General features: G+C 67.6%; 49 protein-coding genes (2 of these 49 running past the window's edge). 23 read left to right on the forward strand and 26 right to left on the reverse strand.

Annotated elements, in window-relative coordinates:
* From WKW77_RS16525 to WKW77_RS16545, 5 genes are all read left to right on the forward strand, one after another.
* A protein-coding gene (locus tag WKW77_RS16525) for a GntR family transcriptional regulator (protein ID WP_340357935.1) crosses the window boundary here: on the forward strand, positions 1 to 612 show its 3' portion. 54 nt of this gene lie to the left of the window's left edge; only the last 612 of its 666 coding nucleotides appear in the window; the start codon falls outside the window, past its left edge; it ends in the stop codon at positions 610 to 612.
* Between the two features lie 16 nt (positions 613 to 628).
* Positions 629 to 1570, forward strand: a complete 942-nt coding sequence (gene puuE / locus WKW77_RS16530; protein ID WP_340357936.1) for an allantoinase PuuE — start codon at positions 629 to 631, stop codon at positions 1568 to 1570.
* Between the two features lie 13 nt (positions 1571 to 1583).
* Positions 1584 to 3362 (forward strand): 2-oxo-4-hydroxy-4-carboxy-5-ureidoimidazoline decarboxylase, encoded by a 1779-nt coding sequence (gene uraD / locus WKW77_RS16535; RefSeq protein ID WP_340357937.1) that lies wholly within the window; start codon positions 1584 to 1586, stop codon positions 3360 to 3362.
* Between the two features lie 4 nt (positions 3363 to 3366).
* Positions 3367 to 4626, forward strand: coding sequence for a M20 family metallopeptidase (locus WKW77_RS16540; protein ID WP_340357938.1), 1260 nt, complete (start codon positions 3367 to 3369; stop codon positions 4624 to 4626).
* A gap of 246 nt (positions 4627 to 4872) precedes the next feature.
* Entirely contained in the window at positions 4873 to 5844 is a 972-nt protein-coding gene (locus tag WKW77_RS16545; RefSeq protein ID WP_340357939.1) for a universal stress protein, read from the forward strand.
* On the opposite strand, the gene WKW77_RS16550 is transcribed toward WKW77_RS16545, so the two are convergent.
* The 5 genes from WKW77_RS16550 to WKW77_RS16570 all read right to left on the reverse strand — a co-directional run bounded on the left by WKW77_RS16550 (position 5832) and on the right by WKW77_RS16570 (position 9571).
* A complete protein-coding gene (locus WKW77_RS16550; RefSeq protein ID WP_184525469.1) occupies positions 5832 to 6026 on the reverse strand; it encodes a hypothetical protein in 195 nt (64 codons plus the stop codon). The two genes, WKW77_RS16545 and WKW77_RS16550, sit on opposite strands and share 13 nt — an antisense overlap.
* 32 nt (positions 6027 to 6058) lie before the next feature.
* Positions 6059 to 6412 carry a hypothetical protein gene (locus tag WKW77_RS16555; protein ID WP_340357940.1) on the reverse strand — a complete coding sequence of 118 codons (354 nt, stop codon included), beginning with the start codon at positions 6410 to 6412 and terminating at the stop codon, positions 6059 to 6061.
* Positions 6409 to 6726, reverse strand: a complete 318-nt coding sequence (locus tag WKW77_RS16560) for a hypothetical protein (protein WP_340357941.1) — start codon at positions 6724 to 6726, stop codon at positions 6409 to 6411. Before WKW77_RS16560 ends, WKW77_RS16555 begins: the two co-directional genes overlap by 4 nt.
* Before the next feature lie 165 nt (positions 6727 to 6891).
* Positions 6892 to 8937, reverse strand: coding sequence for an AsmA family protein (locus WKW77_RS16565; RefSeq protein ID WP_340357942.1), 2046 nt, complete (start codon positions 8935 to 8937; stop codon positions 6892 to 6894).
* A gap of 16 nt (positions 8938 to 8953) precedes the next feature.
* A complete protein-coding gene (locus tag WKW77_RS16570) occupies positions 8954 to 9571 on the reverse strand; it encodes a DUF2939 domain-containing protein (protein ID WP_340357943.1) in 618 nt (205 codons plus the stop codon).
* Positions 9572 to 9683: 112 nt separating this feature from the next.
* On the opposite strand from WKW77_RS16570, the gene WKW77_RS16575 reads away from it, so the two are divergent.
* A complete protein-coding gene (locus WKW77_RS16575) occupies positions 9684 to 9857 on the forward strand; it encodes a hypothetical protein (RefSeq protein ID WP_340357944.1) in 174 nt (57 codons plus the stop codon).
* 50 nt (positions 9858 to 9907) lie between these two features.
* Here WKW77_RS16575 and WKW77_RS16580 read toward each other — a convergent pair whose 3' ends face one another.
* Both WKW77_RS16580 and WKW77_RS16585 read right to left on the reverse strand, forming a co-directional pair.
* The gene (locus WKW77_RS16580) at positions 9908 to 10591 is read right to left on the reverse strand and encodes a hypothetical protein (protein WP_340357945.1); all 684 of its coding nucleotides are present in this window, start codon (positions 10589 to 10591) and stop codon (positions 9908 to 9910) included.
* Between the two features lie 4 nt (positions 10592 to 10595).
* A complete protein-coding gene (locus WKW77_RS16585; protein WP_340357946.1) occupies positions 10596 to 11999 on the reverse strand; it encodes a selenium-binding protein SBP56-related protein in 1404 nt (467 codons plus the stop codon).
* A 252-nt stretch (positions 12000 to 12251) separates the two neighbouring features.
* Here WKW77_RS16585 and WKW77_RS16590 point away from each other — a divergent pair, with 252 nt between their 5' ends.
* Positions 12252 to 13733 carry a nucleobase:cation symporter-2 family protein gene (locus WKW77_RS16590; RefSeq protein ID WP_340357947.1) on the forward strand — a complete coding sequence of 494 codons (1482 nt, stop codon included), beginning with the start codon at positions 12252 to 12254 and terminating at the stop codon, positions 13731 to 13733.
* On the opposite strand, the gene WKW77_RS16595 is transcribed toward WKW77_RS16590, so the two are convergent.
* Together WKW77_RS16595 and WKW77_RS16600 are read right to left on the reverse strand one after the other, a co-directional pair.
* A complete protein-coding gene (locus WKW77_RS16595) occupies positions 13734 to 14582 on the reverse strand; it encodes an aldo/keto reductase (protein WP_340357948.1) in 849 nt (282 codons plus the stop codon).
* A 9-nt stretch (positions 14583 to 14591) separates the two neighbouring features.
* Entirely contained in the window at positions 14592 to 16214 is a 1623-nt protein-coding gene (locus WKW77_RS16600; RefSeq protein WP_340357949.1) for a mechanosensitive ion channel family protein, read from the reverse strand.
* 151 nt (positions 16215 to 16365) lie between these two features.
* Between WKW77_RS16600 and WKW77_RS16605 the strand changes: the two genes are divergently transcribed.
* A complete protein-coding gene (locus WKW77_RS16605; RefSeq protein WP_340357950.1) occupies positions 16366 to 17025 on the forward strand; it encodes an alpha/beta hydrolase family protein in 660 nt (219 codons plus the stop codon).
* 113 nt (positions 17026 to 17138) lie between these two features.
* Here the strand turns inward: WKW77_RS16605 and WKW77_RS16610 are convergent, their stop codons facing one another.
* The 5 genes from WKW77_RS16610 to WKW77_RS16630 form a co-directional block, all read right to left on the reverse strand.
* On the reverse strand, positions 17139 to 18785 hold the full coding sequence (locus WKW77_RS16610; protein WP_340357951.1) for an MFS transporter: 1647 nt from the start codon (positions 18783 to 18785) through the stop codon (positions 17139 to 17141).
* A complete protein-coding gene (locus WKW77_RS16615; RefSeq protein ID WP_340357952.1) occupies positions 18775 to 19176 on the reverse strand; it encodes a DoxX family protein in 402 nt (133 codons plus the stop codon). Before WKW77_RS16615 ends, WKW77_RS16610 begins: the two co-directional genes overlap by 11 nt.
* A 10-nt stretch (positions 19177 to 19186) precedes the next feature.
* Positions 19187 to 21076, reverse strand: coding sequence for an amidohydrolase (locus WKW77_RS16620; protein ID WP_340357953.1), 1890 nt, complete (start codon positions 21074 to 21076; stop codon positions 19187 to 19189).
* 25 nt (positions 21077 to 21101) lie between these two features.
* Complete coding sequence (locus WKW77_RS16625) at positions 21102 to 21773, reverse strand: hydrolase (protein ID WP_340357954.1); 672 nt, start codon at positions 21771 to 21773, stop codon at positions 21102 to 21104.
* A 72-nt stretch (positions 21774 to 21845) separates the two neighbouring features.
* On the reverse strand, positions 21846 to 22565 hold the full coding sequence (locus WKW77_RS16630; protein ID WP_340357955.1) for a pirin family protein: 720 nt from the start codon (positions 22563 to 22565) through the stop codon (positions 21846 to 21848).
* A 160-nt stretch (positions 22566 to 22725) separates the two neighbouring features.
* Here WKW77_RS16630 and WKW77_RS16635 point away from each other — a divergent pair, with 160 nt between their 5' ends.
* Positions 22726 to 23628 (forward strand): LysR family transcriptional regulator, encoded by a 903-nt coding sequence (locus WKW77_RS16635; RefSeq protein ID WP_340357956.1) that lies wholly within the window; start codon positions 22726 to 22728, stop codon positions 23626 to 23628.
* A gap of 177 nt (positions 23629 to 23805) precedes the next feature.
* On the opposite strand, the gene WKW77_RS16640 is transcribed toward WKW77_RS16635, so the two are convergent.
* The 7 genes from WKW77_RS16640 to WKW77_RS16670 form a co-directional block, all read right to left on the reverse strand.
* Positions 23806 to 25020 carry a PP2C family protein-serine/threonine phosphatase gene (locus WKW77_RS16640; RefSeq protein WP_340357957.1) on the reverse strand — a complete coding sequence of 405 codons (1215 nt, stop codon included), beginning with the start codon at positions 25018 to 25020 and terminating at the stop codon, positions 23806 to 23808.
* A 2-nt stretch (positions 25021 to 25022) separates the two neighbouring features.
* Positions 25023 to 25517: a Rab family GTPase gene (locus WKW77_RS16645; RefSeq protein WP_340357958.1), complete on the reverse strand. Its 495-nt coding sequence runs from the start codon at positions 25515 to 25517 to the stop codon at positions 25023 to 25025.
* An 18-nt stretch (positions 25518 to 25535) separates the two neighbouring features.
* Entirely contained in the window at positions 25536 to 27395 is a 1860-nt protein-coding gene (locus WKW77_RS16650; protein WP_340357959.1) for an OmpA family protein, read from the reverse strand.
* A gap of 58 nt (positions 27396 to 27453) precedes the next feature.
* Complete coding sequence (locus WKW77_RS16655; protein ID WP_340357960.1) at positions 27454 to 28080, reverse strand: hypothetical protein; 627 nt, start codon at positions 28078 to 28080, stop codon at positions 27454 to 27456.
* Positions 28081 to 28163: 83 nt separating this feature from the next.
* Positions 28164 to 28601 carry an ATP-binding protein gene (locus WKW77_RS16660; protein ID WP_340357961.1) on the reverse strand — a complete coding sequence of 146 codons (438 nt, stop codon included), beginning with the start codon at positions 28599 to 28601 and terminating at the stop codon, positions 28164 to 28166.
* The gene (locus tag WKW77_RS16665; RefSeq protein WP_340357962.1) at positions 28601 to 28960 is read right to left on the reverse strand and encodes an STAS domain-containing protein; all 360 of its coding nucleotides are present in this window, start codon (positions 28958 to 28960) and stop codon (positions 28601 to 28603) included. Before WKW77_RS16665 ends, WKW77_RS16660 begins: the two co-directional genes overlap by 1 nt.
* A 197-nt stretch (positions 28961 to 29157) precedes the next feature.
* Positions 29158 to 32955, reverse strand: coding sequence for a GAF domain-containing protein (locus WKW77_RS16670; RefSeq protein ID WP_340357963.1), 3798 nt, complete (start codon positions 32953 to 32955; stop codon positions 29158 to 29160).
* A 244-nt stretch (positions 32956 to 33199) separates the two neighbouring features.
* On the opposite strand from WKW77_RS16670, the gene WKW77_RS16675 reads away from it, so the two are divergent.
* Positions 33200 to 36844 (forward strand): Dyp-type peroxidase, encoded by a 3645-nt coding sequence (locus tag WKW77_RS16675; protein WP_340357964.1) that lies wholly within the window; start codon positions 33200 to 33202, stop codon positions 36842 to 36844.
* Here the strand turns inward: WKW77_RS16675 and WKW77_RS16680 are convergent.
* The gene (locus tag WKW77_RS16680) at positions 36804 to 39737 is read right to left on the reverse strand and encodes an ATP-binding protein (RefSeq protein ID WP_340357965.1); all 2934 of its coding nucleotides are present in this window, start codon (positions 39735 to 39737) and stop codon (positions 36804 to 36806) included. The genes WKW77_RS16675 and WKW77_RS16680 overlap by 41 nt on opposite strands.
* 210 nt (positions 39738 to 39947) lie before the next feature.
* Here WKW77_RS16680 and WKW77_RS16685 point away from each other — a divergent pair, with 210 nt between their 5' ends.
* The 4 genes from WKW77_RS16685 to WKW77_RS16700 all read left to right on the forward strand — a co-directional run bounded on the left by WKW77_RS16685 (position 39948) and on the right by WKW77_RS16700 (position 44987).
* A complete protein-coding gene (locus WKW77_RS16685) occupies positions 39948 to 41294 on the forward strand; it encodes a C4-dicarboxylate transporter DctA (RefSeq protein ID WP_340357966.1) in 1347 nt (448 codons plus the stop codon).
* A gap of 8 nt (positions 41295 to 41302) precedes the next feature.
* Entirely contained in the window at positions 41303 to 42001 is a 699-nt protein-coding gene (locus tag WKW77_RS16690; RefSeq protein WP_340357967.1) for a GntR family transcriptional regulator, read from the forward strand.
* Positions 42002 to 42134: 133 nt separating this feature from the next.
* The gene (locus WKW77_RS16695; RefSeq protein WP_340357968.1) at positions 42135 to 43214 is read left to right on the forward strand and encodes an AI-2E family transporter; all 1080 of its coding nucleotides are present in this window, start codon (positions 42135 to 42137) and stop codon (positions 43212 to 43214) included.
* A gap of 42 nt (positions 43215 to 43256) precedes the next feature.
* Positions 43257 to 44987 carry a peptidoglycan D,D-transpeptidase FtsI family protein gene (locus WKW77_RS16700; RefSeq protein WP_340357969.1) on the forward strand — a complete coding sequence of 577 codons (1731 nt, stop codon included), beginning with the start codon at positions 43257 to 43259 and terminating at the stop codon, positions 44985 to 44987.
* Positions 44988 to 44998: 11 nt separating this feature from the next.
* On the opposite strand, the gene WKW77_RS16705 is transcribed toward WKW77_RS16700, so the two are convergent.
* A complete protein-coding gene (locus tag WKW77_RS16705) occupies positions 44999 to 45901 on the reverse strand; it encodes a LysR family transcriptional regulator (protein WP_340357970.1) in 903 nt (300 codons plus the stop codon).
* Positions 45902 to 46015: 114 nt separating this feature from the next.
* Between WKW77_RS16705 and gcl the strand changes: the two genes are divergently transcribed.
* The 9 genes from gcl to WKW77_RS16750 all read left to right on the forward strand — a co-directional run bounded on the left by gcl (position 46016) and on the right by WKW77_RS16750 (position 56003).
* Positions 46016 to 47809 carry a glyoxylate carboligase gene (gcl, locus tag WKW77_RS16710; protein WP_340357971.1) on the forward strand — a complete coding sequence of 598 codons (1794 nt, stop codon included), beginning with the start codon at positions 46016 to 46018 and terminating at the stop codon, positions 47807 to 47809.
* A 113-nt stretch (positions 47810 to 47922) separates the two neighbouring features.
* Complete coding sequence (gene hyi / locus WKW77_RS16715; protein WP_340357972.1) at positions 47923 to 48702, forward strand: hydroxypyruvate isomerase; 780 nt, start codon at positions 47923 to 47925, stop codon at positions 48700 to 48702.
* Positions 48608 to 49648 carry a 2-hydroxy-3-oxopropionate reductase gene (locus tag WKW77_RS16720; protein ID WP_340358008.1) on the forward strand — a complete coding sequence of 347 codons (1041 nt, stop codon included), beginning with the start codon at positions 48608 to 48610 and terminating at the stop codon, positions 49646 to 49648. The genes hyi and WKW77_RS16720 overlap by 95 nt, the downstream gene beginning before the upstream one ends.
* A 388-nt stretch (positions 49649 to 50036) precedes the next feature.
* Positions 50037 to 52340 carry an NADP-dependent malic enzyme gene (locus WKW77_RS16725; RefSeq protein ID WP_340357973.1) on the forward strand — a complete coding sequence of 768 codons (2304 nt, stop codon included), beginning with the start codon at positions 50037 to 50039 and terminating at the stop codon, positions 52338 to 52340.
* A 165-nt stretch (positions 52341 to 52505) separates the two neighbouring features.
* Positions 52506 to 53534 (forward strand): ABC transporter substrate-binding protein, encoded by a 1029-nt coding sequence (locus WKW77_RS16730; protein WP_340357974.1) that lies wholly within the window; start codon positions 52506 to 52508, stop codon positions 53532 to 53534.
* The gene (locus tag WKW77_RS16735) at positions 53534 to 54370 is read left to right on the forward strand and encodes an ABC transporter ATP-binding protein (protein WP_340357975.1); all 837 of its coding nucleotides are present in this window, start codon (positions 53534 to 53536) and stop codon (positions 54368 to 54370) included. Before WKW77_RS16730 ends, WKW77_RS16735 begins: the two co-directional genes overlap by 1 nt.
* Before the next feature lie 4 nt (positions 54371 to 54374).
* Positions 54375 to 55145 carry an ABC transporter permease gene (locus tag WKW77_RS16740; protein ID WP_340357976.1) on the forward strand — a complete coding sequence of 257 codons (771 nt, stop codon included), beginning with the start codon at positions 54375 to 54377 and terminating at the stop codon, positions 55143 to 55145.
* Positions 55138 to 55620, forward strand: a complete 483-nt coding sequence (locus tag WKW77_RS16745) for a nucleoside deaminase (protein ID WP_340357977.1) — start codon at positions 55138 to 55140, stop codon at positions 55618 to 55620. Before WKW77_RS16740 ends, WKW77_RS16745 begins: the two co-directional genes overlap by 8 nt.
* Before the next feature lie 68 nt (positions 55621 to 55688).
* Entirely contained in the window at positions 55689 to 56003 is a 315-nt protein-coding gene (locus WKW77_RS16750; protein WP_340357978.1) for an EthD family reductase, read from the forward strand.
* Here the strand turns inward: WKW77_RS16750 and WKW77_RS16755 are convergent.
* The 3 genes from WKW77_RS16755 to WKW77_RS16765 form a co-directional block, all read right to left on the reverse strand.
* Entirely contained in the window at positions 56000 to 56629 is a 630-nt protein-coding gene (locus WKW77_RS16755) for a phosphatase PAP2 family protein (RefSeq protein WP_340357979.1), read from the reverse strand. The genes WKW77_RS16750 and WKW77_RS16755 overlap by 4 nt on opposite strands.
* Before the next feature lie 100 nt (positions 56630 to 56729).
* Positions 56730 to 57128 (reverse strand): OsmC family protein, encoded by a 399-nt coding sequence (locus WKW77_RS16760; RefSeq protein WP_340357980.1) that lies wholly within the window; start codon positions 57126 to 57128, stop codon positions 56730 to 56732.
* Between the two features lie 152 nt (positions 57129 to 57280).
* Positions 57281 to 57671: the 3' end of an aromatic ring-hydroxylating dioxygenase subunit alpha gene (locus WKW77_RS16765; protein WP_340357981.1), read on the reverse strand. Its footprint extends 653 nt past the window's final position; 391 of the gene's 1044 nt are visible here — the last part of the coding sequence; the start codon falls outside the window, past its right edge; it ends in the stop codon at positions 57281 to 57283.

Raw genomic sequence — 57671 nt, forward strand, 5'->3', positions numbered from 1 at the left:
GAGCACCGTCTCCAGCCGGGCAGCAAGCTGGCGGAGCAGAAGCTCGCGGACCACTTCGGTGTCTCGCGCACGCTGGTGCGGCAGGCGCTGTTCCAGCTGTCGCAGAACAAGCTGATCCGCCTCGAGCCCGCGCGCGGTGCGTTCGTGGCGGCGCCGGCGGTCGACGAGGCCAAGCAGGTCTTCGCGGTGCGCCGCATGCTCGAAGCCGAGATGACACGCGCCTTCGTGCGCAGCGTGACGCCGGCCAAGATCAAGGCACTCAAGGAGCATGTGGCGCTCGAGAAGGCCGCCGTCTCAGGCGAAGACATCTCGGGCCGCACCGAATTGCTCGGCGACTTCCACGTACGCATGGCCGAGCTGATGGGCAATGCCGTGCTGGCCCAGATCCTCGGCGAGCTGATCTCGCGCTGCGCGCTCATCACGCTGATGTACCAGAGCGCCAGCGCGGCCGAGCACTCCAACGACGAGCACGCGGACATCGTGAAGGCGCTCGCGGCCAAGGACGAGGAGCGCGCGGTCCGCCTCATGACAGAGCACCTCGAGCACGTCGAGGCCAATCTGACCTTCGACCGCAAGGTTCCCACGCACGACATCGCGTTGGCGCTGGCCTGAAACCCATCCGACCACCATGAGCATCTACGACACCACCCTTCCGTACCCGCGCGACCTCGTCGGCTACGGCCGCAATCCGCCGAACGCGCAATGGCCCGGCCGCGCACGCATTGCCGTCCAGTTCGTTCTGAACTACGAAGAGGGCGGCGAGAACTGCGTCCTGCACGGCGATGCCGGCTCCGAACAGTTCCTCTCGGAGATGTTCAACCCGGCCAGCTTTCCCGAGCGCCACATCAGCATGGAAGGCATCTACGAATACGGCTCGCGCGCCGGCGTCTGGCGCATCCTGCGCGAGTTCGAGACGCGCGAGCTGCCGCTGACGGTGTTCGGCGTCGGCATGGCGCTCGAGCGCTATCCGGAACTCGCCGCCGCCTTCAAGGAGCTGGGCCACGAGATCGCCTGCCACGGCTGGCGCTGGATCCACTACCAGGGCATCGACGAGGCCACCGAGCGCGAGCACATGCGCCTGGGCATGAAAGCCATCGAGAAGCTCACCGGCGAGCGCGCCCTCGGCTGGTACACCGGCCGCGACAGCCCGCGCACGCGCCGCTTGGTGGCCGACTACGGCGGCTTCGAATACGACAGCGACTACTACGGCGACGACCTTCCCTTCTGGATGAAGGTGCAGAAGACCGATGGCGACGTGGTGCCGCAGCTCATCGTGCCCTATACGCTGGACTGCAACGACATGCGCTTCGCGTTGCCCCAAGGCTATTCGCACGCCGACCCGTTCTTCCAGTACATGAAGGACAGCTTCGACGCGCTCTACGCCGAGGGCGACGAAGCACCGAAGATGATGAGCATCGGCATGCACTGCCGCCTGCTCGGACGACCGGGGCGCATCACCGCGCTGCAGCGCTTCCTGGACCACATCGCCGCGCACGACCGCGTGTGGGTCTGCCGCCGCGTCGACATCGCGCGCCACTGGAAGGCGACCCATCCTTACGCCGCCGCCTAGAACGGAGACCGACATGGCCCTCACCATCGACCAACTGAATGCCGCTTCGGGCGCCGAATTCATCGCATTCCTCGACGGCGTCTATGAACACTCGCCGTGGATCGCGGAGCGCGCGGCCAAGGCGCGCCCCTTCCGCTCGCTGGCGCACCTGAAGCACGCGCTCGTGCAGGCCGTCGCCGGCGCATCGCGCGACGAGCAACTCGGCCTGATCCGCGCCCACCCCGAATTGGCGGGCAAGGCGATGGTCGCCAAGAGCCTCACGGCCGAATCGACCAACGAGCAGAACAAGGCGGGCCTCACGCAGTGCACGCCCGAGGAGTTCGCGAAGATCCAGCAGCTCAACGCCGGCTACAACGCCAAGTTCGGCTTTCCGTTCATCCTCGCGGTGCGCGGGCCGCGCGGCACCGGCCTTTCGAAGCAGGAAATCATCGAGACCTTCGAGCGCCGGGTGCACAACCATCCGGATTTCGAACTCGGCGAGGCGCTGCGCAACATTCACCGCATCGCGGAGATCCGGCTCGACGACAAGTTCGATGCGGACCCCGCGCTGGGCAACGAGGTCTGGGACTGGCAGGAAAAGCTGTCGGCGCACACCGATCCCGGCTACGCGGAGAAGGGCCAGCTCACCGTCACCTACCTCACCGACGCACATCGCGCTTGCGCGCAGCAGATCGCCCAGGACATGCGCGAGGCCGGTTTCGACCATGTCGAGATCGATGCAGTCGGCAACGTGGTCGGCCGCTACGACGGCGCCACGCCGGGCGCGAAGACCCTGCTGACCGGATCGCACTACGACACGGTGCGCAACGGCGGCAAGTACGACGGTCGCCTCGGCATCTTCGTGCCGATGGCCTGCGTTCGCGAACTCAAGCGCCAGAACCGCCGCCTGCCCTTCGGCTTCGAGGTGGTCGGCTTCGCCGAAGAAGAAGGCCAGCGCTACAAGGCGACCTTCCTGGGCTCCGGCGCGCTGATCGGCCACTTCGACAACGCCTGGCTCGATCAGAAGGATGCGGACGGCATCACCATGCGCGAGGCACGCCGCCACGCGGGCCTGAAGGACGAGGACATTCCCAAGCTCCAGCGCGATCCGTCGAAGTACCTCGGCTTCGTCGAAGTGCACATCGAGCAGGGTCCGGTGCTCACCGAGCTCGACCTTCCGCTCGGCATCGTCACGTCCATCAACGGCAGCGTGCGCTTCGTCGGCGAGGTCATCGGCATGGCGAGCCACGCCGGCACCACGCCGATGGACCGCCGCCGCGATGCGGCCGCGGCCGTGGCCGAGCTGATCCTCTTCGCAGAGAAGCGCGCCGCGAAGGACGGCGACTCCGTCGCCACCGTCGGCATGCTCGAAGTGCCCAGCGGCTCGATCAATGTCGTGCCGGGGCGCTGCAAGTTCAGCCTCGACCTGCGCGCGCCGAACAATGCGCAGCGCGATGCGCTGGCCAACGACGTGCTGGATGCGCTGAAGGAGATCTGCGAGCGGCGCGGCGTGCGCCACACGCTCGAAGAAACCATGCGCGCCGCCGCCGCGCCCAGCGCGCCCGAATGGCAGAAGCGCTGGGAAAAGGCGGTCGACCAGCTCGGCGTGCCGCTTTTCCGCATGCCCAGCGGCGCCGGCCACGACGCCATGAAGCTGCACGAAGTCATGCCGCAGGCGATGCTCTTCGTGCGCGGCATCAACTCCGGCATCAGCCACAACCCGCTCGAATCGAGCACCAACGACGACATGCAACTGGCGGTGCAGGCCTTCCAGTCGCTGCTCAACGATTTGGCCAACGAACAAGCCCACTAAGACCATGACCGACTACAGCAAGCTCGACGCCTGGATCGACGCCCACTTCGACGAGGAAGTGCGCTTTCTTCAGGAAATGGTGCGCGTGCCCACCGACACGCCCCCCGGCAACAACGCCCCGCACGCCGAACGCACCGCGGAACTGATCAAGGCCTTCGGCTTCGAGGCCGAGAAGCATGCGGTGCCCGAGCAGGAGGTGAAGGACTACGGCCTGGAGTCCATCACGAACCTGATCGTGCGCCGCAAGTACGGCGAAGATGGCGGCCGCAAAGATGGAGAACGACCAAGCAAGGGCTTGGTCGTGGCGCTGAACGCACATGGCGACGTCGTGCCACCCGGCGAAGGCTGGACGCACGACCCCTACGGCGGCGAGATCGAGGACGGCAGCCTCTACGGCCGCGCGGCCGCGGTCAGCAAGAGCGACTTCGCGAGCTTCACCTTCGCGCTGCGCGCACTCGAAGCGGTGGCCAAGCCGACGCAAGGCAGCGTCGAACTGCACTTCACGTACGACGAGGAATTCGGCGGCATCCTCGGCCCGGGCTGGCTGCTCAAGAACGGCCTGACCAGGCCCGACCTGATGATCGCCGCGGGCTTCAGCTACGAAGTGGTCACCGCGCACAACGGCTGCCTGCAGATGGAAGTCACGGTGCACGGCAAGATGGCGCACGCGGCCATTCCGACCACCGGCGTCGACGCGCTGCAGGGCGCGGTGAACATCCTCAATGCGCTCTACGCGCAGAACAAGCTCTATCAGGAAGTCACGTCGAAGGTCGAGGGCATCACGCACCCCTACCTCAACGTGGGCCTGATCGAAGGCGGCACGAACACCAACGTGGTTCCCGGCAAGGTGGTGTTCAAGCTCGACCGGCGCATGATCCCCGAAGAGAACCCGGTGGAAGTCGAAGCCAACATCCGCAAGGTGATCGAAGACAGTGCGGCGCAGATGCAGGGCATCACGGTCGAGATCCGGCGCATGCTGCTGGCCAATTCGATGAAGCCGCTGCCGGGCAACAAGCCGCTGGTCGATGCCATCCAGAAGCACGGCCAGGCGATCTTCGGCGAACCGATCAAGGCCATGGGCACGCCGCTCTACACCGACGTGCGCTTGTATGGCGAAGCCGGCATCCCCGGCGTGATCTACGGCGCGGGGCCGCGCACGGTGCTCGAATCGCACGCCAAGCGCAACGACGAGCGCGTGGTGCTCGAAGACCTGCGCCGCGCAACGAAGGTGATCGCGCGGACGCTCAGCGATCTGCTGTCCTGATCGGGCTTCGCCCGAATCCGGCACGTGGCGTGCGGTCATTGCGCGTGACCGCATCGCCCCGGCCTACACTCGCCCGCATGCACACCGTGACCGTCCCTCTTCGCTCCCTGCTCCTCGCAGCAGATTCCTGAGCCCGGCGGTCCGTTTCCCTCCCCTTCTTGCGCAAACCATCGACCGCCGGGCATCCCTCCCGCGCGGCAGCGGCTGCTCCTCGTGCGAGCAACCGTATTCGACTGGAGTGCGTCCATGCATGCAACGAATTCCGGCGAACCCGTGTTCGCCGTTCCTCATCACACCCTTCACGGCCGGCCGGCGGAAATCCGCTCGATCCTCGCGGTGACCGATTTCTCCGCACAGGCGGGCTGCGCCATGGACCGGGCGGCCCGGCTGGCGGTCGAGCACGGCGCGACGCTCAAGCTGATGGTCGCCTCGCTGGGAGGCGCATTGCCGAGGCCTCATGCGGCAAGCCTCCTGGCACAGACCGCCCGCGCGCTCGGCGCGCGTTTCCCGCTGACGGTGAGGACCGTCGACCAGGCTGCCAACACGCTGGCTCACGTCGCCGGCGAGGGGCGATGTGCCGACCTCGTCGTGCTGCCGGCCTGCCGCGAGAGTCCGCTCATGACGTTCGTGCGCGGGCACGCCGCCGAACGGCTGGCGCGCCTCGTGCGCTGCCCGGTCCTCCTGGTCCGGCGTGCGGCCAACAGGTCGTACGACAGGATCCTCGTCGCGGTGGACTTCAGCGCCGAGTCGAAGCATCTGGTGCGACTCGCGTGCGATCTCGACCGCCACGCGGACATCCAGCTCTTCCACGCCATCAGCGCGCGCGACGAGGCGAAGCTGCGCTCCGCCGAAGCCTCCATTCACCAGATCCGCGCATACCGGGAGGACTGCCTTCGATACGCGCGCAACCGCATCCTGTGGCTCACCGATTCGTTCGATGCCAGGCGCAATCGCGTGATGTCCACGATCGGCCACGGCGATCCGGCGCGCCAGGCGGTCGTGCAGCAGGAATACCTGCGCGCCGATCTCCTGGTGGTCGGGCGGCGCCGACGGTCACCGGTGGCGGATTTCTTTCTGGGCAATGTGGCGGAGCGGGTGCTCCGCTGGGCGACGAGCGATGTGTTGGTCGTGCCCCGTGACGCGCGGGCCGCGACGGGTGTCGCGGCCGGGCAAAGATTGAAGGCCGAAGGCCTGCGTCTTCCGGCTCAGGCGCGCTGACCGCTGGGGAGCAGGTAGCCGTTGCGATAGACACCGATGACGAGCCCGCTGACCGAGTCGGTGGGGCGGGCCGTGACGTACCTGCCTGCGCCGGCCTGGTAGACGACGATCGTGCAGGCGGAACTCTTGCTCAGGGTGCGGGCGACGCCGACGGCCTGGTTCGCGGTCTGGTAGGTGTTCATCTTTGGCTCCTCGGGCGATTCGCAAGTTGACTTCAGGCGCGGGCGACGGACAGGAGGCCGTCGATCGCGAGCACGACGCCTTCCTGGGCGTCCTGGGTCGGTGCACCTTCGGTCAGCAGCTTGCGAATCAGGCCCAGGGTGTTGAGCAGCTCCGCTTCCATGTCGGTCAGCAGCGGGATGACTTCGAAATTCGGGTACTTGCCCCGCGCGCCCATCGGCCGACCGGGGCCGGAAAGATCGACGTTGTAGCCTTCGCTGATCGCTTCGTTCTGGGTTTTCATGGCGTTGGGATTGGTTTGGACAAACTGGGACGGACGGGTCCGGCATCGCATCCGGCGGATCCGCTCCAGGCGGCGCGCAACGCGACGGACATGCAGGCGACTCAAGGCAGTCTCATCAGATCGGTAAGACGCTTGCCCATCGCCTGGATGCGGTTCTGCTTCTCGGCGCGGCGGCGGGCGACCATCTCAAGCGCCTGGGCGACGGACTCGGCACCGAGATCTCCAAACGAGCTGCGATCGCGCCAGGCACTGGCCACTTCGGCGATCTGATCGCTGTCCAGCCGCTCGGGCGGGGGATTGGCATGGGAGGCCACGGCCCGCGCGCGATCGGTGGGCGGCAGGCTTGCGCGAAGGAGTCCCAGAAGACCGGCGCTGGTCCACTGAGGTTTGGAGATGTTTCGTGCGTCCATGTAATACATTGTGCCTATGTAAACATAAAGTTACAAGCGCTCCCATTCAACTTTCTTCTTACGTTTTCTGCGACCGGAACTAATTCACGAAATTCGGTCATCGGCCCGTCACAAACGCCCTCGCCATTTTGGGCTCGCTTCGCCTCCGGCCGGGCCCGTCACGCGTGGTGGGCCTCAACGCATCGATTCGAACGGCCGCAGCAGCCTGAACTTGCGCCCTTCCGGCTGCGAGGCCTTGCCGCCCTTCGCAGCGCCGCCGTCCAGTCCGCAATCGGTGGCGACGCCTGCATCGCCAAGCAGGGCGGGCGCGAGCAGCGACAGGCCACCCGTCGCCGCGGCCACGCCATAGGTCGCTGCCTGCCGCACCGTGCCCTTGGGGTCGATGCTCAGCTCGGGACTCTCCAGCGGGCCCTTCAGCAGCATGAGCTGAACGAGGCTGCCCGGATTCAGGTCCAGCCCTTTCTTCACCCGCGGGCGGAATTCGAGTTCGATCGTCTGCTTCGCCAGATCGACTTGTCCGATCGCCGCGACCGCGATCTGCCGCGTCTCCATCGCGATCGACCGGTCGATCGGTGCGACACCATTGCGCAGCGGCAGGCGTGCCACCGCGCACTGCACCACGAGGTCTTCGCGCGAAGCCTGCTTGGGCAGCAGCACGTCGACGAGGCGCGCGACGATGCCGCGATCGAGCGCCGCAGCCCGACCCGCCAGCGCGACGTCGCGGACCGAGAACTGCACATCGCCGTTCGACGAGGCGGCCAGGCTGCGTGGCGTGCGGCCGGTCATCGACAGCTTGGCGGCGAGGCTCGCACGGCCACCCTTGAACTGCTTGCCCCCGCTCCACAATTCATCGAGCGCGTCGACCGACAGCGAACGCGCCGTCAGTTGCACTTCGGTCCGAGGCGCCGCCCCATGGCTCGACGCGATCGAAAGACTGCCCTTGATCTCGCCACCGGCCGCACCGAACGAAACGGGCTCGATCGTCAATCGTCCCTTTTCCGATACCGCACGCGCCTTCACACCCGACAGCATCGGCAAGCCCGGCACCGTCAGCCGATCGACGCCGAGCGCAATCCGCAGCGCAAACGGCGGCAGCGACTCGAACGTGATCAGCGGCACATCGCCGAAGACCGGCTTGCGCGATCCGGTCTCGGCCGAAGCCGGCTTGCTCGCCGATCGACCGACACCCCATTTGCCCAGGTCGATCTCCGCGCCCGAAAGTGCCACGTCCAGACTGGCCGTCGGCTGCGTCGCCATCCAGGTGACCCGGCCCTTCATCAGTTGCCCGGCGAGCGACAGCGTCAGCGCATCGAAGCGCCATTCGTCCCGGTTGCGCTGCAGATCCGCACTGGCCTCCACCGGCATCGGCAACGCGGCCGCGAACTTCGACAACTGCGGCAGCTGCGACAGCGCCCGGGTGTTGTCGGCACGCACCGTCAGCCTGGCCGACAGCGTTCCGGTACGCGGGCCGACACCCATGCTGCCGTTGGCCGTCATGAGCGCGCCGCCGGTCGCGAAGCGCAGGTTGAACGGCCATTCGTCGGTTCCAGCCAGCAGCATGGCCGGATGGCCGATGTCGCCTTCCACCGTCCAGTGCTGGGGCCCGAGCCTCAAGGCGGCGGTCAACCGGTCGAGATCCGCCCGCGCCTGCAGTTCCAGCGACTCGATGTCGATCTCGCTCGACGTGCCCTTGCCCGCGTCCCGATAGCCGATATGCACCTGCGAGAGCACGAGCCGATCCAGCGCGAGCGGCGGTGCCGACGCATTGCCGGTGGATGGCGCACGCGGCGCCATCTGCCAGTTGTAGCGGCCGGCGCCGTCGGTCTCGAGCAGCACGTCGGCACCGTCCACCTCGATGCTCAGGATGCGGATCCTGCGATCGAGCAGATCCCGGAGCGAGACCTCGAACGCCGCGCGCCGGAAGCGGAACATGTCCGGCCGGGAACCCCACTGCGCATTGGCCAATGCGACATCCTCGGCGCGCACCGCGATCGTCGGCAGCAGTCGGATCGACAGATCGCCGTCGATGCGGAACACACGCCCTGTCGCCGCCGTGACCTGCTCGGCCAGCAGCGCGGAGATGCGCGCCGGCGGAAAGGCCATGCGCAACCCGATGGCCGCGGCCACCAGCAGAAGCACGATGACCACCAGCACGATGCCCGCGATGCGCCAGCCACGCCCGCTGCGCTTCGGGTCCGTGACGTGGGGGGTGTCGGCCATGGCGTCGGGCGGCCCGCTATTGGCTGAATGCCGAAGCGGGCATCCTGATTTCAGTCAGCTTCCAGTCAACAAAGCCGCTGCGTTCGAACACCAGCCCGAGGCGCTCCGAATTGGGCTCCTCGGGCTTTGCCGGATCGATCGCGAAGGCGGTAATGCGGCTGACGCCTTGCCTGTCGATGACCCAACGCGGCCTGTCGTCCGTCTGCGCTCCTGCGTCCGTCCGTGGCGGGCTCGCGGGCGCAGCCTGGCCCGGGGCCGGTGCCGGGTTGGGGGTCGCGGCAGGTGCGGGCTGCGCCAGCCGGCCGTGGCTCATCGCGGCCATGACCGTTTCCGGCCGCACCATCACGTCCACGAGCTGGTTGACCAGCCCCAGCCCGAGCATGCTGCCGAGGGTCGCGAGTGGATTGCCCGGATCCTTCTGCGCGCCGAGCTTCTGTGCGACGAGCGCCGAGAACTGGTCCTTCAGGCTCTCGCGCAACCTCGGGTAATCCACATGCCGGTTGAATTCTTCCGCGTCGCCGTTGCGGGCCGCCGTCTGGAGCTGCCGCAGGGCCAGGAACGGCGACCAATACCAGTACGCCGCGAGGCCCAGAAGCAGGACCAAAACGACCGCGACGAGACTTTTGGATTTCATGCAAGAGATTCTGCAACGTGTCATCCGACTTCGAAGTCGCGCGTTGAACGCCTTGACCGATCCGGAATTTCGGATCGGCCAACCTCAAAAACCGTCACAACACCGATCATTCATGAAACGCACTCTCATCGCTCTCGTCGCTGCAGGCTTCGCACTCGCCGCCGGTTCTTCCTTCGCACAGGCCCCTGCCGAACCCACCGCTGCGCCGGCTGCCAAGACCAAGTCCAAGCACAAGTCGTCGCACAAGACGGCACACAAGAAGTCCACGAAGGCAAGCGCAGCCTGAGATGAACGAAACATGAAAGGCCCCTTCGGGGGCTTTTCTGTTTCTGGGGCCTAGCGGATCACCGCGGTCGCGATGCCCGCAAGGCCCGCGGCGATGAGCCCGAGCGCCCACACGAAGTCGAGGTCGAGCCACGCGCCACGCAGCGCGCGCAGGCCGAGGTAGCGATAGACGATCCACGCGGCACCCAGTCCCGCGCCGATCATGGCCGCCGTGTGCACCAGCGAGACGGTGACGGCGACGCCGACGCTGGAGCGCATCAGCTCCATCACTGCCTTGTGATCCGAAAGGCCGGACGGCGACGCTGGCGACGCGGGCTGCGACGAGTCGCACAGGCCCAGGAGAATGGGCAGCAGCATCAGGGCCGCTCCATGCGCGGTCGCCATCAGGAACGACCACAGCGCCAGTTGCGTCGGCCGCACGCGGCTCAACCAGCGGTGACGATGCCGACCCATCAGCCGCCACACGCCGAACGACAACACCAGGAGGCCCGCCGCGATGCGAAGCTCATGGTTCCAGCGCAGCATCCACGCGAGGGCCGCGAAAGGTACGAGCACCAGCGCCATCGCGAGCAGATGCCCCGCTCCGAGCGGCAACCAGGTTGCGAAGACCGCCGTGTCGCGCTTCTCGCCGAGTCCGTTCGCCACGGCCAGCGGCCACCCCATCGCCGGGTTCAGCCCGTGAAGAACCCCGACCACCACCACCCCGGCCCACAGCGAAAGGGTGGCCGCGTTCACGTCGTCAGGCCGATGGATAGCAGAACGAATCGGTCGAGCAGTCGCCGCCCTGCAGGCGGACCTGGTGCGATCCGTAGTCGGCGCCGAAATCCACGAGGAACCTGCCGTCCAGTTCGATGCCGCCGTCCGCGCCCACGTTGCACATCGCCATCCGCCCGGGAATGCCGTCCGGATAGAACTGCGCGTCCCAGCGGCTGTAGAGCGAGTTGGTGAAGTACACGCGCTTGCCGTCTCGGCTGATCTCGGTCATCTGCGGCCCACCGCCGAAGCTCGTGCCGTTGGGGTGCGGCGCGTGCTTCACGATGCCGCCAATGCGTACGCTGCCCGCAAGCTTGGGGTTCTGCGGGTCCGTCACGTCGTACTGACGCAGTTCGCCCGTGCCCCAGCAGGCCACGTACAGGAATCGGTCGTCCATCGACAGATCGATGTCGCTGATCAGCGGCGGCACCGCGCCGAAGCCCTTCAGCAGCGGCGGAAGCACCGATGCATCCGCGGGCTCGGGCGGAATGACCGCCGTCTTCTTCGCGTGGAACTGGCCGCCTTCGCGCCACCAGGTCCAGATCGAGCCTTCGAGATTGGTGGTGTCGACCACCACGCCGACGAAGCCGTATTCGCGCGTCGGATCGTGCGCGGGCCGCACCTCCAGCGCCATCTGGTGATTCGCGCCGAGGTCGATGGTCTGCACGTGCCGGCGGGCGCGCAGGTCCCAGAAGTGCAACTGGTGCCCGTAGCGATTGCCCAGCAGGTCCTCCGCCACGATGCCGTTCTCGAACTGCGGCGGCAGGCCCCATTCGCTCGACACCATGTAGTCGCGCGGCAGGTTCCACCAGAAGTCGTAGTGCAGCTTCTGCGGGCCGCGTTCGATCTCCCACTGGCCGAGGACTTCGAAGCTCTCGCAGTCCATGAGGAACACGCCCGGCGGCCCCTGCGTGCCGTCGCCGGCCCCGCCCAGCGTGCTGATGTAGAGGCCCTCGGGGCCGCAGTGCACCGTGTGCGGGCGCGAATAGCCCGTCTTGCGGATCACCTCCTCGGGCTCGATCACGCGGCTGATGGTCGGTTTCTTCGGGTCCGGCTGCGTGTCGACCACATAGATGCGAGACGAGCGGATGCCCGGAATGATCAGGTAGCGCCGCTTGAGGAATGCGTGCCCCGACATCGGCGACAGCGCGGAGCTGCAGGCATTCCAGCCGAAATGATGGAACTCGTCACCCTTGTTCGGCATGTCGAGCCGGTACAGCACGCTGCCGTAGCTCGCGGAGGCCGGATCGACATCCACCACCGCGATCGCGTCGGGCCGCGAGGCATCCGGCGAGAGCAGTGCGGTGTAGGCGATGTGCTCGGGCTCGGCCTCCATGGCGAGCTTCGGCGAAGGGTGGAATGTGGGATCGGTACGCAGAGATTCGAGCATGGCGAGACTCCTGCAGACGCACGGCCACACGTCGCACGGACGCGGCGAGGTCGGACGAGTATGCGCCTGACCGGATTGGTCAGGAACAGCCAGCTGTATCGATGCGAAACAGCGGCCGGCCCCGGGTTTTCCGCCATACAGCGCGCCGGCTCAACTGTATACAGTTTCGCGTACAGACTCGTGAACGCTCCTTGCGGGCACGCGTCCTGCAAGCCCTTCCCTCACTCTCACGCCGCCCCAGGAGAACTCGAAATGACGGCTGCCGCCTCCGTTCACCCCGTCGACCAGCGATTGCCGCTGGGCAAGGTCACTGCCCTCGGACTGCAGCACGTGCTGGTGATGTATGCCGGCGCCGTGGCCGTGCCGCTCATCGTCGGCCGCGCGCTCAAGCTCAGCCCGCAGGAAGTCGCGCTGCTGATTTCCGCCGACCTCTTCTGCTGCGGCATCGCCACGCTGATCCAGTCGCTCGGCGCGACGCAGTGGTTCGGCATCAAGCTGCCGGTGATGATGGGCGTGACCTTCGCCTCGGTCGCGCCCATGGTGGCGATCGCCAATGCCAATCCAGGGCAAGCCGGCGCGCAAATGCTCTTCGGCTCGATCATCGGTGCGGGGGTCATCTCGATCCTCATCGCGCCGATGGTGTCGCGCATGCTGCGCTTCTTCCCGCCGGTGGTGACCGGCACCATCATCGCGGTGATCGGCATCAGCCTGATGCGCGTGGGCATCAACTGGATCTTCGGCAACCCGGTCGGCCCGACCGCGCCGGCGATCGTCGATCCGGTCTACGCCAAGTGGCTCGCCGACGTGACCTCGCCCGGCTCCGCGGTGCCGCCGATGCCCAAGGGCCTGTCGATCGTGCCCTCGGTGCCCAACCCCAAGTACGCCGACCTCGGCGGCCTCGCCATCGCGGCGCTGGTGCTGGTGTCGATCCTGCTGATCGTGAAGTACGCCAAGGGCTTCGTCGCCAACATCTCGGTGCTGCTGGGCATCGTCATCGGCGCGGTCGTCGCCACGCTCTTCGGCTTCATGACCTTCGAGAAGGTGGCCAACGCGGCCTGGGTCGACATCGTGCTGCCCTTCCACTTCGGCATGCCGAAGTTCGACCCGATCCTGATCCTCACGATGTCGCTGATCATGATCGTGGTGATGATCGAATCCACCGGCATGTTCCTCGCGCTCGGCGAGATGACCGACCGCAAGATCTCGCAGGAGGACCTCGCACGGGGCCTGCGCACCGACGGCCTCGGCACGCTGATCGGCGGCGTGTTCAACACCTTCCCCTACACCAGCTTCTCGCAGAACGTGGGCCTGGTGGCGGTCACCGGCATCAAGAGCCGCTTCGTGTGCGTAGCCGGCGGCGTGATCCTGATCGTGCTGGGCCTGCTGCCGAAGATGGCGGCGCTGGTCGAATCGCTGCCCACGGTGGTGCTCGGCGGCGCGGGCCTCGTGATGTTCGGCATGGTCGCCGCCACCGGCATCCGCATCCTCTCGGGCGTGGACTTCAAGACCAACCGGCACAACGCGATGATCGTCGCGGTGTCGATCGGCATCGGCATGATTCCGCTCATCGCGCCGAACTTCAAGCAGTGGATGCCGCACGCGATCCACTCGCTGGTGGAGTCGGGCATCCTGCTCGCGTCGGTGAGCGCGGTGGCTCTCAACCTTTTCCTCAACGGCGCGAAGCACGACGAGGCTGCCATCGTGGCGGCAGCCAAGCAAGCAGAGGCGCACTGATCAGATCATCGCCAGCGGCTTCTTGCGACGCGGCGGTGGATGCAGGCGGTCGATCTCTGCGAGCGTTTCGGCGCTCAGTTGGAGGTCGGCCGCCGCGAGGTTTTCGCGCAGGTGGTTTTCCCGCACGGCCTTCGGAATCGCGACCACGCCAGTGCGCGAGATGACCCAGGCCAGTGCCAATTGCGCCGTCGTGACGCCGAGCTTCTGCGCCAGCCTGCCCAGCGCCGGATCGGCCGCCAGCGCGCCCTGGTCGATCGGGCTGTAGGCCATCATCGGCATGCCGCGCTGGCGCTGCCACGGAAGAAGACTGAACTCCGCACCGCGTTCGCCGACCGAGAAGTAGACCTGGTTGGCCGCGCAGCCGCCGTCCACCGCCTCCAGCTCTTCCATGTCGTCGACATCGAAGTTGCTCACGCCCCAGTGCCGGATGCGGGCATCGGCCACCAGGGCGCGCATGGCTTCGCAGGTTTCCGCCAGGGGATATTCGCCGCGCCAATGCAGCAGATACAGGTCGACGTGATCGAGCCCGAGCCGTGACAGGCTGCGCGCACAGGCCGCCGGGGTGCCGCGCCGGCTTGCGTTGTGGGGATAGACCTTGCTGACGATGAAAAGCTCTTCCCGCCTCACCTCGCCGGCTCGCAGCGCTTCGGCCACCGCCTGGCCCACGACCTGCTCCGCGCCGCCCTCGCCGTACATCTCGGCGGTGTCGATGAGCCGATAGCCCATGGCGATCGCGGCACGCACGGCCGCCACTTCGGCGGCGCGACGGCCAGACGATTCGCCCATGTGCCAGGTGCCGAGGCCGAGTGCGGGCATCGCGCCGCCACCCGGGAGTTCCAGACTTTTCAATGCAGGCTCCTATTCGTGTGTGGCGGGCGCCTCGAACCAGCGCGACTGGGGCACGATCTTCGCCTCGTCCGGATCGCCGAGGTAATGCGGGGACATGATCTGCACGCCATGCTCGTTGAAGACGTCCTGCACGTTCTGGTGCAGCCGCCCGAGGATGTCGATCCGCGGGCAGTCCTGGCTCAGCAGCCCGTGCGCCACCAGGCGGTACTCGACGTAGAAGTCCGACAGCGCGGTCTGGTAGACCTGCGGCGCCGGATCGGCGAGCACGTCCGTGGTGCGGCGCGCCGCCTCCTTCAGCATTTCGTGCACCTGCCGCCACGGCGTGTCGTAGCCGATGGTGGCGCTGGTATCGAGCAGCACGATGCTCCGGCCCGCCGTGTTGCGCGAGAAGTTGCGCGTGGGCGTCTCCAGCACCATCGAATTGGGCAGCGTGAGTTCTTCGCCGATGCCGGTCCGAAGACGCGTGCGGTACATCCCGAGTTCGACCACCACGCCTTCGTGGTCGCCGATCCGCACGTACTCGCCGACGCGGAAAGTGCGCGTGTAGGTCAGGATGGTGCCGCTCAGCATCTGCCCGACCACGCTCGCGCCACCGATGGACACCATCAGGCCGACGAGGACCGACAAGCCCTTGAAGGCATCGGTGCTCGCGCCCGGCAGGTAGGGATACGCCATCACCAGCGCGAGCAGCCAGACCGCGATCGTCAGCAGCCTGCGCGTCGGACGCGCGGTCTCCGGATCGACCCATCCGAAGTCGATGCGCCCGCTCGCCACGCGGTCGAAGAAGCGATGCAGGAGGCCGACCACGAAGCGTGCAAGCACGAAGATGACCACCGCGATCAGCAATTCCGGTATGGCTCCTGCGACACCGCCGACGAGTTTCGCGGCCGTCTCGACGAGAAATCCGTTGAGCCGCTCGCCCCAGGGCCGCGTGTACGGGAAGAGCTCCAGCACCCGGCCGGTCCACTCGTAGGTCAACAGCAACGCAGATGCCCAGAACAGGAAGGCGGTCAGGCGGCGGACGAGTTCGAGCGCCCAGTCACTTTCGATGAGTTGCAGACCGCGCAGGTGCAGTTGCTCCGACTTGGCCTTGGCGATGCGCGCCAGCCGCAAGCCGATCCGCCGCCGCGCCAGCGCGAGCACCCACAGCAGCGCCAGATAGGCGAGCGTGAGCGCGGCTGCGACCGCACCGGACTTCAGGAGGCTGCGGGTGTCGCGCAGTTCACGCGTCTCGTTGATGGCGCCGCGAAGTGCATCGGCGGCGCGCGTGGCAGTGCCTTCCAGCGTGTCGTTGTGCAGCGTGTTGACATCCCCGGAGGTCACGCCGAAAGCCAGCGCGTCGTCGATCTTCACCAGAATGCCCTGCGGGATCTGCTGCGTGGTGACGTCCGCCGGCCCCTGGCGCGCGAGCAGTTCCTCGATGCGCTCACGGGCCTCGCGCGCCCGGTCCGCAGGCTCGAAGCCGAGGAAGGGCACGCGGAAGGTCACGATGATCCGGTTCATCACCACCAGCGGCGCGGGCGTCGAATGGGGCGCCGTCGACTGCGGCTGCGGCTGCGCCTGCGCCAGACCTGGCGCGATCCACAGGAGGAAGAGCGCGGCACACGCGCTTCGCCAAATCCAGGACCCCATGCGGCGGGCCGTCACGGGACACTCCGGCTGGACAAGAACATGGCGAAACGCTCCTCCATGCGAGTTCTTCGACCCGGCATCATGAAGGCAATCGCCCCCGAAAGCCACGTTCTGTTTCAGGTGGGCGATCGGATGTAGAGTGCCCGGCGACATGAAGAAGCTCTCCATTCAAGTCGGCGACGACACCACGGTCTCGGCCATCCTCCAGGCCCCGGACGATCCCAGGGCCTGCTATGTCTTCGCGCACGGCGCGGGCGCGGGCATGGAGCACGCCTTCATGACGGCTGTCGCGAACGGTCTCGCCGAGCGCCGCATCGCCACGCTGCGCTATCAGTTCCCGTACATGGAGCGCGGCAGCAAGCGGCCGGACACGCCGCCGGTGGCGCATGCCGCGGTGCGCGCGGCTGTGGCCTGTGCAGCACGCGAACTCGGGCCGCTCATGCTGCTGGCCGGCGGCAAGTCGTTCGGCGCGCGCATGACCTCGCAGGCGCAGGCCATCGAGCCCCTGCCGCTGGTCGCGGGCCTGGTGTTCCTCGGCTTTCCGCTGCATCCGGCCGGAACGCCCTCGATCTCGCGCGCGGAGCATCTGTCGAAGGTGCAGATCCCGATGCTCTTCGTGCAAGGCACGCAGGACAAGCTCGCCGATCTCGACAAGCTGCGCCCGGTCGTCGCCGGGCTCGGCGCACGCGCCACCCTGATGACCATCGAGCACGCCGACCACTCCTTCCACGTGCCCAAGCGCTCCGGGCGCGACGACGAGGCCGTGCTGAAGGACGTGCTCGACGGCGTCGCCCGGTGGGCGTTCGAGTGATTCACCCCCAGCCTCGCCCACTTCGTGTGGCTCGGTCATCCCCTCTCCGGGGGCAACCCCGGCGGCCCGGCGGAGCCGGTTCCGCGGGGTTCCTGGCTTGGGCCGTGCCGGTTTTATGAGATCGGGGTGGCGCGCAGCGCTGTCGAATCGAGCGCCAGGAAGTGATGCGCCACCGGCCGCTCCGGCCCGATATGGAAGCGCATCACGTCGGCCTGCAGGTCGGCATCGGCCTTGGAAACGCGCCGGTGCTGGCGCATGTGCTCGGCCCACGATTCGACCAGGAACCACTCGATGACGCGCCCCGGCTCGCCGGTGTGCTCGGCGACGCCCCAGGCGTAGGCGCCGTCACGGCGACGCTCCAGCGACAGGCGCTGCATCGCCTCGAGGAAGGCCGGCAGGTCGTCCTTGCGGACGCGGTATTCGATCTGCACCATCACCGGCCCGCGGTCGTTGGCGACCGGCTCGACGAGCATCGGTTCCGGCCAGTGGTTGGATGGCTGCAGGTCGGCCTCGCCCGCAGGCAGCTTCACGCGATGGAAGACCAGCGCCACCACCACGAGTCCACCCGCGCCGACGAGCAGCGCGCCCGCGATGCCCACGGGCTGCGCCACCAGGCCCCAACCGAGGCTGCCGGCGGCCATCGCGCCGTTGAACACCGTGAGGTAGATCGCCAGTCCGCGCCCGCGCACCCAGTTCGGCAGCACCGCCTGCGCCACGCCATTGAGGGTGGTGAGCGCGATGATCCATCCCACCCCGAGCATCACCATCAGCACCACCGCGGCCCACTGCGGCGGCGCGATGGCCAGCGCGGCCATCACGCCCGCGGTGAGCAGCGACGCGGTGAGCACCAGGCCATCGGCATCGAGCCACTGGCGCAGCTTCGGCAGCAGCACCGCACCGAGGATCGCGCCACCCCCGACCGCGCCCAGCAGCACGCCGTAGAAGCCCGCGCTGCCGCCCAGCATGCCGCGCGCGACGAGCGGCAGCAGCGCCCATACCGAACTCGCGAACAGGAAGAACACCGCCGCGCGCAGCAACACCCGATGCAGTTCACGGCTCGAACGCGCATAGCGCAGGCCCGCGCGGAAGGCGCCGAAGAATTGCTCGTCGAGTCCCTTCGACTCGGCCTGCGGACGACGCCACCACAGCAGCGCGCCGATGACGATCACGTAGCTCAGCACGTCCACGCCGTAGACCAGCGCCGCACCGAACGCCGCGAGCAGCAGGCCGCCGGTCGCGGGACCGATGGCGCGCGCGATGTTGATGCCCAGCGAGTTGAGCGCCACCGCGCTCTTGAGATCGCCGCGCGGCACCAGTTCCGGCACGATCGACTGCCAGGTCGGCCCCATCAGCGCCGCGCCGATGCCGCCCACGAAGGTGAGTGCGATGAGCGCTTCGACCGTCAGCGTGTGCGTGCGCGCCATCACCAGCAGCGCGATGCTCACCGCCCCCAGCAGGATCTGCACGCCGATCAGGAAGCGCCGCCGGTCCAGGATGTCCGACAGCACGCCGGCGGGAATCGCGAGCAGGAAGATCGGCAGGGTCGCCGCCGTCTGCACCAGCGCGACGGCGGCGGGGCTGGTGGACAGTTCCGTCACCATCCACGCGCTCGCGACGTCGCGCATGAAGCTGCCGATGTTGCCGATGACGGTCGCGGCCCACAGCACCGCGAACACCGGCAGCCGAAGCGGCGCGAAGCTGCCGCCGCCGGTCGAAGGCGATGCGGGCGCAGCCGCAGCGCGTGACGATTCATCCGCCATGAAAACCTCCCAGGTCGATCCAGGCGATCAGCAGCAGACCGCCGACCAGACCCCAATGTTCGAAGAACGCATTGGCCTTGTGCTGCCGCTGCGAACGCGGCCCCCGCCAGAAGCGGTCGGCCAGAAAACCGGCGAGCACCGTGAAGCCCGCCAGTGCGAGCGCGCCGAGCCAGCGATACCAGCCCGTCAGCACCAGCGCCGACGCGCCGAGCTGCAGCACGATGGTCGCCGCGGCGATGGGCGCGGCCGGCGCGAGGCCGAGCTGCCTCACCTCGGCCACCGCGCCGCCGAAGTCGCGCACCTTGTCGACGCCGCCCTGGAGGTAGGCCGCGCACAGGCACAGCAGCGCCAGCCAATGCAGCCACGGCGATGTGAAGGCGGCATGCAGCATCGGCAGCCCCTCAAACCGCCCAGCACGCGCAGCCGAGCGCGCCCCAGAAGCCCTTGAGATCGGACACCGGCAGCTTGCTCGTCCATGCGGTCGCGTGCTGGTGGCCGTGCACGTTGCAACTGCTCGCGCAACCGCACGCGGCCGCCGCCTGACGCATCACCTTCTGCAGCGGCGCGCCCTCGCGCTCGCCCCATGCGCCATAGCCGCCGTAGCGCCGCACCGGCGACCAGTCGGGCATCGCGGGCGGCAGCGGCGCATCGTCGAACGCGGCGAAGGACCCCGCGCCGTAGACCACGCGGCCGCCGACGATGGTGAGCAGCGATGTCGTGTCCGCGATCTCCGATTCCGCGCACGCGAAGAAGTCGCGATCAGGCACGATCAGGTCGGCCATCTGGCCCGCCTGGATACTGCCCTTCCGGCCTTCCTCGTTGGAGAACCAGGTGACCTTCTCGGTCCACATGCGCAGCGCCGTCTCACGGTCGATCAGGTTGCGCTGCGGCGTGATCTGCATGCCGCCGACCGTCTTGCCGGTGACGAGCCACGACAGCGACACCCACGGGTTGTACGAAGCCACGCGCGTCGCATCGGTGCCCGCAGACACTTTCACGCCCATCTCCAGCATGCGCTTGACCGGCGGCGTCGCTTCCGCAGCCCCGGGACCGTAGCGCTCGACGAAGTACTCGCCCTGGTAGGCCATGCGATGCTGCACCGCCACGCCGCCTCCGAGCGCCGCGACGCGTCCGATGGATTTCTCGGAGATCGTCTCCGCGTGGTCGAAGAACCAGTTCAGGCCCGCCAGGGGGATGTCCTTGTTCACCTTCTCGAACACGTCGAGCGCGCGCGTGATCGTCTCGTCGTAGGTCGCATGCATGCGCCAGGGCCAGCGGTTCTGCGCGAGGATGCGCACGACTTCTTCCAGGTCGCCCTCCATCCCCGGCCCCATCTCGGGCCGCGGCTGGCGGAAGTCCTCGAAGTCGGCGGCGGAAAAGACGAGCATCTCGCCCGCGCCGTTGTGGCGGAAGTAGTCGCTGCCCTGCTTGTACTGCGAGCTCGCGGTCCACTTGAGGAAGTCGTCCTTTTCCTGCTTCGGCTTCTGCGTGAAGAGGTTGTAGGCCAGGCGGATCGTGAGCTGGTTCGCATCGGCCAGTTCCTGGATCACCGCATAGTCTTCCGGGTAGTTCTGGAAGCCGCCGCCGGCATCGATCGCGCCGGTCACGCCGAGGCGATTGAGTTCGCGCATGAAGTGGCGGGTCGAGTTGACCTGGTAGTCGTGCGGCAGCTTCGGCCCCTTGGCGAGCGTCGCGTAGAGGATCGCCGCGTTCGGCTTTGCGAGCAGCAGGCCGGTGGGATTGCCGCTGCTGTCGCGCACGATCTCGCCGCCGGGCGGCGCGGGCGTGTCCTTCGTGTAGCCCACGGCGCGCAGCGCAGCGCCGTTGAGCAGCGCGCGGTCGTAGAGGTGCAGGATGAACACCGGCGTGTCCGGCGCGACCGCGTTGAGTTCCTCGATGGTCGGCAGCCGCTTCTCGACGAACTGGTGCTCGGTGAAGCCGCCCACCACGCGCACCCACTGCGGCGCGGGCGTGATGGCCACCTGTGCCTTGAGCATCGCCATCGCATCCGCGAGGCTGCGTACGCCGTCCCAGCGCAACTCCAGATTGAAGTTGAGCCCGCCGCGGATGATGTGCAGGTGGTTGTCGATCAGGCCCGGCAGCACGCTTCGCCCGCCCAGGTCGATGCGCCGCGTCTGCGGCCCGGCCAGCGCCAGGACCTCGCGGTCGCTGCCCACCTGGATGAAGCGCCCCTCGGCAATCGCGACCGCAGTGGCGGTGGGATTGGCGCGGTCCAGGGTAGTGAAGCGGCCGTTGTGAAGAATCAGGTCCGGACTGCCGGGCTGTGTCATGCGTTCTCTCTCGTGGTTCGGTGGATCAGCCTTCGTGCGCGCCGAACATGGTCTTGGCGTAGTGGATGCCGATGCCGTAGGCGCCGCCGACCTTCTTCGCGATGCCCGTCGTCAGGTCATAGGTCTCGGCGCGGGCCCAGTCGCGCTGAAGTTCGAGCAAGTATTGCAGCGAAGTCATCGGGCGTGCGCCGGCCTGCACCATGCGCTCCATCGCGCGGTTGTGCGCTTCGGCGGAGACGTCGCCGCACGCGTCGGCGATCACGTACACCTCGAAGCCCTGGTCCAGCGCCGACAGCGCCGGACCGACGATGCACACGCTGGTCCACAGGCCCGCGAGCACGATGCGCGGCTTGCCGATCTCGTTGATCCGCTTGATCACGGCTTCGTCTTCCCAGGTGTTCATCGAGGTGCGGTCGAGCAGCGCCTGCCCGGGGAACGGCGCGGTGACTTCCTCGAACATCGGGCCGCTGAAGCTCTTCTCGGCCACGGTGGTGAGGACGGTCGAGACACCGAAGCCCGCCGCCGCGCTCGCCACGAGCCCCGCGTTGTTGCGCAAGGTGACCGCATCGATCGAGTGCGTCGCAAAAGCCATCTGCGACTGGAAGTCGATCATCACCAGCGTGTGGTCGTGCGGATCGAGCAGCGTGGCGCCGGGAGCGGCTTTGGCGACGGGCCTGGCGGTGGTTGCGTTGGTCATGGTGAAGCTGTCCTCGTTGAAAAAAGATGAAGAAGGGGTCGAGCAAAAAAGATACCGAAGGGATGTGACGCGTCAAAGCGCAGGCAGCTCGCGCGGCCGCAGGTCGAAGACCAGCACCTCGGCCCGGTCGCCCTTGTCGAAGCGCAGCGCGCCGGCGTTGCGGATGCGGGCGCCGTCACCTTCGGAGAGGCGTTCGCCGTTCACTTCGACGCTGCCGCGTGCCACATGCACGTAGACATGGCGATCGGGGCCGACATCGAGTTGCGCAGATTCGTCGCCGTCGAACAGGCCCGCATGCACGCGCGCATCCTGGCGCACCGAGAGCGACCCATCGGCGCCGTCGGGCGAGATGATCAGGCGCAGGCGGCCGCGCTTTTCGTCCTGGTCGTATTGCTTCTGCTGGTAGCGCGGCTGGGCGCCGCGTTCGTTCGGCACGATCCAGATCTGCAGGAAGTGCACCGGCTCGTCCTCGGAATGGTTGAACTCGCTGTGCTGCACGCCGGTGCCGGCGCTCATCATCTGCACGTCGCCGGGACGGATGACCGAACCGGTGCCCATCGAGTCCTTGTGCGCCAGGGCGCCTTCGAGCACGTACGAGAAGATCTCCATGTCACGGTGGCCGTGGGTGCCGAAGCCCTGGGACGGCGCGACCCGGTCGTCGTTGATGACCAGCAGGTCCGAGAAACCGACCTGCCGCGGATCGCGGTAGTGGCCGAACGAGAAGGTGTGGCGGGAGTTCAGCCAGCCGTGGTTGGCGTGGCCCCGGTGGTTGGCTTTGCGGACTTCGATCATGCTGCTTCTCCTTGATGGATTCGATGGGATTCACGCTGGCGGAAGGGGAAGAAAAACATCTTTTTTTCAACCACTTAGGCGCTACGGTGGAGGGAGTATCGAAGCCCGGGTGCCGCTTCATGTTGAAAGGTTTCGGCTCTCATCATCGATAATTTCGACGATGCTGAAACTCACCCTCGAAGCCATCGAACTGGTGGACGCGATCGCCCGCCACGGCTCCTTCGCCGGCGCGTCCGAGCGCTTGCACAAGGTGCCCTCGACCATCTCCTATGCGGTCGCCAAGCTCGAGGAACAGCTCGGGCTCGCGCTCTTCATCCGCAACGGGCCACGCGTCACGCTCACGCCCGCCGGCGAGGAGCTGATCAAGGAGGGGCGCTGGCTGCTCGCCGCGGCGCGGCAGCTCGAATCGCGCATGCGCCAGATCGCCACCGGCTTCGAGACCGAGCTGCGGCTGGTGCACGACTCGCTGATTCCCACCTCCGCATTGAACGAGGACGTGCGCGCTTTCGAGGACCTGAACTGCGGCACGCGGCTGCGCATCGGCTGCGAGGCGCTCACCGCCACCTGGGAGGCGCTGCGCGAGGGTCGCGCCGACATCGTGATCGCGGCGGGCGAAGGGCCCGCGGGCGGCGGCTACAAGGCGGTGCCGGTGGGCACGCTCGATTTCGTCTTCTGCGTGACGGCCACGCATCCGCTGGCGCGCCTGCAACGCCCGCTCACGCGCAGCGACCTGCTGGAACACACGGCCATCGTGGTGGGCGACGGCGCGCGCTCGCTGACCGACCGCACCGTGGGCCTGCAATCGGGCCAGCGCCGCATCACGGTGCCCTCGATGCAGGCCAAGATCGCCTGCCAGGCCGCGGGACTCGGCCACGGCTTCGTGCCGCGGGCCTGCGTGCGCGTGGAGCTGGAGACCGGCATCCTTGTGGAACTCCAGGTCGAGGAGCCCCGCGCGCCCGAGACCTTCTGGCTCGGCTGGCGCACCGAGCACATGGGCGAGGCGCTCAAGTGGTGGCGCAACCGGCTCGACCGGCCGCTGCTGCCGGGCATCCTGCCGTACTAGGATGAAAACACCCCCCGTGCCGCTTCGCGGCTCCCTCCTCTCTCGCCTTCGGCGGGAGGGGGGCGCACCCGGCGGCCCGGCGAAGCCGGTTCCGCGGGTGCCCTGGACGTGGACGCGCCGGTTTCATGGGGCGCGGGTGGCGCGCTGCGCCATGGAAAACTGACATCGACACCCAGCCTACAACGCCATGCGGATGATGGTGAAGTCGTCGTCCAGCGCGCCGGGGCCGTGCGCGTCATGCGCCAGCACCAGCAATTCGTCGAGCTCGGAATGCCCCTCGGCCACCGGCCCCGCGAGAAGCTCGCTCATCGCCGAGAAAGGCTGCATCGAGCCGTCGGGCCGGGTGATCTCGTAGGTGCCGTCGCTGAAGACGAAGAGCCGCGCCGGCGATTGCAGCGTGCACGCTTCCTCCTGGTAGCGCGCCGCCGGCATGATGCCGATGCAAGGACCGGCAGCCGGCAGGGAGTGGCTTTCGCAGGCACCGCCCGGCGGCCCGTTCACCAGCAGCGCCGGCGGATGGCCCGCGGAGGCATAACGAAGCTGGCCGCTCGCGCGGTGATAGACGCCATACCAGACCGTCGAGAACAACTCGCCGTGGCGCTCCATCTGATAGGCCTGGTTCAGCGCAGCGAGCACCTCGCCCGGCCGGTGGAAGTCGGTGCGCGAGAGCGCCTCGGAACGCAGCGTGTTCGCCACCGCCACCGCCAGCAGCGACGAGCCCACGCCGTGTCCGCACACGTCGACGAGATAGATCGCGAAATGCTCGTCGTCGACCCAGTGGTAGCCGAAGGAATCGCCGCCGAGCTCGGTCGAGGGCACGAAGCGCCAGTCCACGTCGAGCGGCGCGGACAAGGGTTCCGGCAACGTGGCGCGCACGTAGCGCTCGGCATCGCGCAGCTCGTGCTGGAGGCGGTCGTGCGTCGCCTGCAGCGCCTCGCGCGAGGCCGCGAGGTCGCGATGCGCGCGGGTCAGCTCGTCGTTGGCCGCTTCGAGCTGTGCGATGAGACGCGCCTCGCGCTGGCTGAGCAGCGTCATGTCGTAGGCCTTCTGCTGCACGAGGCGGGCTTCTTCCCACTCCGCCGTGACGTCGAGGAGCAGCACCCAGACGCGGTCGTCGTCGGCAAAGAAATGCACGTCCGCGACGCGGCCGCTGGGCATCGCGAGCGAGCGGATCAGGAACGGCGTTTCCACCAGCGGCAGCAGCCCCTCGATGAACGGCAATTGGTCGGAAGCGGGACCGCCGGCCTGCAGCCCGTCCAGCCCGTAGTGCGCCAGGTGGCCGCCCGACTGCACCAGGTTCTGCGCGTCGTCGATCACGAGATGCGCGAGCACGCGCTGCCCTTCGAGCAGTTGCAGCAGCGAATCCGCGACGCGCGTCGGCAGGTCGAGCATGGCTATCGCGCCAGCCGCGCCGCGAGTTCCTGGAAGGATTCCTCGACGCCGGTGCCGGTCTTCGCGCTGGTGCGGTGGAAGATCCAGCCGTCGGCCTCCAGCGCTTCGATGCGCGCAGGCGGCAGGGCCCAGTCTTCCACCAGGTCCGACTTGTTGAGCAGCACGAAGAACGGCACCTGGCCCAGTTCCGCGACGATGCGCCGCTGGATCGACTCGGCGGTGTCCAGCGTCTCGGGCCGGGTGCCGTCGACCACCAGCAGGTAGCCGGCCGCGCCGCGCAGGTAGGTCACGCGCACCGCGGCGACCTCGTCCTCGCCGGCGATGTCCCAGAGGATCAGCGCCATTTCCTCGGCACCGACGGTCACCATCTTCTTGTCGATCTTCACGCCGACGGTGGTGAGGTAGGTGTCCGAGAAGATGGTGTCGACGTAGCGCCGCACCAGGCTGGTCTTTCCGACGCCGAAGGCACCGAGGAGGCAGATCTTCTTTTGCAGCATGGGCGCCCTGTTCTTCTCCTAGTCGCCGGTACTCACGCCGAAGGACACGCGCCGGTTCATCGAGAGCTCGTCCTCGCTCGCGCCGGGACTCAGCGGCTCCAGCGGGCCGGCGCCGCGCACGAAGAGCACCGTCGGGTCCACGCCGCGCGCGCGCATCATGGAGCGCACGACCTCCGCGCGGCCGACGCTGAGCGCGAGGTTCGACATGTCCCTGCCGGTCGCGTCGGCGTGGCCGACGATCGTCACCTTCACCGGGAAGCCGTGGTCGCGCCCCACCTGCACCAGGTCGCGCATCTGGGCGGCGAGCGTTTCGATCTTCGCTTCCTGCCCCGCAGCGGGCCGCGGCACGCTGAAGTCGAAGTGGATGAGCTGGGCCTGGATGGCATCGCGCAGGCGCACGTAGTCGGGGTCCTGCACATCCTTGACCGCGCTGATGTCCACCTTGGGCGCACCGGCGGGCATGCTCAGCAGGTAGGCCCGCGCCTTGTCCAGCCAGCGCTGGGAAGCGCTGCCGGTGACGCGGATGCTGCCCGCCTCCTGCACCATGCCGATCGTCTCCGGCGGGTCGAGGGTCGCCTGCAGGCGCTTGAGCACCATGGCCGGATGCAGGGCCTGATAGGGCTCCCAGCGGCCGGCGACATGCGACGGGTCCAGCTTGTTCGGCAGCAGGGTTTCGGGCAGCACCGCGAGCGGATCGCGCAGCCCGGACACCAGCCACTTGCCGTCGCGGCGCTCGAAGCCGGTGACGACGATGCCAGGCTGGTCCTGCAGCGCGGCCACGTAGGTGTTCACGCGGCTGCGCTCGACGAGGCGTTCGCCCACCCACCAGCCCGCCACGGCCAGCAGCGCCAGCGGAATGAGCCACATGAACGGCGACACCTTCCGGTGCGCGTCGGCCGTCTGCGAGAGCAGGCACGGCCGCAGGCGCGATTCGACGTCCTCGAAGGGCGCGGTGTCGCCGTTGAACGCCTCCAGCGGTGCATGCCACTGGTCGTGGATCTGCCCGAGCGTTTCGTTGAGCCGCGCGCGCACCATCGGCGGCGGGCTGCCATGGATCACGGCGGCGAGGAACGCCGACGGGCCTTCCTCGCACCACAGGAGCAGGTCGCCCAGGCGCAGGCTGTCGACGCTGCGGCTGCCGGTGCCGCCGGCGCCGGTCTCGTCGAAGGAATCGCGCACGAAGTCCTGGATCGCGGACAGCATCGCCGAAACGAGTTGCGGATCGCGGGTGGTCGCGTCGTCGCGCGCCACATGCGCGATCAGGAGGCCGGTCGCACGATGGATCAGGAACAGGTGCTCGACTCGGAATTCCGCGGTGTGCTTGAGCACCACGTCCGCGAAGCTGCTGCCGGTGCGCCACGCCTCGATGCGCCACTTGAGCCCGCGCCACGATAGGCTGTGCTTGAACGCGAGATTGAGCGACTGGAAGGTGCCTTCGAGCGTCTCGGCGATGGCCTTGCGGATGGCCGGCCCCATGACCGGGTAGAGGATGTCGACCATCGTGCGCGGGTTCTTCTGGATCGACGCCTGCGTGGCGCGCTCCATGGCCGGCGCGATGGAGTGGCCCAGCCGCTCGTCGCGCACCGCCACCGAAAAGGCCTCGGGCAGCACCGCGCCGATCGCGTCGGCGAACTCCTGCGGGTCGTCGACCTTGCGCTGCAGGTGAGCGAGCACGACCTGTTCGCGCTCGAACAGCATGTCGCGCATCGCATCCAGCCGCGGATCGGCCTGCAGGCGGCTCGGGATGTCGACCGCCACCGTCGGATCGACGCAGCGGGCCAGCTCCAGCAGCAGGCCGGCCAGCCGCTTGCTGGGGTCCTCGTCGTTGGCGGCGTCACCGGGCGCGCGCGTCGCAGCCGGCGACAGGCGGGCGTTCACCCTGCCCTCTCGCGGGCCGCGCTGGCGCCCGGTCGCACGCAGCGGCCCGGCCGAACCGTCAGCCGCCCTGGCCGCCGCTGACGCCCTTCGGCGCTACGTCCTGATTGAGGCATTTGGCAATCTCCACAAACAGGCCGGCGAGCAGGTTGCGATCGGTCTTGACGTTGCTGAGCTCGGCGAACATGCGCTCGGTGGTCGCGCGCATGTCGTCCTGGCGCCGCCGCATCTCGTCGCGCAGGGCCTGCACCTCGTGGTTCAGGCGTTCGGTGAAGTCGCGCTCCTGCCGGGCGAGCTGGTCGGAGACCTGCGCAAGGCGCTTCTCCAGCGCCTGCGTGTGGTCGCGCAGGCTGCGCTCCAGTTCCTTGTCGGCATCGGCGCGCAGGTCCTTTTCCTCGCGGAACTGGCCGGCGACCGATTCGAGCTGCTTCTTGATCGTGGTTTCAAGGCCGCCGAGGCTGCGCGTCGACTCCGATTCGAGATCGCGCAACCGCTGCTGGAAGCGTTCCTCCATGACGGAGAAGCGCTTGTCATAGTCCTGCATCTGGTTGCCGAACAGCAGTTCGCGCATCTTGTCGACACCGGTCGTGTCGGCAGAGCCGTTGCCGCCTCGGGTCGCCAGTGCCGCCTGCGCTGCCAGCGCGGCTTGCGGATCGATGCTTGGTACGGGCTTGGCTGTGGTTCCCATCGACGTATCTCCTCGGTTGCGTATTGAACGGATCGAAAACGGATCAAACGGTGACGGACTTCGGGCCGCGCGGCCGCCGGCGGTCAGGGCGGCGCCGCGGCGCGGAAAAACAGCGTCAGGCGATTGCAGCCGTCCTCATGGCGGTAGCGCACGCCGTCGGAAAAATGCCGGACCATCGGAATGCCCCAGCCGCCGACTTTCGCGTCGCGCAGGGTGGTGGGTCGCACGGGCTCGGGGACCTGCCTGAGGTCGAACTCGCGCCCTTCGTCCACCACTTCGAGGGCCACCTCGTCGCCCTGCCATCCGAGGCGCAGCAGGATGCTCTGCGCGCCCTCGCCGGCCGCGTGGGTCATGATGTTCGTGACCACCTCGGTCGAGCAGAGATCGAGGTTGTGCGCCACCCGCTCGGGCAGGTGCTGGCCCTCGGCCCAGTCGTGCACCCAGGCGCTGATGCGCGGGAGTTCGCACAGGGCGTTGTCGACGATGAGGGAAGCGCGCGGCTCCCCGGCGGCGGCGGCCATCAGCGGCTTTCGGCAGACGACGCCACCAGCGCGCTGAAGGCGGAGTCGACGTCGGGGTACACCGGGATGATCGAGTCGATGCCTGCCATCTTGAGCACCTCCGCTACCACGGGCTGCGGGTTTGCCAGCGCCATCAGGCCGCCGCGCAGCGACTGCGCACGCGCGTTGACGACCAGGGTGCGGATCCCGATGGAGGCCAGGAACGAGACTTCGGACATATCCACCACGGCGAGCATCTTGCGGCTCGCCACCAGCGCAGCGAGTCGCGTGTTGATGTCGTGGCCGCCGACGCTGTCCATTCGGCCGACGAGGCTGATCTTCTCGATGCCCTCGGCCAGTTGTTCGCTCCTCAGATCCATACACGCTCCGCGGTCGATATCGATGGTGCTGAACCGGTCTGCCACCGCAGCGGTGAGCTGCCTCGCAAGTTCTCTTGTTCGCAAACGAAAACAAGCGCTTCTTGCGTATCGGGAGGTAGAACCTTCTTCTAGCTTACGCTGAAATTTCCGGCGCGTCGATCACCCCTTTTTAGGTGGGATCGCACGGGCGGTGGAGATCAGCGGTCCTTGCGCGCGGGCACGTTGCCCAGCGCCTCGATCAGCCGCTCCACCCGGATCGGCTTGGTGACGTAGTCGTCCATGCCGGCGGCCAGGCAGGCCTCCTGGTCGCCCTGCATCGCGTTGGCGGTCATCGCGATGATGTGCGGCCGCTGGCCGGGGCCGAGCAGCGCGCAGATCCGCCGCGTGGCATCGAGGCCGTCGAGCTCGGGCATCTGCACGTCCATGAGCACCACGTCGTAGACCTGCCGCTGCACCGATTCGACCGCCTCGATGCCGTTGGAAGCCAGGTCGGCGCGATACCCCATCTGCTGCAGCAGGCGCAGCGCAAGCTTCTGGTTCACCACGTTGTCTTCCGCCAGCAGGATGCGCAGGGGATGGCGCTCGCCCATCGACGCATCGATCTGCGGCCGGGGCGCGGCGCTGGAGACCGGCGGGCGCGCCGGCGCCTCGTGCGCGAGCAGGCTCACCAGCGTGTCGAAGAGCTGCGACTGATGGATCGGCTTCGAGAGGTAGGCGTTGAAGAGCGCGCCCGTGTCGCCCGCCTCGCGGCGGCCCAGCGAACTGAACAGCACCAGCGGCAACGCCACGTGGTGGGCCCGGATGCGCTGCGCAAGATCGACGCCATCCATCTCGGGCATGTGCATGTCCAGGATCGCGAGGTCGTAGCGCTCGCCGGCATCGAGCCAGCGCAGCGCCTCGGCCGGCGATTCGGTGTCGCGCGGCTGCATGCCCCAGCGGCCGGTCTGGAGCGACAGCACGCGGCGGTTGGTGGCGTTGTCATCCACGATCAGCACGCGCTTGTCCTGCAGCTCGTGCTGCACGCCGGGCGAGACGGACCGCTTGCTCGGCGGCGCCTCGGCCACCGGTGCCTCGATGGTGAAGAAGAAGGTCGAGCCGGTGCCCGGCCCGGCGCTCTCGACCCACATGGTGCCGCCCATGAGCTCCGCCAGCCGCTTGCTGATCGCGAGCCCCAGCCCGGTGCCGCCGTACTTGCGCGTGGTGCTCGAATCGGCCTGGGAGAACGACTGGAACAGCCGGCTCTTGCCTTGCTCCGACAAGCCGATGCCGGTGTCGCGCACCGCGAAGGTCAGCCGCACCTCGCCGTTGGCGAGGGGTTCCGAAGTGACGGTGAGCACCACCTCGCCACGCTCGGTGAACTTCACCGAATTGCTCAGCAGGTTGAGCAGCACCTGCCGCAGCCGCGTGAGGTCGCCGGACACGCCCACGGGCACGTCGCCCTCGAAGACATAGGCGATGTCGAGCTTCTTTTCCGTCGCGCGCGCGCTCACGAGGTCGAGCGCCGATTCCACGCAGTCGCGCAGGTCGAAGGGATGCGACTCGACATCCATCCGGCCGGCCTCGATCTTCGAGTAGTCGAGGATGTCGTTGATGATGGTCAGGAGCGCATCGCCCGATTCGCGGATCGTCGAGACGTAGTCCTGCTGCTCGGCATTCAAGGGCGTGTCCAGCAGCAGGCCGCTCATGCCGATGACCGCGTTCATCGGCGTGCGGATCTCGTGGCTCATGGTGGCGAGGAAGGCGCTCTTCGCCTCGTTGGTGGCTTCGGCCGCCGCGCGTGCCTCCTTGGCCTCGTTGAAGAGGCGCGCGTTCTGGATCGCGATCACCGCCTGGTCGGCAAAGGTCTCCAGGAGCTTGATCTCCTTGTCCTCGAATGGACCCGGCGGCTGCCGCGCGACGTGGATCGAGCCGATGTATTGCCCTTCCCAGATCAGCGGCGCGAGCATGACCGCGTAGTTGCCGATCCGCTCGGCCACCTCGCGCATGAAGGCCGGGAGCTGCGGCTCCGCGAGCGCATCCGGCAGGTGAAGCACCTCGGGGCCGGCCATGGCCTCGCCCATCGGCGAGTGGTCGATGGGCCGGGGGTAGTAGCGCTCCAGTTCGGCCCGGGCCGAGCCGCTGTGCGCCGCCAGATGCATCTGGCCGTCGCTGCCCGCCAGCGAGATGCCCAGCTGGGTGCCCGCGAAGAGGCGCTGGCAGCTTTCGAGGATCTTGTCGAACACCGGCTGCGCGTTCTCCATCGATTCGCTGATCACCTGCAGCACCTCGGCCGTCGCGGTCTGGCGCTCCAGCGTCTCGCGGGTTTCGTTGGCCAGCCGCGCGTTCTCGATCGCGATCACCGCCTGCTCGGCGAACAGATCGAGCAGGTCGATCTGCCGCTGCGGCGACTTGCCCGGCTGCGGCCAGGCGGTGGTGATGGCGCCGACCGGCACGCCGTCCTTGAGCAGCGGCGCAGCGATGATCCGCCGCCGCACCTCGACGTCGGCGAGGGCCGGGTCGTAGTCGGGATCGGCCCAGGCGTCGTCGTTGCTGAGCGACCGGCGCTCCAGGATCACCCGGCCGTTCATCTGGTGGGGATCGGGCGGCGCGGGCCACACGGTGGCGGCCACCTCCAGCGCCTTGGGCGACCAGTTGCGCGTGGCGGCGAGATGCACCAGCCGCCCATCGAAGGTGAAGATCGCGGATGCCGGCCCCTCGAAGAGCCACATGGTGCAGTCGAGGATGGCCTCGAACACCGGCATCGCATCGGTGGGCGACTCGCTGATCGCGCGCAGCACGTCGCTGACCGCCGTCTGGTATTCGAGCGATTCGGTCAGCTCGGCGGTGCGCTCTTCGACCTTGTGCAGCGCCGCCTGGGTCTCGTTGAACAGGCGCGCGTTCTGGATCGCGATGACCGCCTGGTCGGCGAAGGTCTTGAGCAGCGCCCGCTCGCTCGACCGGAACGGGCCCGTCTCGGTGCGCTGCATGCTCAGGATGCCGACGCCCCGGCCCTCCCACACGAGCGGCGCCGCGATGTTCGCGAAACTGGTGCCCGCCAGTTCTGCATTGCGGCGCAGCACCTGCGGCGCGCCGGGATCCTTCAGGACGTCCGCGAACTCCACGAGCTCGCCCGTGCGGAAGCAGATCTCGGCGGAAGTGCCGGCGACCGGCCTCGGGTAGTTGGCCTGCATCGAGGCGATGAGCTTTGCCGTGCGCTCCTCGCCGATCGCAGCCCTGCCGGCGGCGGTCACCAGCCAGCGGGTCAACGCGAGGTTGCCGTCGGCGTCGAGCATCATCAGCGCGAAGGAACTGCCTTCGAACAGGCGCTCGCAGCATTCGAGGATCTTGTCGAACACCGGGCCGGGATCGGCCACCGAGCTGCCGATGACCCGCAGCACCTCGGCCGCCGCCGTCTGGTGTGCCAGCGCTTCTTGCATCTCGCGGCCCTGGCGCCGGGTCTCGTCGAGCAGGCGGGCGTTTTCCAGCGCCAGCCCGAGGCTGCCGGCCACGGTCTCCAGCAGGCGGATCTCGTCCGCGCCGAAGGCGTATTCGCGCTCGTGGTTCTGCAGGGCGATGATGCCCAGCGCCCGGTCGCTGCCGATGATCGGCACGGCCACGATCGAGTGCGCCCAGTCGGTGCCCGGCGCGGGGCCGACGCCGACGCGCGTCTGGTCCTCGCGGGTGTTGGCGACCGCGGTCTCGCGGCGGTGCAGGATGCCCGTCAGGAACCCGTCGGGCTTCAGCGGCCGGGCCGGCGGCAGGGGAAGCGGCTTGTTGTGCTCGTAGCGATAGAGCACCTGCACGAGGTTCGTCTTGTCGTCCCACCAGACGATGTTGAGGTCGCCGGAATCGAACAGCTCACGCAGCCTGTCGCCCACCATGTCGACGATCGCCTGGAAGTCCATCCGCGCCGCCATGCCCTTCTGGATACCGTTCAGCAGCGTGACCAGCAGCTTGCCGTCGAATGGCTCGCGCGAGGCGCTCCCGGCACGCGGAGCGTCTTTCGCGTCTTCCAACAGGGGACCAGACCGGGACGGGGCCATGGGCATCTGCCTTCTGCGAACAGCGGTTGGATGCGCGCCGGCGGCGCACACGGCGTGGAGTCTAGCGGCGAAGGCGCGATCGCGCCCGGGGCGGGCTCGGCCGTGGGCAGGGCGTGTTGTCCCCAACATGACGGATGCGCCCGCCTGGCCCATGCTCTAGTCTGGCCGATGGGCCACGGCCGATGGCTCCACACCCACAAGAAGCGAGGAGAACCCCATGCGAACGAAAGTCACGGGCGGCGAGCTCGGAGGGCTGACCAATCTTGCCGTGCTTGCGCCGGTGAAGACCGGCTTCATCGAGGGCCTGGAGACGATGACGTACGTCGACCGTCTCCATCGACTGCTCGACGCGCTGAACGAGGCGCGCCAGAACCTGAAGGAGGCCACGCTGGTCGACCCGCAATTTCCGGACGCGCTCGGCCGCTTCGGCATCCTGCGCAACTTCCGGTACACGGTGGTCCCGCCGGAGAGCGCCATCGCCGCCGACGGCACGCCGGGGCGCTACCGGCTCGCGCTCAACGTGACCTTCGACGGCGGCTGGGAGCCGTACATGCGGGTCATCTACCGGGACATCGGCTTCCTGCTGGACGCCCTCTTCTGCCACTGCGACGGCTACCCGGGCTCGCAGACATCGAGCTACGACGCCTACTGCCGGTGGGTGCGCGAGAACGAGCAGATGGCAGGACTCTTCTACGCCGACTCGTCGGTGACGTCGAGTGACCAGCCCTACCTGGAGCAGATCGAGCGCATCCAGCGCGAGACCGCCGATCCGGCGAAGGCCGACCGGCTCATCGCCGGCCATGGCGTGAAGCCCACGCTCGTGCAGATCCGCGATGGCCGGGTGCAGGCGGAAGCGCGCCCGGAGGCCGCGGCCTTCACTTCGCTTCGGGCACTCAAAGGCCTGTATCGCCTTTCGCCGCTTTTCACGAGCACGACCGAACGCCGGATCCTGCTGCGCTTCACGCAGGAAGTGCTCAAGGACTTCAAGGCGATCCTCCCGAAGATCCGCCCTCCGCTCTCGTTCGCCATCGAAGCGGGGGCGAAGGACGAACTCGCATGGTTCCGCGGGAGCGACAAAGAGGCCCGCGACGCCGCGCCCCCGGACGATTCGTTCACGCCGGCCGGTGTCGTGCAGGCCGGCATCGTGGGAGACCGCGGCAGCGCCACCCACGGCTGCCTGGTCCTGCTGCGCGTGAGGGACCCGGACAAGGCCGCGGCCTGGCTGAAAGTGGCCCCCATCAGCGGTCACGGAACCCAGGACGCCGACGGCATCCGCCGCAACATCGCCTTCACCTATGCCGGACTGCGTGCCCTCGGGTTCTCCGCCGAGCAGCTCGATCCGCTGCCGCGGGAATTCATGGACGGCATGGAGTCGCGCGCCGGCCTGCTGGGCGACGTGCGCGTCAACCATCCCGATTTCTGGCCCCGACCCGAGCGCTGCGACGAAAACCTGAAGGCCGACCCGAACAGCCGCGTCGACCTCCAGGCCGTGCACGTCGCTTTCATGATGCGGCTCACCGACGACAGGCCGGAGTGCGCCTCCGCGGCGCTGCATCCGCAACTGGCGGGCGCCATCTCGCTGCTGACCCCGGCATCGGCGGGCATGCAGGTGGTGGCGGTGCAGCCCACGCGCAGCTGGCGCGAGGGGTCGACCGGGCGCGAGCACTTCGGCTTTCTCGACGGATTCAGCCAACCGGGCCTCCAGAAGGTCGAGCCGACCCCGCTGCAGCGCGATACGGTTCTCCCCGGGGATCTGTTCCTGGGCCGCGACAACAGCTTCGGCGACAAGCCCGACGCGACATCCGCGCCGCCCGCGCTCCTGCAGAACGGCACCTTCCTCGTCGTGAGAAAGCTGCGCCAGCACCTGGACCACCTGCACGCCGCGCTGGACTCGCACCTGCAGGACAAGGACCTGGGCGGCGAGGATGCGAAAGCGAAGAGGAAGCAGGCCATTCTCGAAAAGATGATGGGCCGACGCCAGGACGGCACGCCGCTCGTCAGTCCTGCCAGTCCTGCCAGTGGAAACGACTTCGACTACGACGAGGACGCCGAAGGCCGGCAATGTCCCTTCCACGCCCATGTTCGCCGCGCCAATCCCCGCGACCGGCGCGAGCCGATGCCGCGCATCGTGCGTGCGGGGATGTCCTATGGCGAGCGCCTCGACCCGAAGGCGGACCCGAAAGCCAGCCCGAATGCCGCACCGGCCGCCGACCGCGGCATCGTGTTCATGGCCTATTGCGCGAGCATCTCCGAGCAGTTCGAGGTGATCCAGCGCTGGATCGCCGGCGGCAACAGCTCCGGCGTGTCCTCGGCGCAGGCCGACCCGTTCCTGGCCGTTCCCAGGCCCGGCGACCGCCGCACCTTCCGCTGCCTGGAAAGCGGCTCGCCAAACGAGGTCCTGCGCGTCGACCTCGGCGACAAGCCTTTCGCCACCCTTCAATGGGGCCTGTACCTGTTCGTGCCCTCGATGGACGCGCTGCGCAATATCGCCGCGCTGCGCCGTCAGACGCCGGCGAGTACCGCGGCCGGCTTGCCGCCGGGCTGGCCGCCCGCCAGTTCCCTCGATCACTGGCGGCAGCGCCTGGAAGACCCGGACCCCGAAAGGTCCGTGTCGGCGAACACCTGGCAGCAGGTGCGCCGGCAAGGTGGGTACAAGGACGCCCGCCCCTACGGCCTTCTCGTCGGCCGGCAGGCGGACGTGCTGCGCATCCTGCAGGACAAGGGCGGGAAGTATTCCGTTCAGGGCTACGGCCAGCGCATGGCCGCCTCGCTCGGCCACAACCACCTCGGCATGGACGCGAACACCGGCCACGCGGTGCAGGCGCCGGTGATCAACAGCGCCATCGAGGCGATCACGGAAAAGGAGGCTTTCGGGCTGACCTTCGCCATCGTCGACAAGGTCTTGAAAGAGATCATGAAATTCGCCGTCCCCAATCCGGACGGCTCGCAACGCGCGCCGGTCGACCTCGTCACATTGGCCGAAAAGGTCCTGGCCGCGCTTTGCACGCAGTGGATCGGGCTGCCCGAGCCCACGGCGGCGCAAGGCAAGCCGGGGAATCTCATGGAGGTGGGCGGGCGCGAGCCAGGAAATCCGCAGCCGCCGCGCTGCCCGGGCAATTTCTTCTCCGCGTCGCACTTCATCTTCAACCCGCATCCGCGGCGCGAGACGGTGGAGACCGGAAAGGTGCAGGGCAAGGCGGTGCTCGACGCGGTCAAGCAGTTGCTTCATCACAAGAAGCCCCTGGGCAAGCTGGCCGAAGCGATCGTGGACGGCTTGCAGGCAGTCGAGGCGATCAGGCCCGAGAAACGGCAGGAGGTGATCGCCAACAGCATCTCGGGCGTGCTGCTCGGTTTCCCTCCGACCGTCTACGGCAACTACCTGCGCACCATGGAGACGTGGACGCGCGAGAAGTCGCTGTGGGAATACCAGCAGCGCCTCGCGGACCTGAAGCCGACGGTGACGGACCCGTACGAACGCGCCCGGCAGGCGCTGCGCGGCGGCGTGATGAACACCATGCGCAAGCGCCCCGTCCCGGAGCAACTCTGGCGCTGCCCGGTCGTGAATGGCCAGGTGGTGGGCGCCAGGGACGGCGAGCCCGGCGAAGACCAGCGCATCGTGCTCGGCATCGCCTCGGCATTGACCGATGCGGCCGCGCCGGACGAGATGATGTTCGGCGGCAGCCGCGATCCGGCGAGCCCGGTGGCGACCGAGCACGCCTGCCCCGGCTACGGCATGGGCGTCGGCGTGATGCTCGGGCTGATCGCGGGGCTCTTCGAAGCCGGCACCCTGAGGCCGACCGGCTCGCCGGTGCTGCTGATGCTTACGCAGCCACGGCCACCGCAAGCGACCGCAGCCGCCTAGCCTCGTCCAGGTGCCACGCCATGCGCATCGTGTCGAACGCGGCGGCGGCTTCGTCGATGAGCGCCATCGCCTGTTCGGCGCGGCCCTGGTCGATCGCGATCTCGGCGGCGCACAGCCGGGTCACGGCGATCTCGTGCGCCGAGTCGCGCTCGCGTGCCACGCGCAGTGCCTGCTCGATGTAGCGGCCGGCGGCCCCGGGCCGGCGCGCGGTGGCATCCCGCGCGAGTGCCCGGTAGGCCATCGCAACGCCGATGAGGTCGCGCTCGCGCACGCGCCGGAGCGCCAGCGCGGCGTGATGCCGGGCCTCCTCGCGGCGCCCCATGGCCATGAAGCCCTCGGCCAGCCAGCCGTGATTGAAGGAGCGGAAGAGCCCGCTTTCGCGCGGCGCGATCCAGTCGGTCGCCTCGACGATCGCCTGGATGGCATGCGGCGCGCGCTCGATCTTCCACTGCGCATAGCCCGCGATGGCCTGCGCAATCGAAAGCTGCGAAAGACTTCTCGTCGCCTCGGCGATGCGGCCGGACATGACGGCTGTCTCGCGCGCCTCGTGCCAACGGCCCTGCCACAACAACACGGCACTGCGCCAGCCATGCAGGGTGGCGGCGATCTCGTGCGTCTCGTCGACGATGCAGTCCAGCGCATCGTCGAAGCATTCGTGCGCCTGCTCGAAGCGTCCGCGATCGCCGAGCACATAGGCGCGGCACACCAGCGAGTAGACCAGCCCGACATTGGTACGCCGGCCGCTGCGGTGCCGGCGCTTGACCTCGATCGCGCGATCCAGGAGTTGCAGGCCGGCCTCGTAGTGCGCGGCGAGCACATGCGACTCGCCCAGCGTCGCCACGATCTGGATCGCCAGCGGCTCGTCGCCGATGGCTTCGGCCTCGGCCAGCGCGCGTTCGCCATGCACGATGGCCGAGCGTGCATCGCCGAGCGAATAGCTGATATAGCTGTGCCAGTAGCGCGCCCGTGCGATCGAGGCCGCATCGGCGAACTGTTCGGCCAGGTGGACGGCGCGCGTGGAAAGGGCCAGCTCGCTGCGCGAGGGATCGAACACGCACACCATGCCCAGGCGCTGCACGATCGACACCCAGCGCTGCGCGGCTTCCGATGAGTCGGGCAGCTTGTCGAGGGCGGCCAGCGCCGCTCGATATTGCGCGCGCGCCCGGTCCAGGGCGGAGGCCTTGAGCGCCTTGTCCCCGGCCAATTCGGCGTAGCGCGCGGCGCTGGCGCCATCGCCGCCGGCGCCGAAGTGATAGGCCAGCGCCTCCAGCGCCTCGTCGTGGTCCGCCGCGGCGCTGTGCCGCTGGATGGCCTGCGCGATGCGAAGGTGCAGCTGCTGCCTTTCATGCAGCCCGACCGACTCGTAGATGATGTCGCGCGCCACGCCGTGCTTGAAGCGCAAGGTGCCGGCGAGTTCGCCCGGGAAGATGAAGTCCTGCTCCGCGAGGCCGCGCACCAGATCGCTGTCCGTGTCCGTGCAGGTGATCGTCTCGAACAGCCACACCGGGATGACGTTGCCGATCACCGCCGCCATCCGCACCAGTTCGGTCTGTGCCGGCGGCAGGTGCTGCACGCGCGACTCCACCAGGTGGCTCAACCATCCGGCGTTGCCCCGCGGACGTCCGACGGCGGCGGTGTCGCCGCGGGCCGTCGAATGGCACAGCTCCTCGACGTACAGCGGATTGCCGCCCGCGCGGCGTGCGATCTCCGCAGCGACGAAGGGGTCCACGGCGGGCAGACGTGCCGAGATGGCCTGCGCGGCCTCCGCGTCGCCGAGCGGCGCCAGGGCGATGGTTTCGTTCGCGACCGGAAAGACCCCATCCGCCTTCGCATCGCGTGTCGCCAGCACGATCAACAGGCGGCAGTCGCGGAGCCTGCGCAGCGCCGCAAGCACCTGCTTGGACAACTCGTCGGCCCACTGCCAGTCGTCGATGAAGACCACCAGCGGCGTCTGCTGCGCCAGTTGCGCGAACAGCCCGCACATCCCGTCGGCGGCCTTCTCAGGCATCTCCCTGGAAAGCGACTCGACGATCTGGACGAAGGGCTGCAGGGGTTCGGCGCCCAGATCGCTTTCGCAGTAGCCGCGCACCACGCGGCAGCCCTGCGCCGCGGCGTTGGCCAGCACCCTTTCGATGAGCCGCGTCTTGCCCATCCCCGCCGGTGCGGCCACGGCCAGGCAATGGCTCCGTCCGGCGATGGCTTCGGCCAGGCGCGTTTCGAGGAGTTCGCTTTCCGCCCGGCGCCCGACGAACGGCGCGTATCGGTAGCGTTCCAGGTTGTCCAGGTGCTCGGCCAGCCCGGCACGGCCGTGGACGGCATAGACCGTCATCGGTGCCGCCTGGCCCTTGATCTCCAGCGACCTGGCCGGTCCGGTGCTGAAGAAGCGGTGGGCCGGCCCGAGGCTCTCCTCGCTCACGAGGATCTCGTTGGCGCTGGCCGCCGTCGACAGGCGTGCCGCCACGTTGGGCACCGGCCCGAGCAATTCGAAGCGGCCTCGCTCGATGTCCCCGACGCCGAGGAGCACCAGTCCCGAATGAATGCCGGTGTGCAGGGCGAGTGGCGGGACGCCGGCGAGTTCCAGGTGCATGTCGCGCACGCGCTCGTGCAGCTGAAGGGCGGCTTCGACAGCGCGGCGGCCGTCGTCCTCGCGCGTGGCCGGGTAGCCGAACATCGCAAGCACGCCGTCGCCCTGCACCCGCACGACGAGGCCGCCGTGCGCGGGAATGATGTCCTGGTAGGCCCGGCGAAGCGCCGCCAGAAGCTGCGCATAGTGCTCGGCCTCCAAGGCACCCGCCAGTTCGGTCGACTGGGACAGGTCGGCAAACAGCAGGGCGACATACCGCCGGCCGAGCACGGTCGAGTCCGCATCAGCATCAGGGTGCGTGTCGCTCATCAGAATTTTCAGCCTCTCGCCCGGTTGCGGGCGTGTCTCGAACGGGCGCCATATTACAGCCCGGTGCCGAACGCCCTCTGGAACACCGCCAGTCGAATGATCGTGGTCTTTCGGGATTACCCGCACAGAAATTTCAGAAATCTTGCCTACATTGCTTGTATGCAAGAAAGCGAATGTCTTGCATGCAACCCCCACATACGGAGAGCCACCATGCCCCGATTCGCCAAATCCCTCTTCGGTCAGGTCGTCATCGCACTCGTGCTCGGTGTGATCGCCGGCCTCTTCTTCCCCGAGTTCGCCGTCAAGCTCAAGCCGCTGGGCGACGGGTTCATCAAGCTGATCAAGATGATCATCCCGGTGCTCGTGTTCTGCGTCGTGGTGCACGGCATCGCCGGCGCCGGCGACCTGAAGCGCGTGGGCCGGGTCGGCGTCAAGGCGCTGATCTATTTCGAGGTGCTGACCACTGTCGCGCTCGGGCTGGGCCTGCTGCTCGCCTTCGTGTTCGAGCCCGGCGTGGGCATGAACGTCGATCCGTCGAAACTCGACGCCAATGCCATGAGCGCCTACGCGTCGAACGCCGACAAGCTCACCAGCGGCGGCACGGTCGACTTCCTCATGAAGCTGATCCCGACCACGGTGATCAACGCCTTCGCGACCGGTGACGTGCTGCAGGTGCTGCTCTTCGCGGTGCTCTTCGGCTGCGCGCTGACGCTGCTGGGCGATCGCGGCAAGCCCGTCGCGGCGGTGGTGGATGCCACGGCGCTCGTGATGTTCAAGATCATGGGCATCATCATCAAGCTCGCGCCGCTCGGCGTGCTGGGCGCGATCGCGTTCACCGTCGGCCAGTACGGCATCGGCTCGCTCAAGCAGCTCGGCGCGCTGGTCGGACTGTTCTACGTGGCCGTGCTCATCTTCGTGTTCGTCATCCTCGGCATCGTCATGCGCCTGTCGGGATTCAGCCTGTTCAAGCTGCTGCGCTACCTGCGCGAGGAACTGACCATCGTCTTCGCGACCACCTCGTCGGACAGCGTGCTGCCGCAGATCATGGGCAAGCTGCGCCACATGGGCATCCGCGATTCGACGGTCGGCCTCGTGATTCCGACCGGCTATTCGTTCAACCTCGACGCGTTCTCGATCTACATCACGCTGGCCGCGGTCTTCATCGCCCAGGCGACCAACACGCCGGTCTCGATGACCGACCTGCTGACCATTCTCGCGATCGCGCTGGTCACGTCCAAGGGCGCGCACGGGGTGCCGGGCTCGGCGATCGTGGTGCTCGCCGCCACGCTGCACGCCATTCCTGCGATTCCCGCGATCGGCCTGGTGCTGGTGCTCTCGGTCGACTGGTTCATGGGCATTGCCCGCGCCCTCGGCAACCTGATCGGCAACTGCGTGGCCACCGTCGCGATCGCGGCATGGGAAGGCGACATCGACCGCGAGCGCGCGCATGCGGTGCTCAACGGCACCCATTCGCCCGAGGACGAGCCGCTGCGCGAAGCCGGAACGCACGGCGTCGACACGGCAGAATCCCCTGCCGCCATCCAACCCGCGAACTGAACCCCGCCATGACCGACGTCACGCCCACCACCATCGCCGAGCGCGTGGTCGAAGCCATCCTCGCGCAGAAGCTCGCGCCGGGAGAACGGCTGGGCGAGCAGGCGCTGGCGGAGAACTTCGGGGTGAGCCGCACCATGGTGCGCGAGGCGCTGATGCAGCTGCAGGCGCGAGGCTTCGTCGAAGTGCAGTCGCGGCGCGGCTGGTTCGTGGTGGAGCCTTCGGCCGAGGACGCGCGCGACGCCTTCGCGGCGCGCCGCATCGTCGAGGCCGGCATCCTGGCCGAAGCCGGGCGCCCGCTGTCGAAGGTGATTCGCAAGCTGCGCGAGCACATCGCCGACGAAAAGCGCGCGATCGCCGGCGCCGATGCGGCCACCCGCGCCTTCCTGCTGGCCGACTTCCACGTGTGCCTCGCCGACCAGATGGGTCACCGCCTGCTGTGCGACGTGCTGCGCGACCTCACCGCCCGCACCACCCTCGCGGCCACGCTCTTCCAGTCGAAGCACGAAGCCGCGCAGTCCTGCGCCGAACACGCGGCGATCGTCGCCGCGCTCGAAGAAGGCGATACCGCCCGCGCTCGGCAGTTGATGCTCGACCACATCGGCAACGTGGAGGAAGCCCTGGAAGTCGAAGCCGCAGTCGACCCGACCGAGAACGAGAAGCTGCGCGCCACACTCGCGCCCGTCGCACTTCCTCGCGCAGCGCGTTAGCGCCGGCACTGCCAGAAACCCCGTGGAGTCGGCTTTGCCCGGCCGCCGGGGTCGCCCCCGAGAGGGGGTGCAGAGCCACACGGAGGGGCGAGCCTGGGGGAGAACCCCATCTCAGGGGAGAATCCCAACCTCCATGAACTCGCCAGCCCTCCAGCGTGCCGTCTTCCTCGTCCTGTTGGTGGCGGTCACACTCGCCTTCGGCTGGATCCTCCTCCCCTTCTTCGGCGCGGTCATGTGGGCGGTCGCGCTGGCGATCCTCTTCACGCCGTTCTACCGCTGGGTGGTCATCAAGGTGAGAGGCCGCCGCAACGTCGCGGCGCTGGCCACGCTGCTGCTGGCGATGATCCTCGTCATCATTCCGCTCGTGGCGATCACCCTGGCGCTCATCGACGAGATGGCCTTCGTGGCGCAGAAGGTGCGCTCCGGCGACATCAGCTTCGCGAAGTACTTCCAGCAGATCGTGAACGCCTTGCCCAACTGGGCGATCGAGCAGCTCAACCGATTCGGCCTCACGAACATCGAGGGATTCATCAGCCGCTTCTCCAACTCGGCCCTGCGGGGCAGCCAGCTGATCGCGACGCGCGCGGTCTCCATCGGCCAGAACGCCTTCGAGTTCATCATCGCCTTCGGCCTGATGCTGTACATGCTGTACTTCCTGCTGCGCGATGGCCGCGATCTGTCGAAGACGGTCCGCGCGGCGCTGCCGCTCGCCAGGGCGCACACCAATCACCTGTTCGCCAAGTTCACCACGGTGATCCGCGCCACCATCAAGGGCAACGTCGCGGTGGCCGTGGTGCAGGGCTTCATCGGCGGCGTGACCTTCTCGTTTCTCGGGGTGCAGGGCGCGCTCCTGTGGGGCTCGCTGATGGCCTTTCTGTCGCTGCTGCCGGCGGTCGGCGCGGCGCTGATCTGGATCCCGGTGGCGATCTATTTCCTGGCCACCGGCGCCCTCGTCAAGGGGCTGGTGCTGATCTTCGTCGGCGTCTTCGTGATCGGGCTGGTGGACAACATCCTGCGACCGATCCTCGTCGGCAAGGACACGCAGATGCCCGACTACATCGTGCTGATGTCCACCATCGGCGGCCTCGCGCTGTTCGGCATCAACGGCTTCGTGATCGGTCCGGTGATTGCGGCACTTTTCATGGCGGCCTGGGATCTGTTCGCTTCGTCGAGCGCGGAAGACGACCATGTCGCCCCGCCTCCGCAGCCCTGAAGACATCGGCGCCACGGCGCAATCCTCCGGAATCCAGATCCAATGAATCGAAGCGGACGCAGCGTCCAATACGCAACCAGCCCCCTGCTCACGAGCAAGACCCCCGTCTGGCGCAGCAAGCTCATCGTCGCCGGCATCGCGGCGGGCTTTCTCGTGCTGGCGGTGCGCGCCTTCTATGTCGAGGTCCTCGACAACCAGTTCTTCCAGCATCAGGGCGAAGTGCGCTTCGCCCGGACGCTCGAACTGCCCGCCAACCGCGGCCGCATCCTCGACCGCAATGGCGACATCCTCGCCTCCGACATCCCGGCGCCCAGCATCTGGGCGATTCCGGAAGACGTGGACCCCGCCGATCCGGCAGTGCAGCCCAGATTGAGGAAGCTGGCCCAATTGCTCGGGATCCCGCAGGCCGAGCTCACGCGCAAGCTGGACGACGATGACAAGAGCTTCGTCTGGCTCAAGCGGCAGGTGGACGACACGGTCGCCAAGGAGATCGCTGCGCTCGACATCAAGAGCATCTACCAGCGACGCGAATACAAGCGCCAATACCCCGAAGGCGAAGCCGCGGCGCATGTGGCCGGTTTCACCAATGTCGAGGATGTCGGCCAGGAAGGCATCGAGCTCGCGTTCGACAAGGAGCTCGCCGGCAAGGCGGGCTCGCGCCGCGTGATCAAGAACCGCCTGGGCGCGGTGGTCGAGGACGTGGGCGAACAAGTCCCGCCGATCGAAGGCCGCGACATCCAGCTCAGCCTGGACGACCGCATCCAGGCCGTGACCTACGAGAAGCTGCGCGACGCCGTGGTCGCGAACAAGGCCCATGCCGGCAGTGCGGTGGTGGTCGACGCGAACACAGGCGAGCTGCTCGCGATGGCCAACTACCCGAGCTTCGACCCCAACGACCGGCACAACCTCACCGGCGAGCAATTGCGCAATCGCGCGATGACCGATGTCTTCGAGCCCGGCTCGACGATGAAGCCCATCACGGTCGCCACCGCGCTGGAGCTCGGCCGGGTCACGCCGCAGACGATCATCGACACCAACCCCGGCCGGATCACCGTGTCCGGCGCGACCATTCACGACGACGAGAACTTCGGCGTGCTGACTGTCGAAGGCGTGATCCAGAAATCCAGCAATGTCGGCGCGACGAAGATCTCGCAGCGCATGACGGCCAAGGAGATGTGGGACTCGTTCACCTCGCTCGGCTTCGGCCAGAAGCCGCAGACGGTCTTCCCGGGCGCCGTGACCGGGCGGCTGCGGCCCTACAAGTCGTGGCGTCCGATCGAGCAGGCGACCATGTCCTACGGCTACGGCCTGTCGGCGTCACTGTTCCAGATCGCCCATGCGTACACCGCGTTCGCCAACGGCGGCAAGGTGATCCCGATCACCCTGCTGAAATCGAGCGAGCCGCCGGTGGGCGTGCCGGTGTTCTCCGGGGCGGTTGCGAGCGAGGTGCGCAAGATGATGCACATGGCCGCCGCGCCCGGCGGCACCGCGCCGCTTGCGCAGACCGAAGGCTATTCCGTGGGCGGCAAGACCGGCACCGCGCACAAGCAGGTCGGCAAGGGCTACGCCGGCAACAAGTACCGCGCCTGGTACACCGGCATGTCGCCGATCGACAAGCCGCGCGTCATCGTCGCGGTGATGATCGACGAACCGAGCGCCGGCAAGTACTTCGGCGGGCTCGTGGCGGCGCCGGTGTTCAGCCAGGTGGTGCAGCAGACGCTGCGAATCCTCAATGTGCTGCCCGATCTGCCCGTGGCATCGCAGGCGCACTGAACGTTGCGCGCCTATTTCTTCCACCATTGCTCGCCGAAGCGGCCCTGCAAAAAGGCCACGAAGCTCGATACCTTGCCCGGCACCAGCTTGGGCGAGGGGAACACGGCGTGAATCTCCTGTTCTGCCAAGGCGTGGTCGGCCAGCACCTCGACCACCTGTCCTGAAGCTAGCGAATCGCTCGCCACATAGCGCGGCATCAGGGCGATGCCGAGCCCCGCGCGCGCGGCGGCCAGCACCGCCGAGACGTTGTTGGAACGCAGCCGGCCCGACACCGGTACCGACGCCGGCTCGCCCCTGGGCGTGTGCATGTGCCACACGTCGTCGCCCACCACGCTGCTGTAGATCAGCGCCACGTGCGCGCTGAGGTCCTGCGCCTTCTTCGGCGTGCCGTGCTCCCTGAGATAGTCCGGTGCCGCGACCATCACCCAGGGATTCATGCCCAGGTAGCGCGCGCCCAGCGATGAATCCGCGAGCTTGCCCATGCGGATCGCCACGTCGATGCCCTGCGCGACCAGATCCACGTAGCGGTCCTCGAAGCTGAGGTCGACCTGCACCTGCGGATGCCGCGCCATGAACTCCAGCGCCAGCGGCACGACGATGCGGCGCCCGAACGCGGTCGAGGTGCCGATGCGCAGCAGCCCCTGCGCCTGCGACTGCTGCAGCTTGACGATGCTGTCGGCCTCCTCCGCCTCGCGCACGATGGACTTGCACTTCTCGTAGTAGAGCGCGCCCGCTTCCGTGAGGCTCACGCCGCGCGTGTTGCGGTTGAGCAGCCGCGCCTTCAGCCGCGCCTCGGTGGCCGCGACCTGCTTGGTCACGGTGGGCTGGGTGGTGTTGAACTCGCCGGCTGCCTTCGAGAAGCTGCCGGTTTCCACCACGCGCACGAACATTTCCATTGCAAGCAGTCGGTCCATAAACCGGATCCTAGCCCCACTTATTCCGCCATGGAATAGGCTTTATGGCCCCCCGCCGTCTTCTGCCGAGTGCCCCCTCTTCCTACAGTGGAGCCCATCCCAAGGAGACTTCAAATGGCAAAGATGACCGCGGCCCAGGCCGCCGTGCTCGTGATGGAAAAAGAAGGCGTGACCCAGGCTTTCGGCGTCCCCGGCGCCGCCATCAACCCCCTCTATTCCGCGCTGCGCAAGCAGGGCAGCATCGCCCACATCCTCGCGCGCCACGTCGAAGGCGCCTCGCACATGGCCGAGGGCTACACCCGCGCCGTCGCCGGCAACATCGGCGTGTGCATCGGCACCTCGGGGCCGGCTGGCACTGACATGATCACCGGCCTCTATTCGGCCTGGGCCGATTCGATCCCGATCCTGTGCATCACCGGCCAGGCGCCCCGTGCGCGGCTCTACAAGGAAGACTTCCAGGCGGTCGACATCGAGTCGATCTCCAAGCCGGTCACCAAGTGGTCGGTCACGGTGCGCGAGCCGGGGCAGGTGCCGCAGGTCTTCCAGCAGGCCTTCCACCTGATGCGCTCGGGCCGCCCGGGCCCGGTGCTCATCGACCTGCCCTTCGACGTGCAGATGGCGCAGATCGAGTTCGACATCGACACCTACCAGCCGCTCGCGGCCTACAAGCCCGAGGCGACCCGCGCCCAGATCGAGAAGGCGATTTCGATGCTCAATGCCGCCGAGCGCCCGCTGATCGTGGCCGGCGGCGGCATCGTCAATGCCGATGCCAGCGACCTGCTCGTGCGCTTCGCCGAAGCGACGGGCGTTCCGGTGATCCCGACCCTGATGGGCTGGGGCACCATCCCCGACGACCATCCGCTCATGGCCGGCATGTGCGGCCTGCAGACCAGCCACCGCTACGGCAACGCCACGATGCTCGCGAGCGACTTCGTGCTCGGCATCGGCAACCGCTGGGCCAACCGGCACACCGGCTCGGTGGACGTCTACACCAAGGGCCGCACCTTCGTGCACGTCGACATCGAGCCCACGCAGATCGGCCGCGTCTTCACGCCCGACTTCGGCATCGTCTCCGACGCCAAGGCCGCGCTGAAGCTCTTCGTCGAGGTCGCCGAGGAGATGAAGGCCAAGGGCCGGTTGCCGGATCGCGGCCAATGGGCCGGCGAATGCCGCGAGCGCAAGAAGACGATGCTGCGCAAGACCAACTTCGCCGACGTGCCGATGAAGCCGCAGCGCGTGTACCAGTGCATGAACAACAACTTCAGCCACGACACCTGCTACGTGAGCACCATCGGGCTGTCGCAGATCGCGGCGGCGCAGTTCCTGCACGTCTACAACCCGCGGCACTGGATCAACTGCGGACAGGCCGGTCCGCTGGGCTGGACCATCCCGGCCGCCCTCGGCGTGCGTGCGGCGGACCCCAGCCGCAAGATCGTCGCGCTCTCGGGTGACTACGACTTCCAGTTCATGATCGAAGAGCTGGCCGTGGGCGCACAGTTCAAGCTGCCGTACATCCACATCGTGGTCAACAACTCCTACCTCGGCCTCATCCGCCAGGCGCAGCGCGGCTTCGAGATGGACTACTGCGTGCAGCTCGGCTTCGACAACATCAATGCCGGCGAGGACGCGGGCGTCGAGCGCAGCTACGGCGTCGACCACCTCAAGGTGGTCGAAGGCCTCGGCTGCAAGGCGATCCGTGTCACCAAGCAGGAAGAAATGACCCCGGCGATCAAGCAAGCCGAGCAGCTCATGGCGCAGTTCCAGGTGCCGGTGGTGATCGAAGTGATGCTGGAGCGTGTCACCAACATCGCGATGGGCACCGAGATCGACGCCATCAACGAATTCGAGCCGCTGGCCGAAAGCGTCGCGGACGCACCGACCGCCATCGCCGCTGCGATGCTGGACTGACTCGCAGGCTTCGCGCACTTCGTGTCGCTACGCCACCCCCCTTGCCGGGGGCAACACCCGCGGCCCGGCAAAGCCGGTTCCGCGGTGTTTCTTGAATCGAAAGGAAGGCACCCATGCCGAAATTTGCAGCGAATCTGACGATGCTGTTCAACGAGCTGCCGTTCATGCAGCGTTTCGAGGCCGCCGCCAAGGCGGGCTTCAAGGCGGTGGAATACCTATTCCCCTATGCCTACGACAAGAAGGAGCTGGCCGCCGCACTGCGTGACAACGGCCTCGTGCAGGTGCTGCACAACCTGCCCGCCGGCGACTGGGATGCCGGCGAGCGCGGCATCGGCTGCCATCCGGATCGCGTGGGCGAATTCCGCGAAGGCGTGACACGCGCGATCGAATACGCGACCGCATTGAACTGCCCGAAGGTCAATTGCCTGCTCGGCAAGCTGCCCGCAGGCGTCACCGCTGCCGATGCACGCAAGGTGGTGGTGGACAACCTGCGCTTCGCCGCGCAGGAACTGCAGAACGCCGGCATCCGGCTGCTGATCGAGCCGATCAACACCTTCGACATCCCCGGCTTCTACCTGAACCGCACGGACCAGGCGCTGTCGATCCTCGACGAAGTCGGCTCGACGAACCTGCTGGTGCAGTACGACATCTACCACGCGCAGCGCATGGAGGGCGAACTCGGCAACACGCTCTCGAAACACATCACCCGCATCGGCCACATCCAGCTCGCGGACAACCCGGGGCGCGGCGAGCCGGGCACGGGGGAGATCAACTACCCGTGGCTGTTCAAGCACATCGATTCGATCGGCTACGACGGATGGATCGGCTGCGAATACAAGCCGCGCGGCACCACCGTCGAAGGCCTCGGCTGGCGCAGCGCACTCACGCAATAACGAAGTCACACATCAGGACAGAACAGGTCAAAGGAAATCTCGCGATATGTCGAACACGAACGCACAGAAGATCGGTTTCATCGGCCTCGGCATCATGGGTGCGCCGATGGCGGGGCATCTGCTGGAGGCCGGCCATCAGCTCTACGTGAACACGCGCGGCCCGGTGCCGGAGCCCTTCGCTTCGAAGGCGATGGTCTGCGCCACCGCCACCGACGTCGCCCGGCAGGCCGACGTGATCTTCCTCATGGTGCCGGACACGCCCGACGTGGAGAAGGTGCTGTTCGGCGAAGGCGGAGTCGCCGCCGGCCTGACCCAGGGCAAGGTGGTGGTCGACTGCAGCTCGATCGACCCGATCGCGACGAAGGAATTCGCCCGGCGCATCCTCGACCTCGGCTGCGGCTACGTCGACGCGCCGGTCTCCGGTGGCGAAGTGGGTGCGAAGGCAGCGAGCCTCACCATCATGTGCGGCGGCGACGAAGGCACCTTCGGGCGCGTGCGGCCGCTGTTGGAGAAGATGGGCAAGAACATCACGCTGGTCGGCAACGCGGGCGACGGGCAGGTCTGCAAGGTGGCGAACCAGATCATCGTGGCGCTCAACATCGCGGCCGTGGGCGAAGCGCTGGTGTTCGCCTCCAAGGCCGGTGCCGATCCAGCCAAGGTCCGGCAGGCGCTGATGGGCGGCTTTGCATCGTCGCGCATCCTGGAGGTGCATGGCGAGCGGATGATCAAGCGCACTTTTGCACCGGGCTTCCGCATCGCGCTGCATCAGAAGGACCTGAACCTTGCGTTGCAGGGCGCGCGGTCGCTGGGGGTCGCGCTGCCGCAGACCGCCAGCGCAGCCCAGCTCATGAATGCCTGCGCGGCCTTGGGATTCGGGCAGGAAGACCACTCTGCCTTGGTTCGAGCGCTGGAGGCGATGGCCAACCACCCCGTAGCCCAGGCGTAATTTCGAAGTCGAAGACGAGCGCCCCCGTTGATCGGCCCTGGAGCCCGGTTGGCGGTGCGGCGCCGGGTGCGCCTCTACGCCGCCGAGGAGCGCAGCCTTTCGCGGATCAGGGCTCGCGCTGTCTCAGCGAAGCGAGTTTGCGCGAGACCCCGCGAGAGGCGAGCACCGCAGGGCAGCCGCGAAGCGGCCGGCGTAGTGAAGCCCCCGGCGCCGCACCGCAAACCGGGCGGACGTCCCACAGAAAAAACAAAAAGCACCCCATGCACCCCGCCAGTCTCATCCATGAACATCCCGCATCGATTCCAGCGGCAATCAAAGCGCTTCGCCCTCGTTCAAGCCCCGACTTTGCGTTAGCCTCTCTCCTGAGCCAGGAAGCAAGGAGACACTGATGGCCAACAAAGAACTTTCCCCCGCCGAACAGGCACTGCGTGACGCGGCTCGCGAATACCACCGCTCACCGGTCAAAGGCAAGATCTCGATCTCGCCCACCAAACCCCTTCTGAACCAGCGCGACCTCTCGCTCGCCTACTCGCCGGGCGTCGCCTACCCCTGCCTCGACATCGAGGCCGACCCCGCCCTCGCCGCCGAATACACCTCGCGCGGCAACCTCGTCGGCGTCGTCACCAACGGCACCGCCGTTCTCGGCCTCGGCAACATCGGCCCGCTCGCCAGCAAACCGGTGATGGAAGGCAAAGGCTGCCTCTTCAAGAAGTTCGCCGGCATCGACGTCTTCGACATCGAGCTGGCCGAAACCGACCCCGACAAGCTCGTCGACATCATTGCCTCGCTCGAGCCCACCCTCGGCGGCATCAACCTCGAAGACATCAAGGCGCCCGAATGCTTCTACATCGAGAAGAAGCTGCGCGAGCGCATGAACATCCCCGTCTTCCATGACGACCAGCACGGCACCGCCATCATCTCGGCCTCAGCGCTCTTGAACGGCCTCGAACTCGTCGGCAAAAAGATCGAAGACGTCAAGATCGCCGTCTCCGGCGCGGGCGCGGCGGCCATCGCCTGCCTCGACGTCATGGTCGGCCTCGGTGCCAAGGCATCGAACATCTACGCGGTCGACTCCAAGGGCCTGATCTATATCGGCCGCCCCGGCGGCTTCGACGACTCCAAGACCCGCTACGCACAGAAGGACACCGGCGCCCGCACCCTCGCCGACGTCATGAAGGATGCCGACGTCTTCCTCGGCTGCTCGGCGCCGGGCGTGGTCACGCAGGACATGGTCAAGAGCATGGCCAGCCAGCCGATCATCCTCGCGCTCGCCAACCCCGAGCCCGAGATCCGCCCCGAACTGGCCAAGGCCGTGCGCCCGGACTGCATCGTCGCCACCGGGCGCTCCGACTACCCGAACCAAGTCAACAACGTCCTGTGCTTCCCGTACATCTTCCGCGGCGCGCTCGACTGCGGAGCGACCAAGATCACGGAAGAAATGAAGCTCGCCTGCGTGCGCGAGATCGCCGACCTCACCAAGGCCGACATCAGCGAGGAAGTCGCCACCGCCTACGCCGGCCAGGAACTCGCCTTCGGCCCCGACTACATCATTCCCAAGCCCTTCGATTCGCGGCTCATCCTGCGCATCGCCCCGGCGGTCGCCAAGGCGGCGCAGGATTCCGGCGTCGCCACCCGGCCGATCGAGGACCTCGAGGCGTACCGCCAGCACCTCACCCGCTTCGTCTACCAGACGGGCATGTTCATGCGCCCGGTCTTCACCGCCGCCAAGTGCGCGACCCGCAAGCGCGTCGCCTACGCGGAAGGCGAAGACGACCGCGTGCTGCGCGCCGCCCAGCTCGCGGTGGACGAAGGCCTCGCCAGGCCGATCCTCGTCGGCCGCCCCGCCGTCATCGAGGCCCGCATCAAGAAGGCCGGCCTGCACATCCGCGTCGGCACCGACGTCGAATGCGTGGACCCCGAAGACGATCCGCGCTTCCGCACCTATTGGGAGGCGTACCACAAGGTCATGGGGCGCCGCGGCATCACGCCCGAGGCTTCGAAGGCCATGGTGCGCCGTTCCAACACGACGATCGCGTCGCTGATGGTCCACCTGGGCGACGCGGACGCGATGCTCTGCGGGCTGGTCGGCCGCTTCGACAGCCACCTGCGCATCCTGCAGAACATCATCGGCCAGAAGCCGGACGCGCCGGGCTTCGCGACGCTCAACGCGCTCACGCTCGAGAAGTACACCCTCTTCATCGCCGACACCAACGTGCATGAAGACCCGAGCGCCGAAACGCTCGCGAAGATCGCAGTCATGGCCGCCGAGGAAGTGCGCCGCTTCGGCCTGCCGCCCAAGGTCGCCTTCCTGTCGCACTCGAACTTCGGTACGTCGGAGCGCGGATCGGCCCGCAAGATGCGGCAGGCCCGCGAGCTCTTCGCGAAGATGGCGCCCGACATCGAATGCGACGGCGAAATGCACGGCGACGCCGCGCTGTCCGAGGAAGTGCGCCGCAAGGCCCTGCCCGATTCGACGCTGACCGGCGAAGCCAACCTGCTGATCTGCCCGAACCTCGATGCGGCCAACATCCTCTTCAACGTGCTGAAGATGACCGGCAGCAACGGCGTGACGGTCGGCCCGATCCTGATGGGCGCGGAAGGCCAGGCGCACATCCTGACGCCCTCCGCGACCGTGCGGCGCGTGGTCAACATGACCGCGCTCGCGGTGGCCAACGCGAACTCGGCCCGCTGATTCGCGCATCAGTCGCGCACCAGAACAGACGCCCCGCCGCGATGCACGCGGCGGGGCGTTTTTCATTGACGCCATGCACCCGAATGGCACATCGGAAGGGTTCGCACCAAGTGCGTGCGGGCACCGTTTTTGCTTGAATTCGTTACATCACTGAACGGAACCCGAATGAACAAGCGCCAACTGATCCAGTCCTTCCTCGCCGCATCGGCCCTCAGCTTCGGCCTCGGCACCGCCTACGCGCAGACCACGCCGATCAAGTTCCAGCTCGACTGGCGCTTCGAAGGACCCGGCGCCTTCTTCACCCACCCCGCCGCCAAGGGCTACTTCAAGGCGGCCGGCCTCGACGTGACGGTGGACGCGGGCAACGGCTCGGGCGGCGCGGTCACGCGCGTGGCCTCGGGTGCGTACGACATGGGCTTCGCCGACCTCGCTGCGCTGATGGAATTCCACGCCAACAACCCCGACAGCCCGAACAAGCCGGTCGCGGTGATGATGGTCTACAACAACACGCCGGCGTCGGTCATGACGCTCAAGAAGAGCGGCATCACCAAGCCCACCGACCTCACCGGCAAGAAGCTGGGCGCCCCGGTGTTCGACGCCGGACGCCGCTCGTTCCCGATCTTCGCCAAGGCCAACAACATCGGCGCAGTGACCTGGACCGCGATGGACCCGACCTTGCGCGAAACCATGCTGATGCGCGGCGACATCGACGCGATCACGGGCTTCACCTTCACGTCGCTGCTCAACCTCGAAGCGCGCGGCGCGAAGACCGCCGACGTGGTCATCCTCCCCTACCCCGACTATGGCGTGAAGCTCTACGGCAACGCGATCATCGCCTCGCCCAAGCTGATCAAGGAAAACCCGGCGGCGGTGAAGGCCTTCCTGCAGGCTTTCACCAAGGGTGCGAAGGAAGTCATCGCCAATCCGGCGGTCGCCATCGAATCGATCAAGGCGCGCGACGGCATCGTCAACAGCGAGCTCGAAACCCGCCGCCTGAAGCTCGCGATCGACACCGTGGTCAACACGCCCGACGCGCGTGCCGAGGGCTTCGGCCAGGTCAACGCCGGCCGTCTCTCGCTGATGGCCTCGCAGGTGTCCGACGCCTTCGGCACGAAGACGCGCGTGAACCCGGATGCGGTGTGGAACGGCTCGATGCTCCCGACCACGGCCGAACTGAACATCCTTCGCAAGTAATGCAGGAGCCGGACAACACGCCCTTCGTCGATTTCCAGGACGTCTGGCTCGCCTACAACGAAGAATTGCTGCGAGCGAATCACTTCGCGGTCGAGGCCATCGACCTCCAGGTGAAGCGCGGCGAGTTCATCGCGATCGTCGGGCCTTCGGGCTGCGGCAAGTCGACCTTCATGAAGCTCACGACGGGCCTCAAGATGCCGTCGATGGGCAAGATCCGCATCGACGGCGCTCCGGTCACCGGACCGCTGAAGATCTCGGGCATGGCCTTCCAGGCGCCGTCGCTGCTGCCGTGGCGCACCACCGTCGACAACGTGCTGCTGCCGCTGGAGATCGTCGAGCCCTACCGCTCCACCTTCAAGGCGAAGCGCAAGGAATACGTCGAACGCGCACGCCGCCTGTTGCAGAAGGTCGGCCTCGGCGGCTACGAGGACAAGTTCCCGTGGCAGCTCTCCGGCGGCATGCAGCAGCGCGCGAGCATCTGCCGCGCGCTCATCCACGAGCCGAAGATGCTGCTGCTCGACGAACCCTTCGGCGCGCTCGATGCCTTCACGCGCGAGGAGCTCTGGTGCATCCTGCGCGACCTGTGGACCGAGCAGCAATTCAACGTGATCCTGGTCACGCACGACCTGCGCGAATCGGTGTTCCTGGCCGACACGGTGTACGTGATGAGCAAGAGCCCCGGCCGCTTCGTCGTCAAGCGCGAGATCGACCTTCCGCGCCCGCGCGAACTCGAACTGACCTACACCAAGGAGTTCACCGACATCGTGCTCGAACTGCGCAGCCACATCGGGGCGATCCGCAGCGCCAGCCCGACAGCCACCGCGATTCCTCAGTAGTCACATGAAGAACAAGAAGCAAATCGAACGCTGGTCACCGTGGCTGCTGCTGGTCGCCGTCATCGTGCTGTGGCAGATCCTCTGCTCGGCCTTCGGCGTGTCGGAGTTCATCTTTCCGAGCCCGTGGCGCATCTGGACGCAGTTCTGGGAATTCAAGGACGTCATCGCCGGCCATGCCTGGCGCACCTTCTGGGTCACGATGGCGGGCTTCGGCATCGCGATCGTGGTGGGCGTGCTGCTGGGCTTCGTGATCGGCAGCTCCCGCGTGGCCTACGCGGCGGTGTATCCGCTGATGACCGCCTTCAACGCATTGCCCAAGGCGGCCTTCGTGCCTATCCTCGTGGTCTGGTTCGGCATCGGCATCGGGCCGGCGATCCTCACGGCCTTCCTCATCAGCTTCTTCCCGATCATGGTCAACATCGCGACCGGCCTCGCAACGCTCGAACCCGAGCTCGAAGACGTGCTGCGCGTGCTCGGCGCCAAGCGCTGGGACGTGCTGGTGAAGATCGGCCTGCCGCGTTCGCTGCCGTACTTCTACGGCTCGCTCAAAGTCGCGATCACGCTGGCCTTCGTCGGCACCACGGTGTCGGAGATGACCGCAGCCAACGAGGGCATCGGCTACCTGCTGATCTCCGCGGGCTCGTCGATGCAGATGGGCCTCGCCTTCGCGGGCCTCATGGTGGTCGGCGCCATGGCGATGCTGATGTACGAGCTCTTCAGCGCAGTCGAGAAGCACACCACCGCGTGGGCGCACCGGGGCTCGCAAGGTGAATGACGAGCAGAAGCTGAAGGCGCTGCGCCGCGCCAACGAAGTCGCGCGGCGCGCGATGGCGATGGGCCGCCATCCCTTCGGCGCGGTGCTGGTCGCGCCGGACGGCGACACCGTGCTGGCCGAGCAGGGCAACATCGACACGGTGCATCACGCCGAGGCCACGCTCGCGCGCACCGCGTCGCTGAACTACCCGGCCGACTACCTCGCGCAGTGCACGCTGGTCACCACCTTCGAGCCCTGCGCGATGTGCGCGGGCACGATCTACTGGGCCAACATCGGGCGCGTGGTCTACGGCGCCGAGGAGGCCGCGCTGCTTGCGCTCACCGGCGACCATCCCGAGAACCCGACGCTCTCGTTGCCCTGCCGCGAGGTGTTCGCACGCGGCCAGAAGAACATCGAGGTCGTCGGCCCGGTCGCGGAAGTCGCCGAAGAAATGATCGCGACGCACCGCGGCTTCTGGGAAGCGCGCGGCCGCTGAGTCCGCCGCGCCTTGTCCGCGGCGGCGCCTTCTCCTATGCTCGTGCGCTTGCCAACAGGAGACGCAACATGATCAAAGTCAGCGTGATGTACCCGCACACGCCCGGGTCCCGCTTCGACCACGACTATTACCGCGATTCGCACATGCCCCTGCTCAAGCGGCTGATGGGGGATGCGTGCAAGTCCTACACCATCGACAAGGGCCTGGGCGGCGGCGCACCGGGTGCGCCACCGGTGTATGTCGGCATGTGCCATGTCTTCTGCGACTCGGTCGAGGCCTTCCAGGCCGCGTTCGGACCGCACGCCAAGGAAATCCTCGGCGACGTCGCGAACTACACCGATATCAAGCCCGTCATGCAGATCAGCGAGGTGGTGGTCGGCTAGAACTTCGTGGAGTAGCCGACGGTCAGTCCGTGCGGAAGAATCCCGACGAAGAAGGGCGTCTCGTACTGGGTGGCGAAGTAGCCAGTGGCAGTGCCGAGCGCCCAGCCGGCGAGCACGTCGGTCTGCCAGTGCGCCTGTGCTTTCATGCGGGCCATGCCGTCGTAAATCGGCAGAAGCTCCAGCGCCCAGACCCATGGATTGCGGTCGGCGTAATTGACAATGATGGGTGTCACGAAGCTGGCCTGCAGCGCCACCTCGCCGCTCGGGAAGCTGTTGTGTCCGCGCCCCTTGAACCAGGCATCGGGACCCTCGCCGCTGATCGGCCGGGACCGGCCCGTCGTCTCCTTGAGCACCTGCGCAGCCACCGCGGATGCGACCGATGCGTCGATCGTCTGCCACAGCGTATGTCCGAACTCGTCGTCGTTGCCGAGCCACACGGCGCCCGCCACCTCGAAGACGACGACGCCGTACATCAGGGCCTCCTGGTGGCTGCGCGACCAGATCCCGCTCTGGTCGTACTTCAGCACGCTGTCGATGCCAAGCGGGCCGCCGCCCGCATGGGCGCCGAGCACGACGATCCCGAGCACCAAGGCACCGAAGAGTTGGCGGAGGCGTCGAGCCAGCATGACGAAACCGTAAGCCGCCGCGCTGAGCGGAGGCTGAACGCCATTTGAAACAACGGTATCTCTCTATCGCTGAGCCGCCGCGCGACCGCGGATCACCGCCTCAAACCAGCTTCGTCTCGATCTCGGTCTTCACCTCGGTCATCAGCTTGTGCAGCGGGCACTTGCCCGCCACGCGCAACAGCTCTTCACGCTGTTCTTCGCTGAGGTTGCCGGTCAGGCGCAACCAGGTGCCGAGCCGGTAGGTGCCCTTGCGCTCCTCGCTGTCGTCGCGGTCGACCACGACTTCGATCTCTTCCACCGGGATGCCCTTGCGCCGGGCATAGACCAGGACGGTGAGCGCCTTGCACGCGCCGAGCGAAGCGTCGTAGAGGTCATGCGGCTGCGGCCCGGCGTCGTTGCCGCCGGCCGCCACGGCCGCGTCGACCGGAATCTCGTGGGCGCGAATGCGGACCGTATGCCGCGTACCGCTGACGTCGTCGCGGCGAACCGTGATGCTCATGCTATCTCCTGAGGATGGCCCACGATACTAGCGCCGCACCAGCAGCGGCCCCGGTCCAATTCAGGAACCCCGCGGAACCGGCTTTGCCGGGCCGCCGGGGTTGCCCCCTGAAAGGGGGTGCCCGAGCCACACGAAGTGGGCGAGGCTGGGGGTCAGCGGTGCACTTCACTCTCGCCGTGCTTCGCGAGCAGTTGCATCAGATGCTTGCGGATCAGCATGCCGGGCCGGTCCGACTCCATCGAGTACTCCACGCCGCGCCGGCGCGTGTCGACCAGCGCATCGGGGTCGGTCGATTCGAGGATGTCCTTGTCTTCGCGCGTGATCTCCTCGTCGAAGTCGATCAGCATCTGCGCCGCGCAATCGGCCTCGGCGTCGTTGCGGAAGAGCCATTGGCACAACTGGATGCGGCCATCGTCGATCGGCGTGAAGCAGTTGATGATGATGTGGCGGATGCCCGAGGGGTATTCGATGTCGAGGCGGCGCGAGAACGGCAGGAAGTAGGCATTGCGCATGTGGCGCGTGGTGATCGGATCCTTGACGCCG

Origin of the sequence: Variovorax ureilyticus (assembly GCF_037889935.1) — a bacterium.
GTDB classification, from domain to species: Bacteria; Pseudomonadota; Gammaproteobacteria; order Burkholderiales; family Burkholderiaceae_C; genus Variovorax; species Variovorax ureilyticus.

Excerpts from the sequence above, each read along its gene's own strand:
- puuE (WP_340357936.1), top strand. The coding sequence starts at position 629 with ATGAGCATCTACGACACCACCCTTCCGTACCCGCGCGACCTCGTCGGC.
- uraD (WP_340357937.1), top strand. The coding sequence starts at position 1,584 with ATGGCCCTCACCATCGACCAACTGAATGCCGCTTCGGGCGCCGAATTC.
- WKW77_RS16540 (WP_340357938.1), top strand. The coding sequence starts at position 3,367 with ATGACCGACTACAGCAAGCTCGACGCCTGGATCGACGCCCACTTCGAC.
- WKW77_RS16545 (WP_340357939.1), top strand. The coding sequence starts at position 4,873 with ATGCATGCAACGAATTCCGGCGAACCCGTGTTCGCCGTTCCTCATCAC.
- WKW77_RS16550 (WP_184525469.1), bottom strand. The coding sequence starts at position 6,026 with ATGAACACCTACCAGACCGCGAACCAGGCCGTCGGCGTCGCCCGCACC.
- WKW77_RS16560 (WP_340357941.1), bottom strand. The coding sequence starts at position 6,726 with ATGTATTACATGGACGCACGAAACATCTCCAAACCTCAGTGGACCAGC.
- WKW77_RS16565 (WP_340357942.1), bottom strand. The coding sequence starts at position 8,937 with ATGGCCGACACCCCCCACGTCACGGACCCGAAGCGCAGCGGGCGTGGC.
- WKW77_RS16570 (WP_340357943.1), bottom strand. The coding sequence starts at position 9,571 with ATGAAATCCAAAAGTCTCGTCGCGGTCGTTTTGGTCCTGCTTCTGGGC.
- WKW77_RS16575 (WP_340357944.1), top strand. The coding sequence starts at position 9,684 with ATGAAACGCACTCTCATCGCTCTCGTCGCTGCAGGCTTCGCACTCGCC.
- WKW77_RS16585 (WP_340357946.1), bottom strand. The coding sequence starts at position 11,999 with ATGCTCGAATCTCTGCGTACCGATCCCACATTCCACCCTTCGCCGAAG.
- WKW77_RS16590 (WP_340357947.1), top strand. The coding sequence starts at position 12,252 with ATGACGGCTGCCGCCTCCGTTCACCCCGTCGACCAGCGATTGCCGCTG.
- WKW77_RS16600 (WP_340357949.1), bottom strand. The coding sequence starts at position 16,214 with ATGGGGTCCTGGATTTGGCGAAGCGCGTGTGCCGCGCTCTTCCTCCTG.
- WKW77_RS16605 (WP_340357950.1), top strand. The coding sequence starts at position 16,366 with ATGAAGAAGCTCTCCATTCAAGTCGGCGACGACACCACGGTCTCGGCC.
- WKW77_RS16610 (WP_340357951.1), bottom strand. The coding sequence starts at position 18,785 with ATGGCGGATGAATCGTCACGCGCTGCGGCTGCGCCCGCATCGCCTTCG.
- WKW77_RS16615 (WP_340357952.1), bottom strand. The coding sequence starts at position 19,176 with ATGCTGCATGCCGCCTTCACATCGCCGTGGCTGCATTGGCTGGCGCTG.
- WKW77_RS16620 (WP_340357953.1), bottom strand. The coding sequence starts at position 21,076 with ATGACACAGCCCGGCAGTCCGGACCTGATTCTTCACAACGGCCGCTTC.
- WKW77_RS16625 (WP_340357954.1), bottom strand. The coding sequence starts at position 21,773 with ATGACCAACGCAACCACCGCCAGGCCCGTCGCCAAAGCCGCTCCCGGC.
- WKW77_RS16630 (WP_340357955.1), bottom strand. The coding sequence starts at position 22,565 with ATGATCGAAGTCCGCAAAGCCAACCACCGGGGCCACGCCAACCACGGC.
- WKW77_RS16635 (WP_340357956.1), top strand. The coding sequence starts at position 22,726 with ATGCTGAAACTCACCCTCGAAGCCATCGAACTGGTGGACGCGATCGCC.
- WKW77_RS16640 (WP_340357957.1), bottom strand. The coding sequence starts at position 25,020 with ATGCTCGACCTGCCGACGCGCGTCGCGGATTCGCTGCTGCAACTGCTC.
- WKW77_RS16645 (WP_340357958.1), bottom strand. The coding sequence starts at position 25,517 with ATGCTGCAAAAGAAGATCTGCCTCCTCGGTGCCTTCGGCGTCGGAAAG.
- WKW77_RS16655 (WP_340357960.1), bottom strand. The coding sequence starts at position 28,080 with ATGGGAACCACAGCCAAGCCCGTACCAAGCATCGATCCGCAAGCCGCG.
- WKW77_RS16660 (WP_340357961.1), bottom strand. The coding sequence starts at position 28,601 with ATGGCCGCCGCCGCCGGGGAGCCGCGCGCTTCCCTCATCGTCGACAAC.
- WKW77_RS16665 (WP_340357962.1), bottom strand. The coding sequence starts at position 28,960 with ATGGATCTGAGGAGCGAACAACTGGCCGAGGGCATCGAGAAGATCAGC.
- WKW77_RS16675 (WP_340357964.1), top strand. The coding sequence starts at position 33,200 with ATGCGAACGAAAGTCACGGGCGGCGAGCTCGGAGGGCTGACCAATCTT.
- WKW77_RS16680 (WP_340357965.1), bottom strand. The coding sequence starts at position 39,737 with ATGAGCGACACGCACCCTGATGCTGATGCGGACTCGACCGTGCTCGGC.
- WKW77_RS16685 (WP_340357966.1), top strand. The coding sequence starts at position 39,948 with ATGCCCCGATTCGCCAAATCCCTCTTCGGTCAGGTCGTCATCGCACTC.
- WKW77_RS16690 (WP_340357967.1), top strand. The coding sequence starts at position 41,303 with ATGACCGACGTCACGCCCACCACCATCGCCGAGCGCGTGGTCGAAGCC.
- WKW77_RS16695 (WP_340357968.1), top strand. The coding sequence starts at position 42,135 with ATGAACTCGCCAGCCCTCCAGCGTGCCGTCTTCCTCGTCCTGTTGGTG.
- WKW77_RS16700 (WP_340357969.1), top strand. The coding sequence starts at position 43,257 with ATGAATCGAAGCGGACGCAGCGTCCAATACGCAACCAGCCCCCTGCTC.
- WKW77_RS16705 (WP_340357970.1), bottom strand. The coding sequence starts at position 45,901 with ATGGACCGACTGCTTGCAATGGAAATGTTCGTGCGCGTGGTGGAAACC.
- gcl (WP_340357971.1), top strand. The coding sequence starts at position 46,016 with ATGGCAAAGATGACCGCGGCCCAGGCCGCCGTGCTCGTGATGGAAAAA.
- hyi (WP_340357972.1), top strand. The coding sequence starts at position 47,923 with ATGCCGAAATTTGCAGCGAATCTGACGATGCTGTTCAACGAGCTGCCG.
- WKW77_RS16725 (WP_340357973.1), top strand. The coding sequence starts at position 50,037 with ATGGCCAACAAAGAACTTTCCCCCGCCGAACAGGCACTGCGTGACGCG.
- WKW77_RS16730 (WP_340357974.1), top strand. The coding sequence starts at position 52,506 with ATGAACAAGCGCCAACTGATCCAGTCCTTCCTCGCCGCATCGGCCCTC.
- WKW77_RS16735 (WP_340357975.1), top strand. The coding sequence starts at position 53,534 with ATGCAGGAGCCGGACAACACGCCCTTCGTCGATTTCCAGGACGTCTGG.
- WKW77_RS16740 (WP_340357976.1), top strand. The coding sequence starts at position 54,375 with ATGAAGAACAAGAAGCAAATCGAACGCTGGTCACCGTGGCTGCTGCTG.
- WKW77_RS16750 (WP_340357978.1), top strand. The coding sequence starts at position 55,689 with ATGATCAAAGTCAGCGTGATGTACCCGCACACGCCCGGGTCCCGCTTC.
- WKW77_RS16755 (WP_340357979.1), bottom strand. The coding sequence starts at position 56,629 with ATGCTGGCTCGACGCCTCCGCCAACTCTTCGGTGCCTTGGTGCTCGGG.
- WKW77_RS16760 (WP_340357980.1), bottom strand. The coding sequence starts at position 57,128 with ATGAGCATCACGGTTCGCCGCGACGACGTCAGCGGTACGCGGCATACG.